Origin of the sequence: Bartonella sp. CL100XZDX (assembly GCF_042195375.1) — a bacterium.
In the GTDB taxonomy this organism is placed as follows: domain Bacteria; phylum Pseudomonadota; class Alphaproteobacteria; order Rhizobiales; family Rhizobiaceae; genus Bartonella.
Genome location: NZ_JBHIOH010000082.1, coordinates 57,672 through 115,342 on the forward strand (window position 1 = coordinate 57,672; position 57,671 = coordinate 115,342).

At 37.4% G+C, this 57,671-nt stretch carries 47 protein-coding genes and 1 pseudogene (2 of these 48 cut by a window edge); 20 read left to right on the top strand and 28 right to left on the bottom strand.

The window, feature by feature from the left end; genetic code table 11:
* Positions 1-897: the 3' portion of a class I SAM-dependent methyltransferase gene (locus ACFILU_RS09110; protein ID WP_375663552.1), read on the top strand. The gene continues 99 nt to the left of window position 1, outside the view; the window shows 897 of its 996 coding nt (coding positions 100-996); its start codon lies beyond the left edge, outside the window; its stop codon occupies positions 895-897.
* Between the two features lie 19 nt (positions 898-916).
* On the opposite strand, the gene hslU is transcribed toward ACFILU_RS09110, so the two are convergent.
* Positions 917-2,227, bottom strand: coding sequence for an ATP-dependent protease ATPase subunit HslU (hslU, locus tag ACFILU_RS09115; RefSeq protein WP_375631079.1), 1,311 nt, complete (start codon positions 2,225-2,227; stop codon positions 917-919).
* A complete protein-coding gene (gene hslV, locus ACFILU_RS09120) occupies positions 2,228-2,809 on the bottom strand; it encodes an ATP-dependent protease subunit HslV (protein ID WP_375675663.1) in 582 nt (193 codons plus the stop codon). It abuts the gene before it with no gap.
* Positions 2,810-3,029: 220 nt separating this feature from the next.
* Here hslV and ACFILU_RS09125 point away from each other — a divergent pair, with 220 nt between their 5' ends.
* The 4 genes from ACFILU_RS09125 (at position 3,030) to ACFILU_RS09140 (ending at position 7,568) form a co-directional block, all read left to right on the top strand.
* The gene (locus ACFILU_RS09125; protein WP_375637596.1) at positions 3,030-4,019 is read left to right on the top strand and encodes an asparaginase; all 990 of its coding nucleotides are present in this window, start codon (positions 3,030-3,032) and stop codon (positions 4,017-4,019) included.
* Between the two features lie 122 nt (positions 4,020-4,141).
* On the top strand, positions 4,142-5,140 hold the full coding sequence (gene coaA, locus ACFILU_RS09130; protein WP_273790598.1) for a type I pantothenate kinase: 999 nt from the start codon (positions 4,142-4,144) through the stop codon (positions 5,138-5,140).
* Between the two features lie 13 nt (positions 5,141-5,153).
* A complete protein-coding gene (locus tag ACFILU_RS09135; protein ID WP_375675664.1) occupies positions 5,154-6,527 on the top strand; it encodes a M17 family metallopeptidase in 1,374 nt (457 codons plus the stop codon).
* A 153-nt stretch (positions 6,528-6,680) separates the two neighbouring features.
* Complete coding sequence (locus tag ACFILU_RS09140; RefSeq protein ID WP_375675707.1) at positions 6,681-7,568, top strand: NlpC/P60 family protein; 888 nt, start codon at positions 6,681-6,683, stop codon at positions 7,566-7,568.
* An 877-nt stretch (positions 7,569-8,445) separates the two neighbouring features.
* Here ACFILU_RS09140 and mutT read toward each other — a convergent pair.
* From mutT to ACFILU_RS09155, 3 genes are all read right to left on the bottom strand, one after another.
* The gene (mutT, locus tag ACFILU_RS09145; RefSeq protein ID WP_375675665.1) at positions 8,446-8,859 is read right to left on the bottom strand and encodes an 8-oxo-dGTP diphosphatase MutT; all 414 of its coding nucleotides are present in this window, start codon (positions 8,857-8,859) and stop codon (positions 8,446-8,448) included.
* Between the two features lie 125 nt (positions 8,860-8,984).
* Entirely contained in the window at positions 8,985-10,217 is a 1,233-nt protein-coding gene (gene argJ / locus ACFILU_RS09150; protein WP_375675666.1) for a bifunctional glutamate N-acetyltransferase/amino-acid acetyltransferase ArgJ, read from the bottom strand.
* A 125-nt stretch (positions 10,218-10,342) separates the two neighbouring features.
* Positions 10,343-11,296 carry a peptidylprolyl isomerase gene (locus ACFILU_RS09155; RefSeq protein WP_273790601.1) on the bottom strand — a complete coding sequence of 318 codons (954 nt, stop codon included), beginning with the start codon at positions 11,294-11,296 and terminating at the stop codon, positions 10,343-10,345.
* A gap of 435 nt (positions 11,297-11,731) precedes the next feature.
* On the opposite strand from ACFILU_RS09155, the gene secA reads away from it, so the two are divergent.
* From secA to prmC, 4 genes are all read left to right on the top strand, one after another.
* On the top strand, positions 11,732-14,449 hold the full coding sequence (gene secA, locus ACFILU_RS09160) for a preprotein translocase subunit SecA (protein ID WP_375675668.1): 2,718 nt from the start codon (positions 11,732-11,734) through the stop codon (positions 14,447-14,449).
* Positions 14,388-14,879, top strand: coding sequence for a Fur family transcriptional regulator (locus ACFILU_RS09165; protein WP_273790603.1), 492 nt, complete (start codon positions 14,388-14,390; stop codon positions 14,877-14,879). The genes secA and ACFILU_RS09165 overlap by 62 nt, the downstream gene beginning before the upstream one ends.
* Positions 14,880-15,102: 223 nt before the next feature.
* A complete protein-coding gene (prfA, locus tag ACFILU_RS09170) occupies positions 15,103-16,179 on the top strand; it encodes a peptide chain release factor 1 (RefSeq protein ID WP_375675670.1) in 1,077 nt (358 codons plus the stop codon).
* Complete coding sequence (prmC, locus tag ACFILU_RS09175) at positions 16,176-17,042, top strand: peptide chain release factor N(5)-glutamine methyltransferase (RefSeq protein WP_375675672.1); 867 nt, start codon at positions 16,176-16,178, stop codon at positions 17,040-17,042. Before prfA ends, prmC begins: the two co-directional genes overlap by 4 nt.
* Here prmC and nrdF read toward each other — a convergent pair.
* Genes nrdF through nrdH form a run of 4 tightly spaced genes read right to left on the bottom strand, consistent with a single transcriptional unit; the run spans position 17,039 to position 20,779 of the window.
* Positions 17,039-18,013, bottom strand: a complete 975-nt coding sequence (gene nrdF / locus ACFILU_RS09180; protein ID WP_273722534.1) for a class 1b ribonucleoside-diphosphate reductase subunit beta — start codon at positions 18,011-18,013, stop codon at positions 17,039-17,041. The two genes, prmC and nrdF, sit on opposite strands and share 4 nt — an antisense overlap.
* Positions 18,014-18,024: 11 nt before the next feature.
* Positions 18,025-20,175 carry a class 1b ribonucleoside-diphosphate reductase subunit alpha gene (gene nrdE, locus ACFILU_RS09185; RefSeq protein WP_375675674.1) on the bottom strand — a complete coding sequence of 717 codons (2,151 nt, stop codon included), beginning with the start codon at positions 20,173-20,175 and terminating at the stop codon, positions 18,025-18,027.
* Complete coding sequence (gene nrdI / locus ACFILU_RS09190; RefSeq protein WP_273790607.1) at positions 20,157-20,555, bottom strand: class Ib ribonucleoside-diphosphate reductase assembly flavoprotein NrdI; 399 nt, start codon at positions 20,553-20,555, stop codon at positions 20,157-20,159. The genes nrdE and nrdI overlap by 19 nt, the downstream gene beginning before the upstream one ends.
* Positions 20,555-20,779 (bottom strand): glutaredoxin-like protein NrdH, encoded by a 225-nt coding sequence (gene nrdH, locus ACFILU_RS09195; protein WP_273790608.1) that lies wholly within the window; start codon positions 20,777-20,779, stop codon positions 20,555-20,557. Before nrdH ends, nrdI begins: the two co-directional genes overlap by 1 nt.
* Before the next feature lie 682 nt (positions 20,780-21,461).
* Here nrdH and ACFILU_RS09200 point away from each other — a divergent pair.
* From ACFILU_RS09200 to ACFILU_RS09215, 4 genes and pseudogenes are all read left to right on the top strand, one after another.
* On the top strand, positions 21,462-22,214 hold the full coding sequence (locus ACFILU_RS09200) for an ABC transporter ATP-binding protein (protein ID WP_273790609.1): 753 nt from the start codon (positions 21,462-21,464) through the stop codon (positions 22,212-22,214).
* Positions 22,215-22,217: 3 nt separating this feature from the next.
* Positions 22,218-23,087 (top strand): metal ABC transporter permease, encoded by an 870-nt coding sequence (locus tag ACFILU_RS09205; protein WP_375675675.1) that lies wholly within the window; start codon positions 22,218-22,220, stop codon positions 23,085-23,087.
* A gap of 10 nt (positions 23,088-23,097) precedes the next feature.
* A complete protein-coding gene (locus ACFILU_RS09210) occupies positions 23,098-24,015 on the top strand; it encodes a metal ABC transporter solute-binding protein, Zn/Mn family (RefSeq protein ID WP_375631087.1) in 918 nt (305 codons plus the stop codon).
* A 1,705-nt stretch (positions 24,016-25,720) separates the two neighbouring features.
* Positions 25,721-25,921 (top strand): annotated as a pseudogene (locus ACFILU_RS09215) (DNA-binding protein).
* 28 nt (positions 25,922-25,949) lie between these two features.
* Here ACFILU_RS09215 and ACFILU_RS09220 read toward each other — a convergent pair.
* The 7 genes from ACFILU_RS09220 to ACFILU_RS09250 all read right to left on the bottom strand — a co-directional run bounded on the left by ACFILU_RS09220 (position 25,950) and on the right by ACFILU_RS09250 (position 34,707).
* Complete coding sequence (locus ACFILU_RS09220) at positions 25,950-26,996, bottom strand: sn-glycerol-3-phosphate import ATP-binding protein UgpC (RefSeq protein WP_375675677.1); 1,047 nt, start codon at positions 26,994-26,996, stop codon at positions 25,950-25,952.
* 2 nt (positions 26,997-26,998) lie between these two features.
* The gene (ugpE, locus tag ACFILU_RS09225) at positions 26,999-27,850 is read right to left on the bottom strand and encodes a sn-glycerol-3-phosphate ABC transporter permease UgpE (protein ID WP_375675678.1); all 852 of its coding nucleotides are present in this window, start codon (positions 27,848-27,850) and stop codon (positions 26,999-27,001) included.
* Positions 27,851-27,860: 10 nt separating this feature from the next.
* Positions 27,861-28,745 (bottom strand): sn-glycerol-3-phosphate ABC transporter permease UgpA, encoded by an 885-nt coding sequence (ugpA, locus tag ACFILU_RS09230; RefSeq protein ID WP_375631090.1) that lies wholly within the window; start codon positions 28,743-28,745, stop codon positions 27,861-27,863.
* A 94-nt stretch (positions 28,746-28,839) separates the two neighbouring features.
* Positions 28,840-30,174: a sn-glycerol-3-phosphate ABC transporter substrate-binding protein UgpB gene (gene ugpB, locus ACFILU_RS09235; protein WP_375675679.1), complete on the bottom strand. Its 1,335-nt coding sequence runs from the start codon at positions 30,172-30,174 to the stop codon at positions 28,840-28,842.
* 758 nt (positions 30,175-30,932) lie between these two features.
* Complete coding sequence (locus ACFILU_RS09240) at positions 30,933-31,655, bottom strand: glycerophosphodiester phosphodiesterase (RefSeq protein ID WP_375675680.1); 723 nt, start codon at positions 31,653-31,655, stop codon at positions 30,933-30,935.
* A 76-nt stretch (positions 31,656-31,731) separates the two neighbouring features.
* Positions 31,732-33,288: a glutamine-hydrolyzing GMP synthase gene (gene guaA / locus ACFILU_RS09245; protein WP_375675681.1), complete on the bottom strand. Its 1,557-nt coding sequence runs from the start codon at positions 33,286-33,288 to the stop codon at positions 31,732-31,734.
* 132 nt (positions 33,289-33,420) lie between these two features.
* On the bottom strand, positions 33,421-34,707 hold the full coding sequence (locus ACFILU_RS09250) for an RsmB/NOP family class I SAM-dependent RNA methyltransferase (RefSeq protein WP_375675682.1): 1,287 nt from the start codon (positions 34,705-34,707) through the stop codon (positions 33,421-33,423).
* 454 nt (positions 34,708-35,161) lie between these two features.
* On the opposite strand from ACFILU_RS09250, the gene ACFILU_RS09255 reads away from it, so the two are divergent.
* Positions 35,162-35,308 (top strand): hypothetical protein, encoded by a 147-nt coding sequence (locus tag ACFILU_RS09255; protein ID WP_375631092.1) that lies wholly within the window; start codon positions 35,162-35,164, stop codon positions 35,306-35,308.
* A 179-nt stretch (positions 35,309-35,487) separates the two neighbouring features.
* On the opposite strand, the gene guaB is transcribed toward ACFILU_RS09255, so the two are convergent.
* The 3 genes from guaB to ACFILU_RS09270 form a co-directional block, all read right to left on the bottom strand.
* Positions 35,488-36,987, bottom strand: a complete 1,500-nt coding sequence (gene guaB, locus ACFILU_RS09260; protein WP_273790618.1) for an IMP dehydrogenase — start codon at positions 36,985-36,987, stop codon at positions 35,488-35,490.
* Between the two features lie 150 nt (positions 36,988-37,137).
* Positions 37,138-38,709: a phospholipase D family protein gene (locus ACFILU_RS09265; protein WP_375675684.1), complete on the bottom strand. Its 1,572-nt coding sequence runs from the start codon at positions 38,707-38,709 to the stop codon at positions 37,138-37,140.
* A gap of 403 nt (positions 38,710-39,112) precedes the next feature.
* Positions 39,113-40,498: a sigma-54-dependent transcriptional regulator gene (locus ACFILU_RS09270; RefSeq protein ID WP_375631094.1), complete on the bottom strand. Its 1,386-nt coding sequence runs from the start codon at positions 40,496-40,498 to the stop codon at positions 39,113-39,115.
* Positions 40,499-40,750: 252 nt separating this feature from the next.
* Here ACFILU_RS09270 and ACFILU_RS09275 point away from each other — a divergent pair, with 252 nt between their 5' ends.
* Positions 40,751-41,110, top strand: coding sequence for a hypothetical protein (locus ACFILU_RS09275; RefSeq protein WP_375631095.1), 360 nt, complete (start codon positions 40,751-40,753; stop codon positions 41,108-41,110).
* A gap of 275 nt (positions 41,111-41,385) precedes the next feature.
* On the opposite strand, the gene ACFILU_RS09280 is transcribed toward ACFILU_RS09275, so the two are convergent.
* On the bottom strand, positions 41,386-42,378 hold the full coding sequence (locus ACFILU_RS09280) for an SIS domain-containing protein (protein ID WP_375675685.1): 993 nt from the start codon (positions 42,376-42,378) through the stop codon (positions 41,386-41,388).
* A 39-nt stretch (positions 42,379-42,417) separates the two neighbouring features.
* Positions 42,418-43,308: a UTP--glucose-1-phosphate uridylyltransferase gene (locus tag ACFILU_RS09285; protein WP_375675687.1), complete on the bottom strand. Its 891-nt coding sequence runs from the start codon at positions 43,306-43,308 to the stop codon at positions 42,418-42,420.
* A 265-nt stretch (positions 43,309-43,573) separates the two neighbouring features.
* Here ACFILU_RS09285 and ACFILU_RS09290 point away from each other — a divergent pair, with 265 nt between their 5' ends.
* Together ACFILU_RS09290 and ACFILU_RS09295 are read left to right on the top strand one after the other, a co-directional pair.
* Positions 43,574-44,827 carry a lytic murein transglycosylase gene (locus ACFILU_RS09290; RefSeq protein WP_375675688.1) on the top strand — a complete coding sequence of 418 codons (1,254 nt, stop codon included), beginning with the start codon at positions 43,574-43,576 and terminating at the stop codon, positions 44,825-44,827.
* Positions 44,828-44,841: 14 nt separating this feature from the next.
* Complete coding sequence (locus tag ACFILU_RS09295; protein WP_375675689.1) at positions 44,842-45,918, top strand: SGNH family hydrolase; 1,077 nt, start codon at positions 44,842-44,844, stop codon at positions 45,916-45,918.
* A 162-nt stretch (positions 45,919-46,080) separates the two neighbouring features.
* On the opposite strand, the gene ACFILU_RS09300 is transcribed toward ACFILU_RS09295, so the two are convergent.
* Complete coding sequence (locus ACFILU_RS09300; protein WP_375675691.1) at positions 46,081-48,105, bottom strand: M3 family metallopeptidase; 2,025 nt, start codon at positions 48,103-48,105, stop codon at positions 46,081-46,083.
* 553 nt (positions 48,106-48,658) lie between these two features.
* On the opposite strand from ACFILU_RS09300, the gene mgtE reads away from it, so the two are divergent.
* The 3 genes from mgtE (at position 48,659) to ppa (ending at position 53,728) form a co-directional block, all read left to right on the top strand.
* Positions 48,659-50,035, top strand: a complete 1,377-nt coding sequence (gene mgtE / locus ACFILU_RS09305) for a magnesium transporter (protein WP_273790627.1) — start codon at positions 48,659-48,661, stop codon at positions 50,033-50,035.
* Between the two features lie 1,267 nt (positions 50,036-51,302).
* The gene (typA, locus tag ACFILU_RS09310; protein WP_273790628.1) at positions 51,303-53,129 is read left to right on the top strand and encodes a translational GTPase TypA; all 1,827 of its coding nucleotides are present in this window, start codon (positions 51,303-51,305) and stop codon (positions 53,127-53,129) included.
* Positions 53,130-53,197: 68 nt separating this feature from the next.
* Positions 53,198-53,728, top strand: coding sequence for an inorganic diphosphatase (ppa, locus tag ACFILU_RS09315; protein WP_273790629.1), 531 nt, complete (start codon positions 53,198-53,200; stop codon positions 53,726-53,728).
* A gap of 53 nt (positions 53,729-53,781) precedes the next feature.
* On the opposite strand, the gene ACFILU_RS09320 is transcribed toward ppa, so the two are convergent.
* The 6 genes from ACFILU_RS09320 to ACFILU_RS09345 all read right to left on the bottom strand — a co-directional run.
* A complete protein-coding gene (locus ACFILU_RS09320) occupies positions 53,782-54,096 on the bottom strand; it encodes a DUF167 domain-containing protein (protein ID WP_375675693.1) in 315 nt (104 codons plus the stop codon).
* Between the two features lie 22 nt (positions 54,097-54,118).
* Positions 54,119-54,412 (bottom strand): YggT family protein, encoded by a 294-nt coding sequence (locus tag ACFILU_RS09325; protein WP_273790631.1) that lies wholly within the window; start codon positions 54,410-54,412, stop codon positions 54,119-54,121.
* A gap of 327 nt (positions 54,413-54,739) precedes the next feature.
* Positions 54,740-55,300, bottom strand: coding sequence for an invasion associated locus B family protein (locus tag ACFILU_RS09330; RefSeq protein ID WP_273790632.1), 561 nt, complete (start codon positions 55,298-55,300; stop codon positions 54,740-54,742).
* A 99-nt stretch (positions 55,301-55,399) separates the two neighbouring features.
* Positions 55,400-55,921: an RNA pyrophosphohydrolase gene (locus ACFILU_RS09335; protein ID WP_273790633.1), complete on the bottom strand. Its 522-nt coding sequence runs from the start codon at positions 55,919-55,921 to the stop codon at positions 55,400-55,402.
* 39 nt (positions 55,922-55,960) lie between these two features.
* Complete coding sequence (locus tag ACFILU_RS09340; protein ID WP_375675695.1) at positions 55,961-57,271, bottom strand: S41 family peptidase; 1,311 nt, start codon at positions 57,269-57,271, stop codon at positions 55,961-55,963.
* On the bottom strand, positions 57,261-57,671 hold the end of the coding sequence (locus tag ACFILU_RS09345) for a murein hydrolase activator EnvC family protein (RefSeq protein ID WP_375675709.1). The gene runs 834 nt beyond the window's last position; only the last 411 of its 1,245 coding nucleotides appear in the window; the start codon falls outside the window, past its right edge — the gene reads right to left on this strand; the stop codon is at positions 57,261-57,263. Before ACFILU_RS09345 ends, ACFILU_RS09340 begins: the two co-directional genes overlap by 11 nt.

Genomic DNA, 57,671 nt, shown 5'->3' on the forward strand with positions numbered 1-57,671 from the left:
TGGGCACAAAATTTAAGAGTTATTACGCCTTGGCGACCAGATTTTTTAAAATTTGTCGATACTCAATTTCACTGCTCTCCTCAAATAGATAAAACCTTCAGCTATGATGGTGCATTTTTACATTTGAGCAAATATCGTGGTTTGAACCAAAATTGTTTTCTTGATTTATTAGAATGCGTTAAACCCAATGGATGGATTGTAATCAGTGGGAATAAAACTGTTGGAGCTGCTTCAATGATGAAATGGGTCAAAACAATTGTTCCTATCACCAATAAATTATCTAAAAATCATGGTCTTGTATTTTGGTTGCAAGTTCCTCAACAAATTGAGAGACATAACATTGCGCAATTGCGCTCACCACCGCTCACTTTTGGTAAATTTCAAACCGCTTCTGGTATGTTCTCACACGGACGTATTGATCCAGGATCTGCTGCGCTTGCGTCTTATATGTTCAAAGTTATTTCTGGAAAAACGGCTGATTTTGGTGCTGGATGGGGCTATCTTTCTCACGTTGCACTTGAAAGAAGTGAAAAACTCACCGCTCTAGACCTTTATGAAGCCGACTACAACGCTTTGAGAGCAGCAAAACGGCACCTTAAATCCATAACAGCTCCTTTTCCAATTCATTTTTATTGGCATGACCTTGTACATGAACCTATCACAAATCTATATGACACAATCATTTCAAATCCACCGTTTCACACACAACAAACGACAGATGTTTCATTAGGAAAAAATTTTATTATAAATGCTGCAAAGTGCTTAAAACCAAGCGGCAGTCTGCTTTTTGTTGCAAACCGCCACCTGCCTTATGAAACATTATTAAAAAATATTTTCCGCACAGTGTTGATACATGAACAAGCCCATGGTTTTAAAATTATCGAAGCGCGCAGATAAACAAAACAAGCAATAACTTTCAAAGAATAAAACGGGAAAGATCGATATCAGCAGCAAGCTCGCCAATAGATTTTCTTACGTAAGCAGCATCAATTTTAAACGATGTTCCAGCTTTATCTGGCGCCGTAAAAGAAATCTCATCCAAAACGCGCTCCATCACTGTTTGCAAACGACGTGCCCCTATATTTTCAATCCTTGCATTTAAATCTACAGCAATATCTGCTAAAGCATCAATTGCATCATCGGTAATTTCCAAATGAACCTCTTCCGTTGCCATAAGAGCAATATATTGTTTAATCAAACTGGCTTCTGGTTCTGTTAGAATGCGTCGTAAATCTTCCCTTGTTAAAGGATTGAGCTCCACACGGATGGGCAAACGTCCTTGAAGTTCCGGTAATAAATCAGATGGCTTGGAAACATGAAATGCACCTGAGGCAATAAAAAGAATATGATCTGTTTTGATTTGCCCATATTTTGTAGCAATTGTTGTTCCTTCCACCAAAGGCAAAAGATCACGTTGAACGCCCTCACGCGAAATCGCAGCACTGGCTCCACCGTCTCGAGTTGCAATTTTATCAATCTCATCAATAAAAACAATACCATCATTTTCAGCAACACGAAGCGCCTCTTGAATAATTTGCTCCTGATCAAGGAGTTTTTCAGATTCATCATCAATGAGCGGTTTAAAAGAATCCTTTACCGTCGTCTTACGGACTTTTGTACGACTGCCCATTTTACCCAAAATATCTGATAAATTCATAATACCCATTTGTGCCCCAGGCATACCAGGAATATCAAAGGTTGAAGCACTATTGCTATTATTATCGGCGACTTCAATTTCAATCTCTTTCTCATCCAGCTCACCTTCACGCAATTTTTTACGAAAACTATCACGGGTAGCAGGACTTGCTGTTTTACCAACAAGGGCGTCTAAAACGCGCTCTTCAGCATTCACGTGAGCCTTTTCTTTTATTTCATCTCGTTTCTTTTCACGTACAAGAGAAATGGCAATTTCAACAAGATCTCGAATAATTTGCTCAACATCACGTCCCACATAACCAACTTCAGTAAATTTCGTCGCTTCTACTTTAACGAAGGGTGCTCCAGAAAGTTTTGCTAATCGACGTGCGATTCCTGTTTTACCAACACCTGTTGGCCCTATCATTAAAATATTTTTTGGCATAACTTCTTCACGCATCGGCTCATCAAGCTGTTGCCTACGCCACCGATTGCGCAATGCAATAGCTACAGAGCGTTTGGCATCATTTTGGCCAATAATAAAACGATCAAGTTCAGAAACAGTCTCACGAGGGGAAAATACAACACACATTTAAATAGCTTTCTCTAAAGAAGATAATTCTGCATCCAATGTTTCAATCGTAAAATGATCATTGGTGTAAACACAAATTTTAGCGGCAATAGCCATAGCTTTACGAGCAATAGTTTCTGCATCCAAATCCAAATCCATGAGTGCACGCGCTGCTGAAAGAGCAAAATTTCCTCCAGAGCCAATTGCCATAACCCCATCTTCTGGTTCTAAGACATCACCAAGCCCTGTTAGAGCCAAAGTTACTTTCTTATCAGCCACGAGCATCATTGCTTCGAGACGACGCAAATAGCGATCTGTTCGCCAATCTTTTGCAAGTTCTACACAGGCACGCATAAGCTGATCAGGATATTGTTCAAGCTTTGTTTCCAATCTCTCCAGTAATGTAAAAGCATCTGCCGTAGCACCTGCAAAACCAGCAATAACCACTCCGTTCTTTCCAAGACGACGCACTTTACGTGCATTGCCTTTCATAATTGTCTGTCCAAGAGAGACCTGACCATCACCGGCCATCACGACTTTTCCACCTTTTCGTACCGTAATAATTGTTGTACCATATATTATGTCTGGCTTATGTTCTGTCATAAGGAAACTCCTTAATATTAACTTTACTTTTTAATATTGATTTCTTTTCATACAATGTAAAACTCAATTACTATTGTCCTATTTAAGAACATATACAGCAAAACACAATGATTCAGCATAACTCAATTTGTTGAAAATGGAAAAATGATATCATTGTTGTCAATGTAAATTACTGCTAAATAGCTTTATATAAACAGTTTGTGCTTTTTAGAGGAAAATTATGAAAAAAATAGCCATAGGGACCTTAGGTGGAACAATTGCAATGACTGCTGATAGTTTTGGTCACATGCAACCGACTTTAACTTCAGATAACCTTATAAAAAGTGTTCCTGATTTAAATAACGTTGCTGATATTCATGCACAAACATTAATGCAAATACCAAGTGGATCTTTATCATTTCAAATGCTTTTTGAAATAATTAAGTGGGCAAAACAACAAATAAACGCTGGTGCAGAAGGTATTGTTTTAACACAAGGGACTGATACTCTGGAAGAAACAGCTTTTTTTCTTTCTCTTTATTGGAAGGAGGCTGAACCACTCATCATAACCGGCGCTATGCGCATGCCTCATGAAGCAGGCGCGGATGGCCCCGCCAACATTTTAGCAGCCACTCGTGTCGCAGCAGCCACACAAAGTCGTAACAGGGGCGTTCTCGTTGTCATAAATGATGCAATTCATTCACCTTATTGGCTCTATAAAAGCCATACCGTCAAAGTCGAAACATTTCAATCAGGTCTTGCAGGTGTTTTAGGAACTATTTTAGAGGGAAAACTTATTTATTTCAATGATCGAAAATTTTTTCCGACAACGTTTGATCTTCCCCAAAATCATGATCATCAAATTGCACTCCTCTATTCCTCTTTATCATCTGGTGCACAATTAATGAAACTATGCCTTGAAAGTGGGTATTATGCTGGAGTTGTTATTGCTGGTTTTGGTGCGGGGCACTGTAGTTTTCAAGAAGCAGACCTTGTACAACAATATGCACAAAAAATACCAATCATTATTGCTAGTCGTTGTTGTAATGGCTCAACAACTCGTATAACTTATGGCTATAAAGGCTCCGAAATCGATATGATTGCTTCTGGTGCTCTCATGTCTGGTTATTTATCAGCCGTAAAAGCGCGTCTACTTTTATGGGCTTTTTTGGCGCAAGGGCACTCATTAGCACAAATCCGTGCAAACTGGAATGACTGGACTATAAGTTAATGAAAAATGATCTATTATCTTAAAAGAAGAGAGCATGCAAAACAAAATTTATTTGAAAATAAAGCCGCTCTTCTGTCTGCTCTTAATCAATTGCTGCTGCAAAAAAATCTCGACAAATACAAATGATTGATACAACTATACAAAAAATTAATCAGAAAGATAATCTGGTCAAATCTGTTTCTGACCGATATTCACCCTATCGTGTTTTTACTGCACAAGAATGGTCAGAGTTTCGTGAAGACACACCTCTTACTTTGACTTTTGATGAAATTAAGCGTTTACGCTCTATTGATGATCCTATCGATCTTAAAGAAGTCCAACGCATTTATCTTTCTTTATCGCGTCTGTTATCATGCCATGTTGAAGCAGTACAGGAACTTTTCCACAAACGTCAGCAGTTTCTCCATCAAGAAGAGAGTAGAAAAACGCCCTTTATTATTGGAATTGCTGGTTCTGTAGCTGTAGGAAAATCAACCACGGCTCGCATTCTTCAAGAACTGTTGAAACGTTGGACATCTAGTCTTAAAGTTGATCTAATCACAACGGATGGTTTTCTCTATCCTAACGCAATCTTACAGCAAAAAAATCGTATGAATCGTAAAGGATTTCCTGATTCCTATGACATTAAAAAGCTGCTGTGCTTTCTTTCGGCTATAAAAGCAGGTATCGGAAATGTCCGTGCCCCACTTTACTCACATATGACCTATGATGTTCTAGAAAATCAGACAATTACCATCGATCGTCCTGATATTTTAATTGTTGAAGGTATTAATGTATTACAGGTCAGTGATCTTCCTAAAGATGGAAAAGCTATTCCTTTCGTATCAGATTTTTTTGATTTTTCAATCTATGTCGATGCCGAAACAGAAGTCATTCGTCACTGGTATTTGGAGCGCTTTAAACGTTTGCGTAAAACAACTTTTCAAAATCCTGAATCCTATTTTCATCGTTATGCCCACCTCAATGAAAAAGAAGCCTCAAAAATCGCTGAGGATCTTTGGCAAACGATTAATTTAAAAAATTTACAGGAAAATATATTGCCAACACGACCACGGTCCAATCTCATTCTACGAAAGGGAAAAAATCATTTGGTCGAATATGTCGCACTTAGACGACTATAAGGATCTCATAACTATGCAGCACCACCACATTCATTTTACCTCAACGCGTATCGATAACAGTTGCCCTATCATCTTGGTAAACCAAAGAAATCTTGCTAACTTATCACTTGATGCGTCAACAACAGCATGGATAAAAGTTAATGACTTTACTGGAAAAGCGGGACAAATACTCTTTGTTCCTCACGAAACGGGGCATTTAAAAAAAGTTTTATTTGGAATTGGCAATAATAGCGATCCTTTTATCACAGGAGTTCTTGCTCAAAAACTTCCTGCTGGTCAATGGCATTTAGAAGGTACAACCTCTGATGAAATAAATACCTATCTTGGATTAGCATTCGGTAGCTATCAATTTAATCGCTATCGTCAAAATTCTTCTTTCAAATCATTATCCATCCATGTCAATGAGGCCGTTGATCTTAATGAACTCCAACGAATTTATGAAGCTGTCTTTTTCGTCCGTGATCTCATTAATATTCCAGCCAATGATATGACCCCTGATGCTCTCGAAAAAGAAGCTCGAAAACTAGGAAAAACCTACGGTGCTCACATCAAAAGTATTTGTGGAGATGATCTCTTAACCCATAACTTTCCGATGATTCATGCTGTAGGACGAGCAGGCAGCACTGCACCACGACTGATTGAGTTACTCTGGGGGAAAGAACATCATCCTAAAATAACGTTGGTGGGCAAAGGCGTAACTTTTGATACTGGAGGACTCGATATTAAATCAGCCAATAACATGTTGCTTATGAAAAAAGACATGGGGGGTGGAGCAAACGTTTTGGGATTGGCTAAACTTATCATGGATGCAAAATTGCCTTTCCGTCTACGTGTTTTGATTCCAGCTGTAGAAAATGCAATTTCTGCGAATGCTTACCGACCAAGTGATATCCTCAGAAGTCGTAAAGGTTTAAGTGTTGAAGTAGGTAATACAGATGCTGAAGGGCGCCTTGTCCTTGCCGATGCACTCGCCTATGGTGATGAAGAAAGTCCACAATTCATGCTTTGTATGGCTACTTTAACAGGGGCAGCGCGTATAGCATTAGGACCAGATCTTCCCGCATTTTATTGTAATGATTCAATATGGGCACAACAAATTTCTGAATCTGCTCACGCTGTCTTTGATCCTCTTTGGCAAATGCCCCTTTGGAAACCTTACCAAGAAATGTTATCATCACCAATTGCTGATCTTAACAATGTAACTGGAAATAGCTTTGCTGATTCTATAACAGCTGCTTTATTTCTTAATTCTTTTGTTGAAAAAGCTGAACATTTTGCGCATTTTGACCTTTATGGATGGATTCCAAAAGAAAAACCAGGATACCCTATTGGTGGATCAGCACAAACTATTCGTGCCCTTTATAATATTTTTAAAAATGAAGTTTGACACACAATATTCAAAAAAATAGACAATTTTGCAGCTTAAAGAATAATTGGTCTTACACAGTATTCTTAGTTTTGTTTGAGGATAAAAATCTTACCAATACAGCTTTCATGAGTTTGTTTAAAGGTAAGCAGTAACAAAATGGAAAACAAAAAGATGATCTCTAAAGACCCAAGACTTCATGCATTCAGAGATGATCTAGCAGATCAACGTCTTGAAACAGAAATTACAGCTCAGCGCTTTGTTCAAGGTGAAAAAGGACGTGTTAATACAGCGGTCGCTGGACTTTTTAAAGAAAATAGTAAAAAAAGTGAAAGACAAACAGAATGCTTATTCGGAGAAGAAGTTCTCATTTTTGAACAAGGGGAAACAATGTCGTGGGGACAATCACTCAAAGATGGTTATGTTGGTTATATTGATACAAAAGTTCTTTGTACATCAATCATAAAACAAACACATGTGGTTTCAGTACCACGTACATTTAAATATTTACACGCTGACTTACGTGGACCAATAGTGTCCCCTTTATCTATGGGAAGCAAAGTCAGTGTTGTTGATGAAATTGAAGTCCGTGACACAATGTATTCTATTCTTGAAAATGGAACAGCAATCATTACGAGCCATCTCAGCCCCATTGGACGCGTATATGAAGATTATGTCACAGTTGCAGAAACCTTTATCCGTACACCTTATCTTTGGGGTGGTGTCAGCGGTTTTGGAATTGATTGTTCGGGACTCATTCAGCTCTCTATGATGATGACCGATCAAATAGTTTTACGTGACACCGATATGCAGCAAGAAACTATAGGCAGTCCTCTTACAGATACTGATAAACTTCAACGAGGCGATTTAATTTTTTGGAAAGATCATGTTGCTATTATGGTCGATCACGCAAATATTATTCACGCAAATGGTTTTTCTATGGACGTTATGATTGAGCCATTGGAAAACGCAATTACGCGTATCGCTAAAAAAAATCAATATCCCATCGCAAAACGCCGTCCAATTCAAGAAACTTCATACATGCCTCCTATAAAAAATTAATTGAATGTTTTATTATACAATATATTGATTTATAAGGATAATTATCCATCATTCACTCTGCGTCAAGCATTCTAAATATCGTAAAATTTTTTATTTCAAATCTGTTTTTATGTTGGATCAATCAAAGCCGCTTGTCTGTTCATCACAAGCGTAATTGATGTATAAGTAAAAATGATTATGAAAAGAAAAATATTCCTTCTGAATGCCCTCAAATGCCAAGAGCTATCGTAATATTGGGACCAGCTTACTTCTTCATAAGCGTAAAGATAGTGGCGCTCAATAGATTTTACATTATTTCCATAGGGGCTTTAACGTTATATCATTCCGAGCACCGTCGCGAAATGGGCTTTGGAGCATTGCGAGGTGCCTCTTTTAAAAAAGCTCGTGAATATGCAACACAATGCCATTCTACATTACGTAAAGAACGTACCCCTCTTAATCAAAAGCAACATTTTTTGAAATTTTTCCTATTATCGATATCTCATGAAATAAATACCCCTTATACCTCTCAGTGCACCCAAACCCATCTCACAATGATACACGTGAAAAGTATAACATACATTGTCTACCACTATCTTTATACTTATGAATCGTGTAAAGACATCGTTATACACTTTGCCAATTCTCAATGTTGCGATAACCCTTGGCTATTGGAGAGTGTTCTTTCAGCACGTATTTTATTTCTTTCTTAAATAATTTTATCCACATAACCCTCCCCGCTTGGAACGTGCAAAAGAATGGTTTTGATTAATTTAACATAAAACAGATTTGAAATGAGAAAATTTTTTACGACTCTGGACTTCCCCATTCAACATAAAAAATTATAAATTATCATTTTAAATCAATATATTGAATTATATTTTCTTCTTATAACACATTAAAGAAGATGATTTTTCAATACCTGAACCAATGGTTTATCAGCATCAGGCATAGAGTATTTATCAAGATCATTAATAAAAACCCATTCTAAATTTTGCCCCTCTCGTCCTTGCGCAACACCCTCATAATGGTCACAAAGATACAATGGCATTAAGAGATGAAATGTTTTATAGTTATGACTTGCAAATGTTAAAGGGTGTAAATTATTTGGTTGAACATAAATACCAAGCTCTTCCTCTAATTCACGAATCAATGATGCTTCCGGAGTTTCACCTTGCTTAACCTTGCCACCAGGAAACTCCCATAAACCAGCCAGTGATTTTCCTTCAGGACGCTGTGTAAGCAAAACACGATTATTCTGATCGAACAATGCGCATGCAACAACAAGAAGAATAGAACTTTTCATACACATATCACTCCCCAATAGGGAACATAAAAATAACTGACTTTCCTATCATATCCCCTCTGCTCCTAAAAGAGCTCACATACCCCATTTGCTCTGAAAAATAATAAGCTGTTAAATATAAAGTGCATCCATTAACTTCTGTAATCGCTATTGATCATAACGTACTCTTTTGTTAAATCGCAAGACCAAACCGTCGCCGTGCTCTTACCCAAACCGATATCAACACGAATTGTGATGTGTTTACCTTGCATATAAGCACCTATTGTCTCTTCACAATACTCAGGATCTCGTACGCCATTCACGGCCACACGATGCTCACCAAACCAAATCGTCAATAGATCACGATCGACTTCAACACCGGCCTTCCCAACTGCCATAACGACCCGCCCCCAATTCGCATCTTCACCGGCAATAGCCGTTTTTACGAGCGGTGAATTTGCAATTGATAAAGCAATAGTTTTAGCTGCATTGTTTGTTGTAGCGCCCATCACATTAACCTCAATTAAATGACGAGCACCTTCACCATCACAAACAACTTGTAGTGCAAGTTCATGCAGAAGTGCACTCAATTGTTTCACAAAAACCCTATAACGCGGATCAGATTTACTTGTAAGACATGGAAAATGTTCTTTTCCTGTCGCAAACAACATAAGCGTATCTGAAGTTGAGGTATCGCTATCAACAGTAATTGAATTGAAAGAACCCTCAACTGCCTCTGATAACATGGATTGGAGTGCATCCGAAGAAATAGTCGCATCACTAACCACAAATGACAGCATTGTCGCCATATCTGGTGCAATCATACCAGCACCTTTTGCAATTCCATTAATGGTAACACGCTCTCCCCCACAGTCAAAAGTGCGCGTCGCAAGTTTTGGAAATGTGTCCGTTGTCATTATGGCTTTTGCAGCTTCCAACCAATTGCCCTCTTCTGCTGTCTCTGCCATACTTGGTAAAAGATTGACAATATCCGATGCATCCATTGGCTCACCAATAACACCCGTAGAAGCTATAAAAATTTCATCTTCTCTAACCTTTAAAGCGTTCGCTGCTGCACAAATAATTGCATCGGTTGTGTGCTTTCCTTTGCTTCCTGTAAAAGCATTTGCATTTCCAGAATTCACAACAACACCCCTCGCAACCCCATGAGGAAGCGATGCACGACAATGCTCTACAGGAGCAGATGGACATTTTGAACGAGTAAAAACACCGGCCACACTCACTGGCTTATCGAATATGATGAAAAGAAGATCTGTACGATCTTTATATTTAATCCCAGCTTCAGCTGTTGCTATCCGTACACCAGATAATGGAGAAAGCTCTTGGATCTTTTGAGGCGACAAAGGAGAGATTTTCAAAACCACATTATGCTTTCTATAAAAAAATGAAATGATTGCAGATCAATAACCTCTCATAGAAAACTGCTAGGCTTTTTGAACAAAACTAACCTAGCAAATTATCTATTAAAGAGGCTATCTATTTTTCCTAGCTATTCCGTATCTTCTTCATCTGATGTCTCATCGGGAAGTAGCGTCCCATTTTGATGAAGCGATTCCATGATTTTTGTAACATTAGGATCAGGGTATTTCACATCTATCTTGCTACGCAAATCAACAATCAGTTCTTGATAGCGCTTTTTTATTAGCTGTGTCCGCAACATCTCTTTAACATCATCAAATGCAGGCGGTTGTTTTACACGACGATCTTCTAATTTAATAATATGCCAACCAAAAGGACTTTCAACGGGTTGTTTTGTGTATTCGCCAACTTTCAAACCAAATGCGGCATCTTCAAAAGGCTTGACCATTTGACCATGGCTAAAATAACCAAGATCACCCCCAACGGCAGCAGAACCATCTGTTGAACTTTTCTTTGCAATCTCTTCAAAATTTTCGCCTTTATTTAAATGCTTAATGATAGCTTCTGCTTCTTTTCTCGTTTTGACCAAAATATGACGCGCTTTAACCTCATCCTCTTTAGGTAAAGCAGCAACTTCTTGCTTATAAAGAGCTTCCAAATCAGTATCCGATATTTTATCAACAATCTCCTGTTTAAAATAAAGCTGTTGAAGAACATTGTCACGCATAACTGCCATACGTTTATCGTAAGCTTCTGTCTTATCAAGACCCTTGCTTCTTGCTGCTTTTGCGAGTGCCTGCATATCTAAATAAGCTTTTAAAACCATCATACGGCGTTGTTCATCAGGAAAACGTGCTAAATTAGGATTTATTTCAAGCGCTAAATCATCCAATTGGCCTGCTGTAATATTTTTCCCATCAATAACCGCCATAACATGAGAAGGAGAAACGGCTTTTTCAGAAGCTTTCTCTAAAGTCTTTAAATCACTCGACGATGAATTCAAACCTTCTTGAGCACTCACCCCTAAACTTGTACTTGCCAATAAAGTTGATGCTAAAAAAAGCGTGATAAAGTTAAATTTCATAAATATACTCCTTAAAAATGAAGGCAGGTTCAAGATTCCAATTTTCTTTACCATAACACTTTAATCTTTAAACATAGAGAAATAAATTAGTAATTTTATTTTAAAAAAGTATAAAATCATCCTTTTATCTCAGTTTCTCCAATCCTATCTAATGCAGATGAAAAACATGATAATAGAGAAAAATGACATATTGTATCTTAAATTACTTTGTATTGTATCAGTTAAATAGCATACTTAAAGTTGACATAAAGCGCTTAGCCTCTTATCTCTACGTTACAATTAGAGTGAAAAATTGCACACCAGCAAGTATAATGGTACCATCTGCATTTCATGATGTCTCCAATGATATCAGACAACCTGAAGGAAATGTAGAGTATGGGGAGAGCATATGAATTTCCCAACAAGAGTGACAACAATTAAAAGAAAGGGCCAGAGATGGTCAGTTTAGGTGTTTTTGCCCGTAAGTTTTTTGGTTCAGCTCATGAGCGACATCTCAAAGCACTCCGCCAAAAAGTTGCACAAATTAATGCTTTGGAAGAACAATTCCTAAAATTAAGTGATGAGCAGCTTTGCCAAAAAACAGATGCCTTTCGTAAACGTCTTAGTGAAGGTGAAAGTGTTGATTTGCTCTTACCAGAAGCTTTCGCGACTGTTCGTGAAGCCGCAAAACGTGTTTATGACATGCGTCCTTTTGACGTACAACTTATTGGTGGAATGGTCCTTCACGACTGCGGCATAGCTGAAATGCGTACTGGTGAAGGTAAAACCTTAATGGCAACTCTACCAATTTATCTCAATGCATTGGAAGGTAAAGGCGTTCATGTTGTGACAGTAAACGATTATCTCGCCAGTCGTGATGCGGAAACAATGGGAAAAATTTTTAGTTTTCTAGGGCTTACAACAGGCGTGATTCTTCATGATCTTGATAGTGATGCCCGCCGAGAGGCCTATGCATGCGACATCACCTATGCCACAAATAATGAACTAGGTTTTGATTATTTGCGTGATAATATGGCCTTCGATCGTAGTCAAATGGTCCAACGTGGACATCATTACGCAATTGTCGATGAAGTTGATTCGATTCTTATTGATGAAGCCCGTACCCCCCTTATTATTTCTGGTCCTCTAGAAGATCGTACTGACTTCTATAACCTTATTGATACATTTATTCCTGCCTTAACTCCAGAAGACTATGAAATAGACGAAAAACAAAAAACAACGACCTTTACCGAAGTTGGTACTGAAAAAATTGAAAAAATGCTCGAACAAGCTGGGCATCTTAAAGGTGAGAGTCTTTATGACATAGAAAATGTCGCTATCGTTCATCATGTCAATAATGCTCTAAAAGCTCATAAACTGTTTGCTCGCGATAAAGATTACATTGTTCGCAATGATGAAATCGTTATTATTGACGAATTTACAGGGCGAATGATGCCTGGGCGGCGTTATTCTGAAGGACTTCATCAAGCGTTAGAAGCTAAAGAGCATGTTGCTATTCAACCAGAAAACCAGACACTTGCTTCCATCACTTTCCAAAATTACTTCCGTATGTATAGGAAATTATCTGGCATGACTGGAACTGCAACAACAGAAGCCGAAGAATTCAGAAATATTTATGGTCTTGACGTTGTCGAAATCCCTACAAATTTGCCAATACAACGTATTGATGAAGATGATGAGATTTATCGAACAGCAGAAGAGAAATATCGGGCAATTGTGCGTGATATCCGTCAAGCGCACGAAAAAGAACAGCCTATTCTTGTTGGAACAACCTCTATTGAAAAGTCAGAACAATTGGCAGAGCGTTTGCGAAAAAAAGGCATTACCGATTTTAGAGTCTTAAATGCTCGCTATCACGAACAAGAAGCATATATCATTGCGCAAGCAGGCGTTCCTAGAGCTCTCACCATTGCAACCAACATGGCAGGACGCGGTACGGATATACAGCTTGGTGGTAATGTTGAAATGCGCATCCAACAAGAGTTACAGGATATCCCCGAAGGTCCAGAGCGAACAGCTAAAATTGAAGAAATAAAAAAAGATGTTCAGAAGCTTAAAGAAAAAGCTTTAGCGGCTGGAGGGCTTTACGTTATCGCTACTGAACGTCATGAAAGCCGTCGTATTGATAACCAGCTTCGTGGACGTTCTGGTCGCCAAGGCGATCCTGGTCGCTCAAAATTCTTTCTCTCTCTTCAAGATGATCTTATGCGTATCTTTGGCTCTAACCGTATGGATGGTATGCTGCAAAAACTTGGATTGAAAGAAAATGAAGCTATTATCCATCCATGGATTAATAAAGCCCTTGAAAAAGCACAAAAAAAGGTCGAAGCACGAAACTTTGAAATTCGTAAAAATCTGCTAAAATATGATGATGTCATGAATGATCAACGCAAGGTTATTTTTGAACAGCGTATGGAGGTCATGAACGCAGATGATTTATCAGAAATGATCCTTGAAATGCGCAATGAAGTCGTAGAGGATCTCGTAGAGGCTTATATTCCATCAGGGACATATTCTGAAAAATGGGATGCAAAAACTCTTGAAGAAGAGCTTCAACAACTCTTTAATCTTGAGCTTCCAGTGGAAGAATGGGCAAAAGAAGATGGAATTGCCGAGGAGCAAATTCTAGAGCGTGTATCAGATGCTGTTACAAAACTTGAAAATGAGCGTACTGAACGATATTCTCCAGAAGTTATGGCTTATTTTCACAAAGCAGTATTGCTCGAAACTATTGACACGTTATGGCGTGAACATCTGGTGAGTTTAGACCATTTGCGTTCTGTTGTTGGTTTTCGTGGTTATGCGCAGCGGGATCCGCTCAATGAATATAAGACAGAATCATTTGAACTCTTTCAAAGTATGTTGAGAAATTTGCGCCGAATTGTCACTTCTAAGCTTATGCGCTTTGAAATCATTCAACACCCCACAGAACCGACCATACCTGAGCAAACTGATGCTGCTTCTTCTGTCTTTAATGATCAAAGTCAAGAAAATGCTCCCACCTTATCGGCACGATCACAAGAAAATAGATTTGTTAGTCCACAAGATCGTGACCCTAACGATATAACCACATGGGGAAAAGTTGGACGTAATGAGCGTTGTCCTTGCGGTTCAGAGAAAAAATACAAACACTGTCATGGAGCCTTTATTTGAAAAGCAAATTATGCAAATGAATAAAAAGCGAAATTATGAGCAAGAATTGCGCACCGCTGGTTTAAGAGTAACACGTCAACGACGAGTTATTCTTGATATTTTGACTGATACAAATGATCATCCCAATGCATTTGAAATTTTTCAGCGTGCAAACAAAATAGATTCGAATATTTCACTCTCAACTGTTTATCGAACCATGAAAATATTAGAAGGAAATGGAACAATTCATCGCCATAGCTTTAGTGGTGGTCCATCTCGTTTTGAGCAAGCAGATGGGCAACATCATGATCATCTCATTGATATAGAAACAGGACAAGTCATCGAGTTTCATTCTGATGTTATTGAAAAGCTACAAGAGGAAATTGCAAAATCTCTTGGCTATGATATTATTCATCACCGCCTTGAACTTTACGGAAAAAAAAACTCTTAAAAAAGTGATCATATATCATTAGATAAAAGACCTCAGGCAAATCAAATTTTATAAAAATTTACCTTTAAAATATAATAGTTTTCATTGGCAAAAAAAAAGAATTGCTTTATTACCCCTCTTTGTATGATGCTATACGGTAATTCATTGCCAATATTATAACAAAAAATCATTGCAACAAAATATTATAAAAAATTGTATTATAAAAAATTAGGCCAATATTATCATGGTTTCCTTGCCACAAGATCGTATGAGACAGCTTGAAAAGCGCTTTGAAATAATTGAAAGCCAAATGACGACGAATCCAAATGCTGAAACATATGTTAAATTAGCTTCTGAATATGCAGAACTACAACCCGTTATTGCCTCTATACGCGCATTAAATGCTCTTTACGAAGAGATTACAGAATTAGAAACGATTATCAACGATAAACAAACAGATATAGAGATGCGTAATCTTGCCCAAGAAGAGCTACCATCGTTATATAAAAAAGTAGAGCAATTTGAAGAAGAACTCCAGATTCTGCTTTTGCCTAAAGATGTTGCTGATGAAAAAAACGCTATTGTTGAAATTCGTGCAGGAACGGGTGGATCAGAAGCAGCACTTTTTTCCGGTGATCTTTTCCGCATGTATGAACGTTATGCCCATGCTCACCATTGGAAAGTAGAAGTTATTTCACTTAGTGAGGGGGAAGTTGGCGGATATAAAGAGATTATTGCTACCATTTCAGGAAAAGGTGTCTTTTCTAAATTGAAATATGAATCAGGGGTTCATCGTGTGCAACGCATCCCTGAAACAGAAACAGGTGGACGTATCCATACATCTGCTGCTACCGTTGCTGTGCTTCCAGAAGCTGAAGATATTGATATTGATATTCGTCCTGAAGATATTCGTATCGACACAATGCGTGCATCCGGAGCAGGAGGACAGCATGTTAATACAACGGATTCAGCTGTTCGTATCACGCATATTCCAACAGGAATTATGGTCGTACAAGCAGAAAAATCACAACATCAAAACCGAGCAAGAGCCCTTCAAATTTTACGGGCACGCTTATTCGATATCGAACGACAAAAAGCGGAAAGTGAACGTTCAGCTTCTCGTAAAAGCCAAGTTGGTTCTGGTGATCGCTCAGAACGTATTCGTACCTATAATTTTCCACAAGGACGTGTCACGGATCACCGTATTAATCTAACCTTGTATAAGCTTGATCGCATTCTAGAGGGAGATCTTGATGAGCTTCTTCATGCACTCATCTCAGATCATCAAACAACACTGCTGATGGAAATGGATAATAATTGAGCAAATATTCTTTCAAGAATGTCATCCAACAAATGCAAGAAAAATTGCGCACGAAAGGAATTGCTGAAGCCGACCTCGATGCGAAAATACTCGTTGAATGGATAACAGGAATAAATGCTGCTGAAAGAATTTCTAAACCAGATATGCATCTATCTTCTGAGCATATTATACAAATAGAACAAGCTTTACAACGGCGTATTGCAGGCGAACCCGTTTACCGTATTATAGGAGCACGAGAATTTTATGGTATATCTTTTACATTGTCTCAAGAGACGTTAGAACCTCGCCCTGATACAGAAACGCTGATAGATCTTGTTCTCCCTTTTCTCCAAAAACAGGTCGAAAATTCGAGAAAAACAACATTCCTTGATATGGGAACAGGAAGTGGCGCCATTGCTATTGCACTCCTTAAACAAATTCCCCAATCCTATGCGGTGGCAGTCGATATTTCTGAAGATGCCCTTAGAACAGCAAAAAAAAATGCAAAAAATGCTGAAGTAGCACACCGCTTCACACCTCTTCTTAGCGACTGGTTTGATTCTGTCGCAGATCGCTTTGATTTTATTGTTTCCAATCCACCTTATATTCCCGCAAAAGATATCAAAAAACTTGCAAAAGAAGTGCGCTTACATGACCCATTGCGCGCTCTGATAGGAGGAGAAGATGGACTTGATTTTTATCGAAAACTCGCCCATGAAGCAGCCAACTACTTAAAAGAAAACGGCTATATCGCTGTTGAAATTGGTTTCTCTCAAGAAAATGAAGTCTGCAATTTGTTCGAAAAAAATGGTTGTCAATGTTTAGAAGTGCGCAAAGATCTAAGTGGAATACCCCGCGCACTTCTATTTGCATGCAAACATTAAAATTCCCAATCATCATCCGTGGTAGCAACCGCCTTGCCGATGACATAAGAAGAACCTGCCCCTGAAAAAAAGTCATGATTTTCGTCAGAGTTTGGTGATAAAGCTGCCAAAATAGCGGGATTAACACGACAAACCTCAGGGGGGAAAAGAGCTTCAAAACCTAAATTCATTAAAGCCTTGTTTGCATTATAATGAAGAAAAATTTTAACATCTTCTGTCAATCCAAGCGCATCATAAAGATCTTCAGTATATTTGCACTCAATGTTATAAAGATCAAAGAGCAGGTTAAAAGCAAAATCTTTAATTTCTTGTCTTTTGGCTTCATCAAGCTTTGCAAAGCCCAATTGGAATTTATAACCTATATAATAACCATGGACTGCTTCATCACGAATGATTAGTCGAATGAGGTCTGCTGTATTGGTCAACTTAGCGCGACTGGCCCAATACATGGGCAAATAAAAACCAGAATAAAATAAAAAGCTTTCCAGCAAAGTCGAAGCAATTTTTTTCTTAAGTGGATCATTTGCTTCATAACGCTCAAGTACTAATCTAGCCTTTTTCTGCAAATGAATATTTTCTTCTGACCATCTAAACGCGTCATCAACTTCTACCGTCGAACAAAGGGTTGAAAAAATAGAGGAATAAGAACGTGCATGAACCGCTTCCATGAAGGCAATATTCGTCAAAACTGCCTCCTCATGCTCTGTTATCGCATCAGCCAGAAGCGAAATGGCTCCTACAGTGTTTTGAATTGTATCTAAAAGCGTTAGTCCTGTAAAAACACGAATTGTCAATTTACGTTCTTCATCCGTTAAGCTTGACCATGAGGGAATGTCATTGGAAAGTGGAACCTTCTCAGGTAACCAAAAATTCCCAGTTAAGCGATTCCATACTTCAAGATCCTTCTCATCATGTAATCTATTCCAATTAACAGCGCACACAACAGGATTTTTGGTTGTAATCTTTGTCATATGATGATCTCCTATAAACTGCAAGAAACACAGCCATCAACTTCCGTTCCACTTAATGCTATTTGCCGTAACCGTACATAGTAAATACTCTTGATACCCTTTTTCCAAGCATAAATTTGTGCGCGGTTAATATCACGTGTGGTCGCTGTATCAGGAAAAAATAATGTTAATGAAAGGCCTTGATCAACATGCTGTGTTGCAGCAGCATAGGTATCTATAATTTTTTCAGGGCCAATCTCATAAGCATCTTGGTAAAAATTCAAATTTGTATTATCCATATAAGGAGCGGGATAATAAACGCGCCCAATTTTTCCCTCTTTGCGAATTTCAATTTTTGAAGCAATTGGATGAATAGAAGAAGTGGCATGATTAATATAGGAAATAGATCCCGTAGGTGGAACTGCCTGCAAATTGCGGTTATAAAGCCCATACTCAATAACTAATTTTTTGAGTTCCTGCCAATCCTTTTGATCTGGGATAACAATATTATTCCGTGCAAAAAGCTCTTGCACAAGCGCAAATTGCGGTTTCCATTCTTTTTCAATATATTTTTCGAAAAAACTTCCATCTGCATAAGCTGATTTTTCAAACCCTGCAAACATTTCTTGACGTTCGTGCGCAATTAAATTGGAAGCCCGTATGGCATGATATGTCACAATATAAAAATAGATATTGGTAAAATCAATCGCTTCTGGAGACCCATAATAGATCTGCTCACGCGCTAGAAACCCATGCAAATTCATTTGTCCCAAACCAATCGCATGACTTTCAGCATTGCCTTTCGCAATGGAAGGCACACAGGCAATATTGCTCATATCCGAAACAGCAGTAAGAGCACGAACAGCAGATTCCACGGTCTGTCCAAAATCAGGACTTTCCATTGCTTTGGCAATATTCATGGATCCAAGATTACAGGATATATCACTTCCAATCGTGCGATAAGTTAAATCTGTCTCCAGTTCACTCGCCTCACTCACCTGCAAAATTTCTGAACATAAATTGCTCATACTTATGCGCCCAGCTATCGGATTCGATCGATTAGCAATATCCTCAAATAAAATATAGGGATAACCCGACTCAAATTGAATTTCCGCTAATGTCTGGAAAAAAACGCGTGCACTTATTTTCTTTTTACGAATCTTTGCATTATCAACAAAAGAACGATAATGCTCCGTTAAAGAAATATCACTAAAAGGCTTACCTGTCACACGCTCGATATCATACGATGAGAAGAGATACATATCCTCATTATTCCTTGCAAGCTCAAAAGTAATATCAGGAATAACGACACCAAGCGAAAGCGTTTTAATTCTAACTTTTTCATCAGCATTTTCACGCTTTGTATCCAAAAATTTCATAATATCTAAATGATGAGCATGCAAATAAACAGCTCCAGCCCCCTGTCGTGCCCCAAGCTGATTGGCATAAGAAAAAGAATCTTCCAAGAGTTTCATCACCGGTAAAACACCTGAGGACTGATTTTCTATTTGCTTAATTGGTGCCCCTGCTTCCCGCAAATTCGTTAAACAAAGCGCCACACCTCCACCACGTTTTGAAAGCTGCAAAGCCGAATTAACCGCACGACCTATCGATTCCATATTATCTTCAACACGTAGCAAAAAACACGAAACCAATTCACCTCGTTGTTTTTTCCCAGCATTTAAAAATGTCGGTGTTGCCGGTTGAAAACGTCCTGTAATAATTTCATCCACAAAATTTTCAGCAAGAGCTTTATTCCCTTGTGCCAAATATAAAGCTACAAGACAGACGCGATCTTCATAACGTTCAAGATAACGTTTCCCGTCAAAAGTCTTCAGTGTATAGCTGGTATAATACTTAAATGCGCCTAAAAAGGTAGGAAAACGAAACTTAAATGCATAAGCACGTTTAAAAAGTTTTTTAATAAAAGAAAAATCATAAAGCTCAAATAAAGCTTTTTCATAATAACCTTCTTCTATTAAGTAATCTATTTTTTCCTTCAGGTTATGAAAAAAAACTGTATTTTGATTAACATGCTGAAGAAAATATTGCCGTGCGGCAAGCCGATCCATATCAAATTGAATATGACCATTTTCATCATAAAGATTAAGCATTGCATTCAGCGCATGATAATCAGTAATCTGATCCGATTTCTGCGATTGTCCTATACCAATTGTTTCCAAAATATTTCCAATCCCTTTTTTACATAAATAACGTCTTCATCAGTTCCACGCAGCTCAAAACGATAAAGGCAAGGTACACAACATTTTTCAGCAATAATTTTACTTGCTAAATTATAATAGCGACCAAAATTACGATTCCCACCGCCAATAACACCACAAATTAATTTTCGGTTCTCAGCTTCATTAAGAAACTGGACAACGGCTTTCGGCACTGCCCCTCTTCCTTCACCATCTGCATATGTAGGAACAACCAGTACATAAGGTTCACCAACCAATGCAGAAGGCTTTCTTTTATCAATTTTGAAGAGTCGTTGACCAAGCTGCGAGACAAAATGCTGTGTATTACCCGTTGCACTCGAATAATAAACAATAAGCCCCATTAAGCACAAAGACCACTAATCATATCTGGTCTAAAACCAGACCAATGATTTTCACCACAAACAACGACAGGAACCTGACGATACCCCAGAGATTGAACAAAACTGTATGCTTGTTCATCACAGGAAATATCAACAACACGATAACGAATGCCTTTTGCATCAAAAGCGCGGCGTGTAGCATCACATTGGACACAAGATGGTTTACTATAAATAGTGATCGACATTTTCTTCAACTTTCACAATTCCAAACAATCAACCCTCAAAGGTCAATCTAATAATTTTATAGGTACTCAAGAATAACAAAAAATAGAAATTGTACGCAAAGCATGTGGTTATTTTTCAAATAGTACACAGCTTCCTGAATATAACAGAATTCCTCATCAAATAACTTCAAAGACTATGATGAGAATAAGAGATTATTCTACAACTTAAATGGCAAAGCTCCCTAGTTATAAAACAATCTTTTGCTTGCATTACAATTCCCTCCTGCTGTCTAAAAAACTAACGTTCTAAACTACCGTCTTCCAAGAGCTCTGTTTTACTCTTTTACGGCAAAAATCAATTACAAAAATGAAAGGGAATCCTTCCAAAAGAGATCCTTCAGCAAAAATACTGCTATACCCTTGGTCAATAAACTCTTTACAATAATGGAAATAACTTAGATACCAAACGAAACACACTAACACCCTCTCTTGTGCTTATTTAGAATCACCAATCATTTTGATACTATATATAGTATATACTCTCTCTCGTTCGTCAAGGTGAATTCAATTATTATTTTTAATTTTCCACGATCTTCCCACTAAAATTTTCAGTACTCAAAACTATGTAATAATATAACATTTTGTTGACAAACGTTATATTATTACATAGTTTCCAAAATAATAAGCAACGATGGTAAAAAATATGGATCTGCTCTTCAATAAGACAACATTAGGCTATAGGAATAGAATAGCAATAAAGAACTTTTCAGCAAAGTTAAAAGCTGGTTCATTGGTCGCAATAACAGGTGATAATGGCGCTGGAAAATCGACACTGCTAAAAGCCATCGCCGGATTGATTAAACCTCTTAAGGGAAAAATTATAAAACAAAAAAAAAGTCGCATTGCTTATCTTGCTCAGCAATGTGATATAGATCAAACATTTCCAATTGATGTGAAAACGCTTGTAAAAACAGGACTGTGGTCTTTTTGTGGTTTATGGAAAAATCAGCGCCCTTATGATTCTAAGATTCAAAATGCGCTTAAAATGGTTGGGCTTACAGAACTCGCACCCCGTTCACTTGAAACATTATCAGGCGGGCAATTACAACGCGCTCTTTTTGCACGTATCATTGTGCAAGATGCCAATATTATTTTGCTTGATGAACCTTTCAATGGTGTAGATCATAGTACCCAAAAAGACCTTCTTGCACTGATCACATACTGGCAACAGCAAGGACGCACAATTCTCACCGCACTCCATAACCCTCTCATCGTGCAAGAATTTTTCCCCCAAATGATTCAAATTGATCAACAAAACGCCTTTTATGGAGAAACAACACAGTTTTTAAACAACACCATTCATCACGTTATGCCACCTCTCTCATCCAATTCTTTCCCTGTTAGTGCACAAAAACAAAATCTTCCCATCAATGATCCTCTCTTTCTTAGGTTATAAGACGTGTATGCATTTTTTCTTTCCCCCTTTGTTGATTTCCAATTTATGCAAAACGCCCTTATCGGTTCTATTTTCCTGTCTATTAGCGCGTGTCCTGTTGGTGTGTTTTTGATGCTCCGTGGAATGAGCTTGACAGGAGATGCTATCTCTCATGCCATTCTTCCTGGTGTTGCAACTGCTTTTCTGATTTGTGGTTTTTCCCTCATATCTATGACACTTGGTGGCATCTTCGCTGGTCTTATTGTTGCTTTAGCAACCATTTTGATTTCACGAAACAGCTTTCAGAAAGAAGATGCATCCATGACCGTCTTTTATCTTATTGCACTCGCGGCAGGTGTCATTATTATCTCACTGAAAGACTCAACAATTGAGCTGCTTCATCTCTTATTCGGATCGGTTCTTGCACTTGATGCACAAGCCCTTTGGTTAATCGCTACTATAATGCTGATTACACTATGCAGCCTTTGTATTTTTTGGCGTGCACTCGTTTTAGAAAGCTTTGACCCCCTCTTTTTTAAATCACTCTCTCCATTGAGTAAATATATTCATATTTCATTGCTTGGACTTGTGGTGTTGAATCTGGTTGGAGGCTTTCAATCACTAGGAACATTACTCTCCGTTGGCATTATGATGATTCCAGCCATTACAGCCCGTTTTTGGTTTTCACGGCTAGGCCCTATTTGCGCGCTTTCCACTCTTTTTGGAATCATTTCTAGCGTATGTGGTCTTCTGCTTTCTTTTCATCTTTCACTTCCCTCCGGCCCTGCTATCATCATTGCCGCAGGATTTATTTATCTTGTTTCCTGTTTGATAAGTCCACGTGGCTTTATTGTAACATGGTTTCCCCACCTCTTTTATACCTCCTCACTTTAAGGAAAAAAATGTGCCTAAGTTTGCTCAAAAATTTGCTCTTCTTGGAGCTTTATTGCTTGCCCTTTCTCCATTTTCTGCTTCTGCACACAATAAAATCAAAGTTGTTGCGAGCTTTTCTATTCTCGCAGATCTCGTCAAAAATGTAGGAGACAACCATATCTCTATGACCACTTTTGTAGGTCCCAATGCGAATACCCACACTTATGAACCTACCCCCCATGATGCTCAAGCTCTTAGAAATGCTCAAATTATTTTCATCAACGGGCTTCATTTAGAAGGATTTATTGATCGCCTCATTACAGCAAGTGGTACAAAAGCACTTCTTGTCGAAGTTAGCGCTAACATTCCCTCCCTCAAAATGAAAAATCAAGAACATAATGCCCATCACCACCACAGCGTTATTGATCCACACGCTTGGCAAACCATTCCCAATGTCAAAATCTATGTGAAGAATATCGCTGCTGCTTTTTGTAAAATCGATCCACAATCCTGCACCAGCTACAAAAAAAATGCCGAAACCTACATTCAAAAACTTAAAATAGCACAAGATACCCTGAAAACAAAAATTGCTACCATTCCTAAAGATAAACGTATCATTATCACATCTCATGACGCCTTTGGCTATTTTGCCAAGGAATATGGTTTTACTATCCTTGCCCCTCAAAGTGCTTCAACAGAAGCTGAAGCATCCGCAGCCGATGTTGCTAAACTTATCAAACAAATTAAAGCGAATAAAGCAGCTGCACTATTCGTTGAAAATATCTCTAATCCCCGTCTCATAAAACAGATTGCAAAAGAAACAGGTTTAACAATTGGTGGAACACTTTATTCTGATGCATTGTCAAACAAAAATGGTCCAGCAGCAACTTATCTCGATATGATGGAACATAATGTGAATACCATCATTGATGCCATCACAAAACATTAAGATCTTCTACAAAAGAGATAAAAAAGAGTTCATAAAATCATAAGTCTATGATTATATTACTAATGATGCTCAACATCTATAATTGATAACATTGATATGAAATAAAGTGACTTTTACAGAGAAATTTATATTCAATAGATTCTAAGATAGATAAAGTAAGTGGATTTATTACCTCATGGTGCCCAAATCATTAGCAGTAGCACTCTACTTTTCAATGATTCTTTTACAATAACTCTCGACACTTGAAACGATTCATAAGAAGCATTTGGTGTTTCTTTCTTAAAATATTTTTATCTATCCAACTCCATTTATAACATGCAAGTGGGATTAGCGTATGAATAAAAACCACTTGAAGAAAAAATGCCTCTTCTAAAGAGTCTCAACACAATAATTGTTGCAATGTTGGAGACTGAAAGAGAGTATGATGATGTCCCCAGCTTGCACTTTTATAAGCATAAAGATGGCGATACACTGTGGATTTTATGTTATACCACTCATAAAAGACTGCGTGAAAAAATAGTTGGAATAACCTTGCAAGATATTTTTTAAAACAAGTGCGTGAATTGGCAACCCAATAGCCTTCTGTTTAGGTATTCTGTTTTGTATGAGAGGTGCAATTCTATTCAAAGAACATAATAAAAAAATGTGTTCAGCAATGCGTAATCTCCATTATGTAAGAGACATTGGCTCAGATTTTTTTTTGAAAATCGCAATACTAAATTAAAAGATGAGGCTAAGGATAGAAACTATTTTTTATCTTGATGCTTTCATATTCTCCCTAAATTAAGCTGTCTCCTCATTTTAGAAATTACATAAGAAGACAAGCTTATTCCACTCTGACATACAAAAACTGAATACAGCACCGAACCGTCTTCATATTTGTCTCAAACATACTGCTGTATAAAGTTTAGGTTGATTTATAAGCAACAAAAAAGCACGCGCTTTATAAGAAAGTAATATCATAAAACCATTAATAGACTGGCAATATATTGAAAAAATATACCAGATTTTATAAAATGCTTTGCAAAACAATAATATAACTGTCTTTGTCTCTGCTGATTCTTATAGGTGTTCGCACCAATCCCTTATGTTATATTCATAAAGATCTGTTTTAGGATGATCTATAGGCAATTTTTAACTCAAGAATATAGAAAGATCGATGAGATGTTACAGATGTGTTTCATCTGCTTTTATCGTTAACAGTCATGAAAATTCTAAAACAAGCACGCCTTCTATATCTCAGTGATTTTTTTGCAACTTATCAGATACCCTCGCTGAGAATTGCATAGTGATTTACATGAGAAAAAATAAACTTGTAGCATGCGCGCATAGGTTTCTCTCTAATTTATGTGATTGGTAGAAAAAACAAATGCTTCTTATAGGAGCTCTGAAACCATTTTAGATCATATGGTCAGCGGTAAAATAGAATGCGCCTATTCGCGTACAGACTATTTAGAACAGCGTCGTATTTTGTGGATCAAATAGACTTCTTATGTTAGGGATCAAAGCTAAGATATGGGGTGCATCCTCCCTTATCTGTGACGCATTTTTCTCTCTATTTCTCTCATTTACTTTCATAAGACACATAAATTATTACATCAAGAAACATATGATAATATGTTGTTTTTTATAATAAAATTATAAATGAATAAAAATATGGTTAATAAAGATTTATTCTATATTGATATTTTTTATAATGAAAATGATGTTTGAAAATAATATTCTTCTTACAGACAGTGAAACCGCAAAATTTTTTCATATAAATGTTTTGACATTCTCAGCGCCATGGGACAATGGATCATTACCAAAACTATTAAAATTTTGTTTTTAATCCCGCCGGTTACAACCTGATTTTGTAAATGTAATCGAGAAAGTCAAAAAGCAACATTATCATGACGCAGCATAAAAGAGAGTCGTGTCACATCAATTAATGCTTAATTATTATTTGTGCGCTTTCCTGTGTTTTTATTAAAAGTATGAAAATTCTGATGAGCAACTGTGAAACTTAGTTTTTGACCATATTCGTATGTCAAGCGTTCTTTTATTTCAATCGTAAAGATGATATCATTCCAACGCGTTAGAACATGGCAACCCGTTCCAATAGGCTTGATAAGCTCAATTTTTGTGTGAAAGACTGGTCCTTTATCTGGATGTTCGCCCAATAAGATTATTTCAGGTCTGAATGCTAAAAGATCAGTTTCTTCGCCATAAGTAAATGAATGCCCTAAATGTTGTTCTAAGACATGGCGATCAAGAAAATTCATAGGAGGAGAACCAATAAAATCAGCAACAAATGTTGTTGCTGGAGTATCGTAAATTTCCATTGGTGTTCCAATTTGCTCGATAGCTCCTTTATTCAAAACGACTATTCTATCAGCTAATGTCATAGCTTCTAGTTGATCATGGGTAACATAGAGGCTCGTTGTTCCTAATGAACGCTGTAGTGTTTTTATTTCAATACACATTTGCGCCCGTAATTTTGCATCAAGATTTGAAAGAGGTTCATCAAAGAGAAAAACACGGGGTTGACGTACAATCACACGCCCCATTGCAACACGCTGACGTTGTCCTCCTGATAATTGTCGTGGTTTACGATCAAGAAATGGTTCTATCTCCAAAAGCTTTGCAGCATGTGCGATACGTTTTTTAATTTCTTCTTTAGGGGTTTTACGATTTTTAAGACCATATTCTAAATTTCCACGAACTGTCATATGGGGATAAAGGGCATAATTTTGAAAAACCATAGCGATATCACGATCAGCTGGTTCACGATCATTGATACATTCGTTATCAATGCATAATTCACCTGAGGTAACTTGTTCAAGTCCTGCTATAATACGTAATAAAGTCGATTTTCCGCACCCTGAAGGACCGACAAGAACAAGAAGTTCTTTATTGGCAACAGTTAAGTTTAAATCATCAATGACCAGAATGCCGTTGTCATACTGTTTTTTTATATTTGATAACTGGATTATGGCCACAATTACTTCTCCGTTTCAATAAGGCCTTTGATAAAAAGCCGCTGCATGAAGATAACAACAAGAACAGGGGGAACCATGGCAACAACCGATACTGCCATGAGTATATTCCATTGAGGATCATGTTGAAGTGATTCGACAATAAGCTGTTTTAAAATAATAAGGATCGTTTGATGATTTTGATCCGTTGTGATGATAAGAGGCCAGAGATATTGTATCCATCCATAAATGAACATAATGATAAATAAAGCAGCGATATTGCTTTTACTAAGAGGAAGAAGGATATCCTTAAAAAATTTAACTGGACCTGCACCATCAACACGTGCCGCCTCTAAGAGTTCATCTGGAACAGTCAAAAAAAACTGACGAAATAAAAATGTAGCGGTTGCAGATGCAATAAGTGGAATAATCATTCCACTATAGGTGTTAACCATCCCCAATTTTGCAACAATCTCATAGGTTGGAAGAATACGAACTTCGACAGGGAGCATCAATGTAACAAAAATAAGAACAAAAGCAGTTTTTCGGAAGGGAAAGCGCATGTAAATAATTGCATAAGCAGACAAAAGTGAAATAATAATTTTTCCAATACTAATCCCAAGAGCCATAATGAATGAATTCATTAAGAGTGGCCAGAGGTTGGGCAAACCTAGCCGTGCAAGGCCATCACCAAAGATTGTTTTATAATTTTCCAGAGCGTATTTCCCAGGCAAAAGAGGAAGTGTTCCTGAGTTAAATGCTGCTGAACTATGAGTTGATGCAATCATAGCAACATAAACTGGAAAGCAAATAATGATAATACCAACAATGAGAGTAATATGGGTTAGAAATTTCAAAACAGGGCGATTTTCAACCATAATTTGTTTCCTAATATTGTACACGGCGCTCAATCCAGCGAAACTGGATAAACGTTAAGACAATAACCATCAACATCAATATTGTTGATTGTGCTGCTGATGCACCGATTATTTGATTTCTAAAGCCATCGTCATATACTTTATAGACGAGTATGCTCGTTGCACGCGCAGGACCTCCAGAAGTTGTATTATCAATAATACCAAAAGTATCAAACATAACATAATTGACATTGACAATAAGAAGGAAAAACGTCGTTGGTGAAATTTGCGGGAAGACCACTGTCCAAAATCGTTTAAAGGGACCAGCACCATCAATGGCGGCTGCTTCTATTTGAGAACGCGGAACAGACTGAAGACCTGTAAGAAAAAAGAGAAAATTGTAAGAAATTTGTTTCCAACTAGCCGCAATGACAATAAGAATCATTGCTTGAGTGCCATTAATACGATAATTCCATAGCACTCCTATTTTCTCGAGAAGAAAAGGCATAATTCCGATGGTGGGATGAAAGATAAACAGCCATAATATACCTGCCAATACTGGAGCAACAGCATAGGGCCAAAGCAAAAGCATTGTATAAGCCTTTTTTGCACGGATGACACGATCAACACAGACAGCTAAGAGAAGTGATATTGTCATTGAAGCGACAGTAACTGAGATGGAAAATACTGCGGTTGTAAGAAGCGATTGCCGATAAGTAGGGTCAGAAAGAACGGTTAGATAATTCTCAAAACCAATAAAGGTTGTTGTAAAGCCAAAAGGGTCTTCACGCTCAAAAGATGATTTTATTGCTTGAGCAGCAGGCCAAAAGAAAAACAAAAAAGTCACAAGAAGCTGAGGAAAAAGCAGTCCATAAGAAAGTAGATTATTTTTAAAATATGCATGTTTTTCTTGCATTCGTAGGGCTCTTTAAATGTAGAGACTTTAAAAAGGTAAACAAAAAGGACTCAACTGTTTTGTTGAGTCTTTAATGTTTAACAATAAAACGAAATTAATGATTAGATCTTTCAAATTCACGCAAGAGTTTATTTCCACGTTCAACGGTCTCATCTAAACCATCTTTCGGCGTTTTTGAACCACTAAGAACAGCTTCCAACTCTTGATCAAGAATGGCACGGATTTGTGGTAAATTACCAAATCTTATCCCTTTTGAGTTAACTGTTGGTGGATTAAGATTAATCTGTTTGATAGCTATATCCGCACCTGGCGTTTTTTCATAGAAATGTTGTTTTTTACTCAATTCATAAGTCGTTTTTGTGGTTGGAAGATAACCTGTCTCCTGATGCCATTTTGCTTGATTTTCTGTTTTTGAAAGAAATTTAAGAAAAGCGGCTGCCCCTGCATATTCCTTTGGGGTATGGCCCTTAAACGCCCAAATAGAAGCTCCCCCAATAACTGAATTTTGTGGTGCTCCTTCTGTATCCTTATAGTACGGTAGCATACCAACCCCCACATTAAACTGAGCTTCAGAAACAATTCCAGCATGTGATCCTGAAGATTGCATAAAAATTGCACAATTTTGTGCCATAAACATTGGTGTTGAATCTAATGCACCTGCTGGACCACCGTAGCGGAAAATACCTTGATCAGACCACTTTTTCAGGTCAGTCCACATACGCACTTGTAAAGGTCCATTAAATGCAAGTTCTGAATCAAGTCCTTTAAAGCCATTTTCCTTTGTTCCAAACGGAACATTATGCAACGCTGAAAAGTTTTCTATACCAATCCATTGAGCGGCATAAGCCATTGTAAAACCACAAGTTGCTGCTTTAGTCTCAAGAATTTTTTTGGAAAAGTTTTCTATATCTTGCCACGTTTTAGGAGGCTGTTCTGGATCAAGCCCTGCTTTTTTAAAGATATCTTTGTTATAATAAAGGATTGGTGTTGAAATATTGAATGGCATAGAAACCATACGCCCCTGTTCATCGGAGTAATAGCCACTAATAGCAGGAAAATAATCTGTAGAATCGAACTCTTGTTTTGTATCAGCCATAAGTTGATAAAATGGATAGATTGCGCCTTTTGCTGCCATCATAGTTCCAGTACCAACGTCATAAATTTGAGCAAGCACTGGCTGTTTCTTTCCACGAAATGCTGCAATAAGTGAAATCAAACCCTCTTCATATTCACCGCGATATGAAGAAACAACTTTATACTCAGATTGACTTGCATTAAAATCGTTAATAAGATTTTCAGTTTGCTTTCCTAATTCACCACTCATAGAATGCCAAAAGCTGATTTTTGTCTGCGCAAAACTTGCTGTTATTCCCGCTGTGGACATTATGATAGCAACCGTGGCCGCTATGGAAAGATAAAAACGACTCATGGTTCACCCTTTCTGAAGTGATGGAATACAAACTACCCCTAAATTTATAGTATTACACATGAACATGCTATGACAGTTTTATTTCAGAAACATATTCTCTCATTTAAACAGGAACCACCAAAAGGTCAAATGAATTTGTTTAAATTTATTCATTTTCTTTTATAAGCATTCTTATGTATTAACGAAGAGACAAATAAAACTTTTCTTAAAATTAAAAAATCATTTTGAGCGCTTAATAGTCTCTTTCCCTGTAACAAGATCACGCCCCTCACGCAAAACAAAATGACAATGTATGACCAATTTCCATGCTGTTAAAAAATCTTTCAATACATCTACATTTCGTGATAGCTCCTATAATATGAGCCATAAAGCCTCTCCACTAAAGTATATAAGACTTTTTGTATACCATCACTTTTACACTTCATAAAAGTGCAAAACGACATCATCATGTGAGACCCTAATGCTTCAACAAATCTTGCATTTAAAATACGTTAAATGAATATTTTTATTCTTTTCTCAATCATTTTTTATCCACACACCAACCCTGCTTGTAATGTGCAAACGAATGATTTGAATTGATTCATTGTAAAAAGATTTGAAATAAGAAAATCTTATGTATTAAGGTCTATTATTCACATGAATAAACCATTAATTATCATTATAAATCAATGTATTATTGTTATATATTAGATAATTTTTATTCTTTTATTACGCTAGCTTTATGAAAATATATAGTTCCTTTTGTGTTGATGTGTTTTTTACCTTTGTGCACGCAATTGCAATGCGAGATCAGGTTGATCTGTCGTAATGTAATGTACAGGCATATCAAGCCAATGTGATAACCGAGCTTTTCCATTAATTGTCCATACCCCTACAGTAAAACCAGCCTCAAGAGCTGATTCAATAAAGTTCTGTGAAACAATGGAGCCATCTAAACTTAGATCAGAATAACCTAATTGCTTCCATTCAGAAAAATGACGGTACATATCACCTTCAAAATTATCAACACATGGACCAGATGGTATTCCTGCTTCAATAAAAGGACGAAGGATAAAAGGATCAAAACTAATTGCAGAAACCCGTTCTAATAAATTTCGGCTTTTTATTAGTGCAAGCGCTTTTTGGGATAATATTGTTTCACGCTCCACTTCACCACATGTTTTGATTTCAAGATGCAATGCAACATTCGTTGGTGCTAAAAGATCAAGCACTTCTTCTAATAAGGGAGGTGCTTCTTGGCTTCCTTTCACGCAGAGTTGTTTGCGTGTTTCATTATCAATGTTGTGAATATACCCCTTTTTCCCAACCAATTGGTCTAAACGGAAATCGTGAAAGACAACCACTTCACCGCTTTTCAGCAAATGAACGTCGCATTCAACTTCATCAACACCTAACGCTATAGCATTATTAAATGCTGAAAGGGTATTTTCAGGATAAAGATGAGCTCCTCCACGGTGTGCAACAATTTTTTTCTCAGACACGCAAAATCCCACACTTCTCAATTTTAAACGATATTGACGTACAGATTGTCAGATAAAAGCTTATTCTTCATTTCAATTATTCCCATTCAATAGTACCAGGAGGCTTTGAGGTTACATCATATACAACACGATTAATCCCTCTAACTTCGTTAATAATACGTGCTGCTGTCTTACTTAAAAATGCCATATCATAGGGATAAAAATCAGCGGTCATTCCATCTACAGATGTGACAGCGCGAAGAGCACAAACAAATTCATAAGTGCGATCATCCCCCATAACACCAACAGTTTGAACTGGAAGAAGAACAGCAAAAGCTTGCCAAATTTCATCATAAAGACCGGCCTTACGGATTTCCTCAAGATAAATAGCATCTGCTTCGCGTAAAATTTCTAATTTTTCACGTGTTACAGCACCTGGACACCGAATTGCAAGGCCGGGACCTGGAAAAGGATGGCGACCAATAAACTGCTCCGGTAGCCCTAACTCTCGTCCTAGCGAGCGAACCTCATCCTTAAAGAGCTCACGTAACGGTTCTACAAGTTTCATCTTCATCTGTTCTGGTAGCCCACCCACATTATGATGGCTTTTAATGGTTACCGTTTCACCAATAGCAGACACACTCTCAATAACATCTGGATAAAGTGTTCCTTGTGCTAAAAACTCTGCACCTCCTATTTTTTTCGTTTCTTCTTCAAAAACTTCAATAAAAAGGCGACCAATTGTTTTGCGTTTTTTTTCTGGATCTGTCTCACCTTTTAAAGCATTAAGAAACACATCAGCAGCATTAACGTGAATAAGCTCTATATTATAGTGATCACGAAAGAGCGTGAGAACTTCTTCAGCTTCATTCTTGCGCATCAGCCCATGGTCTACCAAAATACATGTCAGTTGATCTCCTATAGCTTCATGAAGGAGTACCGCTACAACAGATGAATCCACTCCCCCTGAAAGACCACAAATCACACGACTTTTCCCAACTTTTTGTCGTATCGTAGCAATTGCCTGCTCACGATAAGAAGCCATTGACCAATTGCCTTTAATAGCAGAGATCTTATGAACAAAATTTTGCAAAAGTTTTGTACCATCCGGTGTATGGATAACTTCAGGATGAAACTGTACCGCATAAAAATGTCTTTTTTCATCCGCAATAGCCGCATAGGGAGCTCCTTTTGAGGTTCCTATGACACGAAAACCTTCTGGTAAAGCTGCCACACGGTCACCATGGCTCATCCATACTTGATAACGAGAACCTTTTTCCCACACTCCATCAAAAAGGGCGCTCTCTTCTTGCACTTCCAAAAAAGCACGCCCAAATTCACGCTCATGCCCAACTTCAACCTTTCCTCCAAGCTGAACACACATGACTTGTTCACCATAGCAAATACCCAGAATCGGAATACTCGCCTCAAAAATTTCCATTGGAGCACGCGGAGAGCCCTCATCAATAACGGAATAAGGACTCCCTGATAAAATAATAGCTTTAGGATTTATGCGGCGCACAACTTCTAAAGCCAATTGAAAAGGAGCAATTTCACAATATACCCCCATTGCTCGTACCCGTCGTGCAATAAGTTGTGTAACTTGTGAACCAAAGTCAATAATAAGAACAGTGTCTGGGTGTGATATGCTCATAGAAAACCAATCAACAATTGTAAAAGAAAACTCATGAGAGTTATGATTTAATCTTTCTCTTTTCACAAGCCTGTTTTCTTAAGAAAAAGATTATTCTCGTAAAGTTTATGATAAAAAGTGCAAAAATATGGATCAATGTTTTTTTTGCAACACAGATAAAAAGAACCCATCTGTTTGTGTTGTGGCTGGCGACAAAGTAAGTCCATAATTTGAAAAAACTGGTTGCACAGGAGAAAAACTAAAATGTTTCTGCCAAAGCGCTGGCATATCTATTGGAGAAAAATGAGAATGCTGTTGAAGGAAATGGGAAATTTGTTCCTCATTTTCATCTGTAAAAAGAGAACAGGTAATATAGATTAGGCGCCCATTTGGCTTAAGATAAGCTATCGCTTCATTCAAAATAGCCCTCTGTTCTGTTTGGCGTTGTTTCACCTGTTTTAATGTTAAACGCCATTTCGCATCTGGACGACGACGCCATATTCCTGTCCCACTACATGGTGCATCTAGTAGAACTCTATCCATCTGGCCTATTAATGGCTTCAATTCTTCTTTTTGTGCTCGTGTTTGTACATTACGAACACCAGCGCGTCGAAGACGATCAAAAATAGGAGCTAAGCGCGCTTTATCGGAATCATAAGCATAAATTTGCCCACGATTGTTCATATCGGAAGCTAAAGCTAATGTTTTGCCCCCAGCACCTGCACAATAATCTAATACCTGCATGCTCTCTTGCGCTTCCACAAGGTGAGCAACAATTTGAGATCCTAAATCCTGTATTTCAAAGTGTCCTTTTTGAAAAGCTTGTTCCACTTGAACATTGGGATGACGATTAAACTTTTCAATCGGTGCAATTCTTAAAGCTTGCCCAAACCATGGAAAAGATTTAAGTTTGGTTTTTGCTAATTCTTTCAGCACCTTTTCTGGTGTTGCCTTTAGGTTATTTACCCGTAGGTCTAAAGAAGGACGCGTTGCTAACGCAGCTGCTTCAGTGATCCAATTATCACCAAATAAAGGACGCAGATGCGCTTGACACCATTGCGGAATATCACCACGAATATAGTCTGGAGCATCCACTAATTGCTGACCTTGCCACGATTTACGCTGCTTAGCCCCTAATAACTGTGGTGCAAACCGATCTTCTGCCAACTCACCATCAATTTGCTCCAGCGTCATTTTTCCATAATCTAATAAGGCACCAAAAACGATATCTCGGATATCATCACTCTCCATACGCCATTGTAAAGAATAACGTCGTCTTAAAACATCATAAACGATTGTACCAATAGCTGCGCGATCACCTGCTCCAGCAAAGCGATGAGAAAGCCCCCAATCCTTTAAAGCTGCTCCTACTGGGCGATGCTTCATTTCTATCTCTTTGAGAACATCTATTGCTGCTTGCAAACGCCCACCTAATCGCATTCATTTCTCCCATTAAAATAATAAAATTTTAAATCATCTAAAAAAATAATATTATCGTCTTCTTGCCAATGGAACCTTCTCAAAGCCATAAAAAATTTACATTCAATATTAAAATGATCTGATCATACTTTTTTATAAGATCCAATTTAGAGTATCTAAATTTTTCCTTTCATCTTCTGCCCATTCGTTTTTTATCCTTCTACCTCTTATACTAAAAGATACGTAGCCATCCATAAAGAACTTATTTCCGCCATGCATTACGAAAAAATCAAATATCTCCCATCTTTGTACGGCTATCCTGCTGAAAAAATAGAAAAAGTCTTCTCATAAAATTAAACAATTTCATCTTACGTTCAACAAAAAATTAACTTTTTAGAAAATGCTTGGAACCACTATTTGGCATGACCGTTTTTACTCTAATGGCAACTGCCAGACAATTTAAAAGGAGAAAATAATGACTTATAATAATGGAAAAACAACTTCGTCTAAAAGCCGTCATAATACAATGCCCTCAAACAACGGAAAGAAATCCATCCAAAGTGATCAGACAAACACTCGCCAACGTGCGTCAAAGACTGGACGGAAGACAACAAAAAGTTAATTCTAATTTTATATAACTTATTTCATATAGTCTTAACAGAAAGAATTAGAGTTTTGACCTCTAATTCTTTCCTTTTTGGGATTATTACACCAAATTACAAACAGAAAAAAGCGCAGTCTCTCTTTCTTATTCTCGGAAGATTTTATATTTATGCAATATGACATTAGGATCTTGTATCTTTAAACTGGCCCACGATAATTTGGACTCTCTCGTGTGATAGAAACATCATGCGTATGACTTTCATGGAGTCCCGCATTCGTAATACGTACAAACGTTGCTTTTTCACGAAACTCTACAAGATCTTTTGCTCCAACATACCCCATCGAAGCACGAAGTCCACCAGCAAGCTGATGTAGAACTGATGCTATAGGACCTTTATAAGCCACCTGCCCCTCTACACCCTCAGGAACCAACTTAAGTTCATCACGAACATCATCTTGAAAATAGCGATCTGCCGATCCTCGTGCCATAGCACCAACAGATCCCATGCCGCGATAAGCTTTAAAGGATCGTCCTTGATATAGATAAACTTCACCAGGGCTTTCTTCTGTACCCGCTAAAAGAGAGCCAATCATAGCAGCACAAGCCCCACCTGCTAAGGCTTTAGCAAAATCACCCGAAGCTTTTATCCCCCCATCAGCAATAACGGGAATACCGACCTTATCAGCAATTTCTGCCGCACTCATAATGGCTGCAAGCTGAGGAACACCAACACCTGCAACAATTCGCGTTGTGCAAATAGAACCAGGACCAATACCAACTTTTATAGCATCCGCACCACTGTCAATCAAAGCCTGTGTTGCTTGCGGAGTTGCGACATTACCAGCAATAATGGCTGGAGAAAACGTCATTTTTTTAATACGCTCAACTGTGTCTAATACACGCTGAGAATGTCCATGTGCAGTATCAATCACTAGAATATCAACACCTGCATCAATTAATCGTTCAGCCCGCTCAAACCCATCGTCCCCTACACTACTTGCAGCTGCAACACGCAAGCGACCTTGTGAATCTTTGGCAGCGTTTGGATTTAATTTTGCTTTTTCAATATCCTTAACTGTTATCAGTCCGACACAACGATTCTGTTCATCCACAACTAATAATTTTTCAATACGATGATGGTGTAAAAGATACTTTGCTTCATTGAGTTGAACATTTTCACGCACTGTGATTAAATTTTCATGCGTCATTAATTCATAAATTTTTTGTTTGGGATCCGATGCAAAACGCACATCCCTATTTGTCAAAATGCCAACAAGCCGTCCAGCAGTTTCACCTTTAGCACCATTTTCAACAACCGGAATACCGGAAATACCATGAGAGCGCATCAAAGATTTTGCTTCTTCAAGTGTTGCATCTGGTCCAATGGTGACTGGATTAACAACCATACCAGATTCAAACTTTTTTACTTGGCGGACCTCTTCTGCCTGCTCTGCAGGAGACATATTACGATGAATAACCCCAAGACCACCAGCTTGAGCCATCGCAATAGCCAAACGCGATTCTGTTACCGTATCCATTGCCGCAGAAAGCAATGGCAAATTGAGCTTAATATCCGCTGCAATGCGCGTACTGAGATCCACTTGACTAGGCATAACAAGAGAATGACCGGGTTGTAAAAGTACATCATCAAAAGTCAGTGCCAATGCACCTGTCCCCGTTTCAACAATCTTTGCCATAGCAAAATTCCTTTTATAATAAAACACCGCAAGGAGCTTTAAAATACAACTGCGGTTCTCATACATGGTAGATTGGCAAAAAATTATGCCATGCTACAAACAAAATGAAAAGAAAAATAAAATATTTTTTTAAGTGTGGTTTATAAAAATTTACAATTGTGATTCAATAGGTAACCAACTTATTATTTTTGCAAATGCGCGACGCCAAAAATTGCTTTCTGGCTCATAGTCAATGCTATATTTTTTTTCATTTTCAATAAAATCCCAATAAATACGATTATTATCACCAAGACGCAGATGATAGCTCATTTCCCCTGTGGTTTCTTCAGAAAACAACAAGTCTAATCTTGTTGTAATGGGAGCACATTCAAAAAGAATGCCCATTTCTGTATTTAATGATGCTGATCTTGGATCAAAATTTAAAGATCCAATAAAAGCTGTTTTACGATCAATTAAAAAAGCTTTGGCATGTAAACTTGCCTTACTCGATCGAAACAATCGTAACCCATGAGTATTGCCTTCCGCTTTTAATTCATAAAGATTAACACCACTTTTCAACAATGCCTTACGATAAGGTACATAACCACCATGCACTAATGCTACATCAGTAGCTGCTAAAGAATTTGTCAGAATTTTGACATCAACACCCTTTGAAACCAAATTACTAAAATTCTGCGTGCCAACCTTACCAGGAACAAAATAAGGTGACGTAATCTGAACCGTTTTTTGGGCATTTCCAATAACCTTTGAAAGTGCCTTCATAAGCCAATTGCTTGCTTTTTTACGCAATGCTTTTTCTGGAGGGTCAGAAAGAACAACAACTTTGTCTGCTAAAAATAACCGCTTTCCTGTTTGGATAAAACAATTAAAGTTAATGTGCTCTTTGACATAATCTAAATAAACTTTTGCAACCTTGGAATCACGAAACTTTCGTAATTTATCTTTCCAATAGCTAAGATCACTTGCGCTTTTAGGAACAACCAAAGTATGAATTGGCAAAACAACAGCACTATTCCAAAAATCATCAAAGATACTTTCTACCTTTTTAACAGAGGGACCGATTAACATCAAATCTAAATCTCGAAAATGGGATTCTTTACCAGCATCAAAATAAGAATCTGCAAGATTACGTCCTCCTACAAAAGCGACCCTGCCATCAACAATAAAAGCTTTATTATGCATTCTACGTGTTACGGTAATTGCCCGTAATATAATTTCTAAACCACGGCGTAAACCACCTTTACGAGATCGCCCTGGATTAAACATTCTCACCTCAATATGAGGATGTTTATCTAGCGCAATATAAGCTGGATCACGTGCCTGAGCATTAATATCATCCAAAAGAAGCCGTACCCGAACACCCCGATCTGCTGCCTCAACTATTTCACTTAATAATAGGCGCCCCGTTAAATCATCGTCCCAAATATAATACATCAGATCAAGGCTACGCCCAGCCTCTGCAGCTCCTATTGCACGAACACAAAACGCATCCAAATTGCTGATAATGAGGGAAAGGGCATCTTTATCAATCCCCAATCCATTTTCTTCCTCAGCTAATTGACTGACGATACGATCAAGCTTAGTTTCATCTTTCTGAATAGGTAACGCATAAGAACACTGCCCCCTAGCATTTTTCACAAAACGCCCATAGGTGTAGATTGCCAACATAGATGCAATAAAAAAAAAGAGGACAAAACCAATAACAATCTGTAAAAGAGTCAAAGAGGATAAACTTTCTATTTTAAACTATCACATCATCAGTAATGCAAACGATAACACTAATCACTTTATCTTAATCGTATAGCAGATAAAATGCCACTTCTTGCTTAAGAGAGTATAAATTTAATATTGATGATACAAAAATTTTAGCGGTAGTATTTAAAAGTTTTTAAAAATGCTTCTCTGTTTTAATAAATGTAAACTTAACTAAAATTGTATAAATTGAAACAAACGATTAAAATAATCACATAAAATTTATATTTGATTTAAATCTACAAAATCATCCTCTATAGATAAATTTTACAATAAATAATTGTTTTCTTAAGCTTCCCCCACGAACTTTATCAAAATCCACTCTATTTTTTTGAAACTCATGCTTGTCATGAAGAGAAATTTGTTATGAATTTTACTTTCGTTCTTGATTTCTTATTGCTCTCAATTCTTCCATTTTTCTATAAAGTGTAGAGCGACCAATATGAAGGCGGCGCGCAATCTCACTCATATGTCCTTTATAATGTTTAATCGCTTTCTCTATAATATCATGTTCCATCTCTGCAAAAGTACGCACATGCCCATCAGTATTCAAAAATTTTATCGATTCTTGTTCATTATCTTCTTGTATATTACCCTCAATGATATTGGGAACATTCATTAATGAATTTCCCATTAATTGCGGAAAATCTCGAACAGTTAATAACGGTCCTTCACTGAGTAAAATCGCACGAAATAAAAAGGTTTCAAGCTCATTTCTATTGCCAGGCCAATCATACTGCATAAGCAAGGAAAGAGCAGAGCCTGCTAAACCATGGACATGTGATCGCCCTGTTTCTGTGATAATGCGATCAATCAAACGTTGTGTAATCTCTGGAAAATCATCCCTTAATTCTCGTAAAGCAGGGACGCTAATAGACAAGTGAGAAAATTGTTCAAACAAACTATGCAAAAAAAAGTTCTCATTAACCAAGTCCTTTAAACGCGATGTTGAAATAGCAATGATCCGAAAAGGGAAAAATCCTCCTTTTGTATCCCTTTCCCTCTCTTTAAGGTAATGAGCAAACCGTTTTTGCTGTATGGGCTCAAGTCGATCAATATCACAAAGGCAAAGTGTCCCTTTTTCAAGAGAAGAAACCAATGGTAGGAATTCTTTAAACCACTGCTGATTTTCTTCTTCTGGATCAACGATGGCTGAACATTGAAAGCGAACAAAAACACCCTCCGAAAATAATCCCTCATGATGAATAATCCGAGCTAATGTCTCACGTCCTGTTCCAGCTTCCCCCTCTATCAAAAGATTCTGTAAAGAAGTTGCTGCTTGTCTCGATTGTTCTAACACTATCTGCATAGCTCTACTTTTTACGCAAAGATCAGAAAACCGTAAATGATTCTCTTTTTTTCGCCGAATATCTCGAACCTCATGCTCCAAGGCAGAAATAAGAGCAAGAATATCCAAAGTAACTCTTACGCGTAATAATGTTACTGGATGGATCCAATAATCAATAGCTCCAGCTGTTAAAGCTTTCTGGAGTAAATGCTGATTCTCTTGTTGTGCTATAACGACAATAGGAACAGAAACACCAGCAACTCTAATCATTTTAATCAAATCGCTCACACTCAAATCACTCATAACGACATCAAGGAGTGCAAGCACAATGTTTTTACGCCTGTGTAAAAGATCAATCGTACGGAGACCATTTTCTGCTTCAATGACACGATAACCAAAACCTCTCAGCATAGCAGAAAGTTCTATACGTCTTCCATAATCTTCACTCGCAACAAGAATGGGACCAACCATAATGTCAATAATCTCCTTTGAGACTACTCAGCAGCTTAATATCAAAATTGTTGTAAACCATAAGAAATATTTCACCTCTTGTGTTTCACTTACAAACTTCATCAAGCTATCAATTAAATACAACATTAAGGCATTTTTTTCCATTTTTTTGCTTTTTCATTGATTTTCATTAAATTTTTCATATTGACTCATGGGGTAATTTAATAATGTTATAGAAACTCGAGAGCAAATAATCTAAATAGAGTGCAATAAATGAAACATACCTTTCATATTTTATGTCTTACAATCACCGCCTTGCTGTTAAGTGCCTGTAAATTTTCGCAATATTATAATTCAAATATGCCAACTGGAATTGATGGGAAATGGGTTGATGAGAATGGTATTATTTCTTCTTTCCACAATGGTGTTTTTGAAACGCGTGCAGCAGATACAGAAGAAAAACTATCAGAAGGGGCATATAATTATCTCAATGCCCAAAATATAGAAATTGAAATACGCTCTATTCTCCGTGGAACAATTTCTAGAGTCAATTGTACAATGTCATATGACGCCACACAACTTCTCTGCACCTCACATACAGGAGCACAGTTTTTCCTTAAGCGGAAATCTTAAACAAAGTACAAGGGAAACCTCTCTTAAGAACAGAGGGAGCACACACATTAAGCAGGAGGCGATCCGTTCTCCTCCTGATAGAAAATCCTCTCTAAAATACGCAAAGAGGCTGGTATAATCTTTACCCTGAGAATTTTCTAAACATTATGAAATGCGTAAAATAATCATTTTCTTCCACAAAATATCAGTCAAGCCACCTACAATAAAATTGTAACTTTGTATCCTGCAATCTATTTCAACCTAAAATAACATTTTATTTGATAAGGAAGCTTAATCTAAGCAGCGCCAATGCGCAAAAGATCATGAAAATGGACAATTCCTATCGGTTTTTTATCTTCAACCACAAAAAATGCACCAATCTGATGATCATTAATAAAAGCTGTTGCTGCACCAACAAGTGTATTTGGCTTTACAACTTTAGGAGCTTTGGTCATCACCTCGTCAACATTAAATTTTGATAAATTAAAATGAATGTTACGTGCAAGATCGCCATCAGTTACAATTCCGATTAGTTCACCTTCTTGATTCACAACACCAACACAACCAAAATGTTTTTCCACCAAAACATTCATCGCTTCAGTCATAGCTGTTCCCTGCATAACCAAAGGAATATTATCACCCTCATGCATAATATCACACACGTATTTAAGGCTTGCACCAAGAGAACCACCAGGATGATATATTTTGAAATCCGTTGCGGTAAAACCACGCATTTCTAAAAGAGAAACCGCTAATGCATCTCCCATTGCCAATTGCATAATTGTTGAAGTTGTAGGGGCTAAACCATGGGGGCAAGCCTCTTCTATCTTTGGTAATAATAGTACAATATCAGCTTGTCGTCCTAACACAGAGTGCTTACTTGATGTCATCGCAATAAGGGGGATACGAAAACGCGCCGCATAACTCATAATACCACTTAACTCTTGAGTTTCACCAGACCATGATAAAGCAAGAATAACATCATCAGATCCAATCATACCAAGATCACCATGATTGGCTTCTGCAGCGTGAACAAAAAAGGCAGGTGTTCCAGTTGAGGCTAAGGTTGCTGCAATTTTTGTCCCTATATGACCACTTTTTCCAAGACCAGTAATGACCACATGTCCACGAGCATTTCTAATAGTTTGAACAGCCGCTTCAAAAGAAGAAGAAAGACTTTCCAGAAGAGCTTTTTCAAGGGCTTCAAGCCCCTGCTTTTCACTGGCAAGTGTTTTAAGCGCTGATACAACAGCACCCTGCAAAGCCATATGAGGAGACGGTATTATCATAATCAAATTCGATCAATAAAATTAAGTGAGAGATCTATATTATTTTTCAACATTAATGGTTTCCAGTAAATTTTTCAATGAGGCAGAAACGTGGCTGTGCATATCAGCGCGTGCCAAAGAAAATGCAACGTTGGCTTCAATAAAACCAGCTTTAGAACCGCAATCAAAAGTGCGCCCTTTTACTTGCAAACCCCAAAAATCTTGCTCATTTGAAAGCCGTATCATAGCATCTGTTAATTGAATTTCATTTCCTGTTCCCCGTTCTTGAGTAGAAAGAATATTAAAAATTTCTGGCTGCAAAATATAACGTCCATTGATGTACAAATTTGATGGTGCCGTTCCTTGTACTGGTTTCTCTACCATTTTTGTGATTTCAAAACCATTTGCAATCTGTTTGCCTTTCCCAACAATACCATATTTATGTGTTTCTCTAGGATCGCATTCCTGAACTGCTATAATATTTCCCCCACCCACCTTTTCATAAAGACTAATCATCTCAGAAAGACAGCCATTTTTCGCCTGTATCAACATATCGGGTAATAACAAAGCAAAAGGTTCCCCTGCAACTAATTCACGCGCACACCAAAGAGCATGCCCTAATCCCAAAGGTTGCTGTTGCCGAGTGAAAGAAGTTGACCCTGGTAATGGCTGTAAACGGTATAAATTTGCAAGATCTTCTTTCTTTCCACATTCAGCAAGTGTCGTGTATAATTCAACTTGCGCATCAAAATAATCCTCAATGACTGCTTTGTTACGTCCAGTCACAAAAATAAAATGCTCAATACCAGCTTCCCTCGCCTCATCCACAACATATTGAATAACAGGTTTATCAACAACTGTTAGCATTTCTTTAGGAATCGTTTTTGTCGCAGGAAGGAAACGCGTCCCAAGACCTGCTACTGGGAATACTGCTTTCCGGATTTTACGCACACTCACCCTCCTCAATGAATTCATATAACTTTTTTGTTTTATTTATCATATGTTTTTACGAAATGGTAAAAAAGATATCTTATTGTTTTGATTATCATTATAATGGGCAATTAAAAATGTAAAAAGAGTCTGAGAATTTATTGAAAGGATTAAAACGTATTATTTATTCAGTTTTTTCCTCTTCTTGATCATATTATCAATTAAACTAAATACAAAATAAAGTTATTGCACATCTAATGAATTGAATATTAATGGGGATTTCAAAATGCAAAAAACAGAATTGAAGACTCTCTTTTTAGAGAAGTCAATAACTTGGAGAACTCTTTTCACTGTCTCTGCCGTTATTTTTTCTGCTTTTTTTATGTTTTTTATATCCCTTTCATATGCTGATAGCGGATTTAAACACTGGATTAAAGAATTTAAAAAAATAGCTATTGCTCACAATATTAACCCTTCTACGTTTCATATGGCGTTTAAAGGTGTTAATGCCATTGATCCAGAAGTTCTAAAAAGCGCCGCATACCAACCGGAATTTGTTGCTCCTTCATGGAACTATTTCGATAATCGTGTCCATGATATTGCAATTGAGGAAGGACGGCGCCAAACTCAAAAATGGAACAAATGGCTTCTTCAAATTGAAAAACGTTTTGGTGTTGATCGCAATATTCTGCTTGCTATTTGGTCAATGGAAAGCAACTATGGGAAGGTTTTAGCCAATAAAAGTGTAATGCGTGATACCATTCGCTCTCTTGCAACTTTAGCCTATGCTGATAAAAAACGTGCAAAATATGCATATACACAGCTGATTGCTGCTATGAAAATTCTACAAAGTGGCGAAATTAAACGCTCTCAACTCACTGGATCTTGGGCCGGTGCATTGGGGCATACACAATTTATTCCAAGTAGTTATCTCGCCTATGCAGTTGATATGGACCAAGATGGACGGCGTGATATCTGGAACTCTGTTCCAGATGCTCTGGCTACTGCTGCTAACCTTCTCCACAAAAATGGCTGGCAACCTAATCTTATTTGGGGAGTAGAGGTAAAAGTGCCGCAGGGGAAAAACCTTCCTGAAGGCTGGTATTCCTTTGAACAATGGAAAAAATTAGGTGTAAAACACGCAAATGGGCACCCTCTTCCTACATCAGCTGAACAAGCAATATTAAAATATCCAGATGGAGCAAAAGGACCTATATTTTTAGTCACAAAAAATTTCTTTGTTCTGAAACATTATAATAATGCAGATCGTTATGCGTTTGCTGTTGGCCTTCTTGCTGATCGCATTGCTGGACATCCTGGATTGGTAAATGATTGGCAAAGACCTTTTCAACCTCTTACTTTCCAGGAATGTAAAGAACTACAATCTCGCTTAAGTGCACTGGGCTATTATAAAGGGAATGTTGATGGAAAAATCGGAACAGCTTCTCGCAAAGCAATTAAAGCTTTTCAACTGCGTCACGGTCTAAAAGCAAATGGATATCCATCATCTCAAGTGCTTTTTCTCCTTCGCAAACAATAAGGGAGACTAAATTTTTGTCTTCTTTTCGCCTGATATACTTGACATTATTACTGTTTTCACTTTCTATTGTGGGGATCTTACAGCCATCCCCAAGTAAAGCAACGAACTTCTTCAAATGGTTGTCACAACAAGACAAACAGACACAGCAGCCACCGCAAATTATAGAACAAAAAATAGACAAGCCGCAAAAAAAGATCGTAACACAAAAAAACATACAAAAGCTAAAAAATGAGAATGCAAAGCGCATTCTTGTCATAGGGGATTTTGCAGCTTCTGCTGTTGCCGATGCACTTAAGAAGTCTTTTATAAATAATAGCGATATCGTTATCATGAACAACACAATACCAGCTTCCGGCTTAGTTCGAACGGATTATTATTCTTGGCAAGGCAATATTTCTAAACTCATTGATCAAAATAATCCCGATGTTATTATCATGATGATCGGTGCAAATGATAATCAACCCATCACAGACTCTCATAACATGATTAACACAGATCAGTCAGAATGGATGCGCATCTACAAACAAAGAATTATCGAAATTGCTGAAAGTCTTCATGCCTCTGGAAAACCATGGATATGGATAGGTCAGCCTTCTTTTGGAAATGATCTTTTGACACAAAAAATAAAAATTTTTAATGCGCTCTATCAACAAGAAACAGAAACAGCAGGAGGGTATTTTCTCGATATCTGGAGCGGCTTTAGTGATGAAGAAGGAAATTTTTCTTTTTCAGGCTATGATATTAATGGGAAAATAACCAAATTACGCACCAATAATGGCATGCATTTCACCCCTGAAGGAAAGAAAAAACTTGCCTCTTATTTAGAAAAGCCATTGAAAAATATTTTAAATTTTTATGCCTTTTCTCATGGAAATCCTTACTCAACCGATCAAGCTATTCAAAAACTTATACAAGAATCAGAGAATCAAGAGCGGAGTAAAATTATGCGTCAGCTTCCAATGAGCCTCGATGATATGGCACAACAAAACACTCACCTTTTAGGCAAAAGAAAGTCAAGTTTTATAAAAAAATCATGGTTTCCACCAAATGGGCATCAAAAAGATCGAGCTGATGATTTTTCTTTCCCATAATGTCTATTTAAAATACAAAATCTGTTTTCTTCTATAAACAAAAAGCGAATAAGATAAAAAACTCTGTTTACAGAGCTATAATGAAGAGGAAATTTGCATAACTCGCAACTGCACCTTTCGAATAATATGAAAACGGCATGGTGTTAACCATACCGTTATATCTTATAGTCCACGTTTGTTAATCATTGCCTCTGGTAAAGGCATCCGTCCCCGAAAAGCTTTATAAAGCTCCTCTGGATCACGACTTCCTCCAGCGGAGTAAATACAACGCTTTAAAAGATCAGCGAGCTCTGAATTAAAAACATCTCCCGTTTCTTCAAAAGCCTGAAAAGCATCTGCATCAAGAACTTCCGACCACATATAAGAATAGTAACCAGATGCATAACCATCCCCTGCAAACACATGCATAAAATGTGGGGGACGATGACGCATAATAATTGTGTCAGGCATTTGCAGCTTTTCTAATTCTTGGCATTCAAACACTGTTGGATCAGTGACTGTTTCGCCTTGATGAAAAGCCATATCCACTAAAGCTGATGAGATAAATTCAACGGCAGAAAATCCTGCATTAAATGTCTGTGCTACTAAAACTTTATCTATCAACTCTTGTGGCATAGGATGGCCTGTTTTTGTATGTATAGCATAAGATTTTAATATCTCTGGCACGGTTAACCAATGTTCGTAAAGTTGAGAAGGTAGCTCAACAAAATCACGTGCAACAGATGTTCCCGACACAGATGGCCATGTGACATCAGAAAGCAAACCATGCAATGCATGTCCAAATTCGTGGAAAAGCGTACGTGCATCATCAAGTGATAAAAGAGCAACTTCTCCTTTGGGCGGTTTAGCAAAATTACAAACATTGTAGATAATAGGCTTTTGTCCGCCATCCAATTTATGTTGTGATTGCAAACTACTCATCCACGCACCGGAGCGTTTTGAAGAACGCGCAAAATAATCACCAATAAAATGCCCAAGTAGACTTCCATCAGACTTTTTTACTTCCCACAAACGTGCATCAGGATGCCAAAGTGTAACAGCGTTTTTTTCTTCAAATGTAATGCCAAAGAGTTTTTCTGCTACCCTAAAAGCCGCTTTAATCATACGATCAAGCTGAAAATAATATTTAATCTCCGCGCTATCGAAAGAAAGTTTTTCAGTGCGAAGTTTTTCAGCATAATAACGCCAATCCCAAGCAGCTAAAGACTCATTGCAGCCCTGATTGTTGGCAAAATTTTGTAAGTCAATTTGCTCAGTAGAAGCTTTCGCTCTTGCGCGCTCCCATACAGGCATAAGCAAATCCATAACGGAATCAACACTTTTAGCCATAGTATTATCGAGCTTCAAATCTGCGAAAGATTTATATCCCAATAATTTAGCCTGCTCATCTCGAAGCGCAACAATCTCTACAATAATTGTTTTATTATCATTCTTGTTATTATTTTCACCACGTTTAGCCCAAGCTTGGAATGCAACCTCACGCAAATCACGACGATCAGAGAATTTTAAAAAAGGTTCAACAATCGAACGTGCTAGTGTTAATGCATACGCTTCTCCATTGCCTCTTTCACACGCAATTTCCTTCATTGAAGCAATGAGATCTTGCGGTAAACCAGATAAGTCTGTTTGTTTTAAAAATAGAATCCATCCAGCTTCATCATTTAAGACATTTTGTCCAAAAGTAGCATTTAAAAAAGCAAGTCTTTCATTAATTTCCAAAAGCCGTTTCTTAGCTTTTTCATCGAGTTTTGCCCCATGACAAACAAACTTTTTCCACCATAATTCAAGAACACGTGTTGTTTCACTCTCAAATGTGCCCAGCTGCGACTGTTTATAAAGCATATCTATTTTCGCAAATATCCGCGCATCCATCATCATTTTTGAAGAATAACGAGAAAGTTTTACAACGAACTCTTGCTCTAGCTGTTGAATTAATACATTCGTATGAGCACTGGTGCGTAAGAAAAATATTGAACAGACACGATCAAGCGCTTTGCCGCAAAGCTCAAAAGGCTGTAAAAAATTCTCAAGCGTTGGTGGTTCTTGCACCATCGCAATCGCCTCTAGTTCTTCTTCGGCTTCTTGAAGAGCCTGTTCAAAAGCGGGTTTAAAATCTTCATCACTTATAGAAGAAAAATCAGGAAAACATGAAAATCCCTTCCACTCCAGCACTGCTTCTTTTGCCATAATACTTTATGTCTCCATTATAAATTTAAACTGTAACAATTATCTTTACGACACAAATTGATAACATACTAAAACTATCTCGTGAGTTTCAAAACTACCTTTCAAAACGCTATTGAATAAAAAACCTGAAAATCGCAAAGTTCTTTCATTTTAAACCATATTATATTGAAGCAATAAAGATTATTCGCTCACACATCACAATAGAATTGCATATTAACAAAAACACTTGGAGAAAGGCATAATCTCCACTCTTTACAAAATATTGCTGTAGATTCTTTTGAAAATCACAAAACTGCATTAAAGAAATGATGGTAAAAATCAGAACTGATTTTTACATTTACGCTTTTATATTATCCTCAAATTAAGCTGTATTCTCGTTTTAGTGATTCAGAAACTTGTTTATAACTTATAATTCACCCTTGACTTTACTTCAAATATTAACAATTGGGAATATAGCTGGGGAGTTTTTTTTTAAATCTTCCATAAACTTTTGTTTTTATCTCATCTATTATCTAGATTTATAACTCTCCAACTCTTCAGGAGGTACTTTATCATGACTGAAATCAAAACGGCCTTCGACTTCAAAAATTTTTCTCCTGAAGCTCTTGCTGAAAAGTTAAAGAACCAGCATTTTGCAGACTCTATTGATATCATAAATGACCTCGATAGCATGGAACGTGTAACTATTCTTAGTCTTCTGCCTCTTGATTATGTTATCGAACTTTTTGATAAACCAGAGCTTGAACAACCTGCTGCCATCCTAGAACTTCTCCCTATAAATCGTGCTGTTGAAATTCTTGATGGCATGTCTGCCGATGCTGCTGCAGACGTCTTTCAAGAAATGGATAAAGAAACCCGCACACGACTTTATGCCTTGCTTAACCCCTTAACGCGCGCTGAACTTAAAAAACTCACCAGTTATCCTGACCATACAGCAGGGGCACTGATGACAACAGAATTTATAGCCGTTCCTTCAAACTGGACCATACAAAAAACTTTGGATCACATCCGTGAGGTCGAGCGAACACGTGAAACAGTTTATACCAGCTATGTAATTGACCCTAAAACAGGTACTCTTCTAAAAGCTGTTTCCCTGCGTAACCTTATTCTTGCCTCACCTGATGAACTAATTCTTAATGTCCCTACCCATGACTCGCCCATTACAATATCGCCCTTCACACATCATGAAGATATCGCACGCCTTTTCCAGCGCCATGATCTTCTCTCTGTGCCTGTAGTTGATGAAAGTAACCATGTCATTGGCATTGTAACCGTTGATGACGTGCTTGATACTATGGTCGATGAGATGAATGAAGATGCCTATAAATTTGGGGGTATGGAAGCGCTTAATAAGCCCTATATGCAAATTAAGTTTCCTGAAATGATGAAAAAACGTGGCGGATGGCTCGCTTTACTCTTTATCGGTGAAATGCTGACAGCAAGCGCTATGCAACATTTCGAAACAGAACTCGAAAAAGCGATTATTCTTACACTGTTCATACCTCTCATTATGAGCTCAGGAGGAAATTCCGGCTCACAAGCTACATCCCTTATTATCCGTGCATTGGCTTTACGTGAACTCACGTTGAAAGACTGGTGGAAAGTGATCATTCGTGAAATTCCAACAGGATTATCCCTTGGTCTCTTACTAGGAATTATTGGTGTTACGCGCATTGCTCTTTGGCAAAAACTGGGTATCTACGACTATGGACAACATTGGATTGCTATTTCGACAACAGTGGGTACAGCTTTAGTTGGAATCGTTACCTTTGGTTCTCTTTCTGGATCTATGTTGCCTTTTATTCTTAAAGGTTTAAAATTTGATCCAGCAAGTGCTTCTGCTCCTTTTGTGGCAACTTTAGTAGATGTCATGGGCATTATAATCTATTTTTCTGTAGCTTCCCTCATTTTGTCAGGAACTCTTCTTTAAACATGTAAAGTAAAAACTCTTACTTATGGAAAGATCTTGTCATGTAACCTAAGATTCTTTCCATAAGAGAATAAGCTTTATTATTTATTTTCTAGCGCACCGCTCCATAGATAATTTATTATTTTTTTTGAATAACAGCTCCGAATAACGTAAATTTACCTCATCATAAAGCTTCTCATATTAAATCGATTAAAGTCATCTTCTTGCCAGTCACAAACGAGATCGGTGTATGGCTAAAAACTATTCAAGAAAAAATAAAATACTTCTTATATCTTCTTTCTCGTAGCAAAAACTGGCGCAATATTGACAGCTGAGAAAGAATGATAATGATAATGCTCAACAGCTTTATATTTTTTCACAAAGGCGTTAATAGTATACTATTCGCGTATATTATATCATTTATGAGCCTATCATGGAATGGATGTAGTATACGTTAAGCAATCTCTCTTAAGTACATGAATATGCAACAACAAGTATATTCTGTTTAAAGTGTTCTGTTTGGCATGAAAAGCATGCTCCTATTAGAGAATACGATTAACAAAAGTGTGAGGGGCAAAGCACTATCTCCATGGTTTAAAAGATATTACTTTAGATGCTTTTGAAATTATAAATTGGATTAACAGCAAAGATGGAAATTTTCTTTGGATGCCTTCATATTCTTTCTAAATAAGACTGTATGCCGAGTTCATAAATAAATAAAATAGATATAACTCTTGCCCCAATCTGGCATACAAAAGCTAGAACTTCTTATAAAATTCTTAATCATCTCAATATTTACCTCAAATACACGGTTGCATTAGATCTGGATTTTGATTGACAAGTTATAGAATAAGAAAAAGCTTTATTTAGAATAAGAATGTTGTACAGTTGTCAATAAATTGGCTATGGATTGAGAGATATTCCGGATTTTTATCAATCTCTTTGCAAAACAACAACAATAATACGGCTAGCTTTATACTTACTTACTCTTACAAGAGCTCATATAAATTCCTTGTGTCATATTGATAGAAATCAAGTTGACGGTGATTTTTTGGATAATTCTTAGCTCGAGAATAGAACATACGCACTATAAAAATCCTTTTACGAAGCTCCAGCAATTGAAGCTTAATAGAGCCTTAAAGACTTGGATAAATAGTTTTGTCATAAAAATATTGCCTCCATCTTCCAAAACTATAAAAAAACATGTAAAAGGTTTTTTAATAGTCAGACAAAGAATGTAAAGACTTTGCCTCAAATGAAATTTCATTAAACGAAAAGAAGAAAATTTATGCAATTGCGTAACATTGCCATCATTGCCCACGTTGACCATGGGAAAACAACGCTTGTAGACGGACTTCTCAAGCAATCAGGAAACTTCCGTGATAATCAGCGTACAAGCGAACGTATGATGGATTCAAACGATATTGAGAAAGAACGCGGAATTACAATCCTAGCGAAAGTGACATCTGTTGTTTGGAAAGATACACGAATTAATATTGTTGATACACCAGGACACGCCGACTTTGGTGGAGAAGTTGAACGCATTCTAAATATGGTTGATGGAGCCATTGTACTTGTTGATGCTGCTGAAGGACCAATGCCACAAACAAAATTTGTTGTTGGCAAAGCATTGAAAGTAGGATTGCGCCCTATTGTTGCTATTAATAAAATTGACCGACCGGATGCACGCGTTGATGAAGTCATTAATGAGGTTTTTGACCTTTTCGCTGCTCTTGATGCAACCGATGAACAGCTTGATTTTCCTATTCTTTATGGATCTGGACGCGATGGATGGATGGCTGAAGCCCCTGAAGGACCAAAAGATCATGGATTAGGTCCTTTATTTGATCTTGTGACGCAGCATGTCCCTTCTCCTAGTGTAGCAGAAGGACCGTTTCGCATGATTGGAACTATTCTTGAAGCGGATCCGTTTTTGGGACGAATTATTACAGGGCGGATTCATTCTGGCTGTCTAAAACCCAATCAAAATGTCAAAGTTCTTGGACAAGATGGAAAACTTTTAGAAACTGGGCGTATTTCAAAAATTTTAGCGTTTCGTGGCTTAGAACGGCAACCTATTGAAGAAGGAAGTGCTGGTGATATTGTTGCGATTGCAGGTCTGCAAAAAGGTACCGTAGCTGATACTTTCTGTGATCCTACTGTCAATGAACCCCTTACTGCCCAACCAATTGATCCTCCTACTGTTACTATGAGTTTTCTCGTCAACGATAGTCCCCTTGCTGGAACTGAAGGCGATAAAGTAACAAGCCGTGTCATTCGTGACCGATTGTTAAAAGAAGCAGAAGGCAATGTCGCTCTTAAAATTGAAGAATCAGCCGATAAAGATTCTTTCTACGTTTCAGGACGAGGAGAATTACAGCTTGCAGTTCTCATTGAAAATATGCGCCGTGAAGGATTTGAACTTAGTGTTTCACGCCCACGTGTTGTTATGCAAAAAGATGAAAATGGAATAACTCTTGAGCCAATCGAAGAAGTTGTTATCGATGTTGATGAAGAATATTCCGGTACTGTTGTACAAAAAATGTCTGAACGTAAAGGCGAAATGGTGGAATTACGTCCTTCTGGAGGTAATCGTGTCCGCCTTGTCTTTTATGCACCAACCCGAGGACTCATTGGTTATCAATCTGAACTTTTAACGGACACACGTGGTACAGCAATTATGAATCGCCTTTTCCATGCTTATGAACCTTATAAAGGAGACATTGCTGGTCGTGTTAATGGTGTTATGATTTCAAATGACAACGGTGAATCTGTCGCTTATGCTCTTTTTAATCTTGAAGATCGTGGTCCTATGATCATCGATGCGGGTGTGAAAGTCTATCAAGGTATGATTATTGGCATCCACTCACGAGATAATGACTTAGAAGTCAATGTCTTAAAAGGGAAAAAACTCACCAATATGCGCGCTTCTGGAAAAGATGAGGCCGTAAAGTTAACGCCTCCCATTAAAATGACATTAGAACGTGCCTTATCGTGGATACAAGATGATGAACTTGTGGAGGTAACCCCTAAAAATATTCGTCTCCGCAAACTCTATCTTGATCCTAATGAACGTAAACGTTTTGAAAAAACACGTGCATCAATTTCAAGTTAATTTCATAATCTCTTTGGTAAAATATTTAATTGTATTGAGCCTCACTATATTCCAGAAAGGATGTCTCTATGAATATTAAGGAAATACCTGTAGGCAAAAATCCACCAGAAGATATTAACGTTATTGTGGAAGTCTCCCTTGGTGGGCAACCAATAAAATATGAGATGGATAAAAAGTCTGGTGCATTATTTGTTGACCGTTTTCTTCATACATCAATGGTTTATCCTGGAAATTACGGTTTTGTCCCTCATACGCTTTCAGATGATGGTGATCCTATTGATGTTCTTATCTGTAATACCCGTCCACTTATGCCTGGTTGTGTTATCAATGTTCGCCCCATCGGAGCTCTAATGATGGAAGATGATGGTGGTAAAGATGAAAAAATTATTGCCATTCCCACTACAAAATTAACAAAACGCTATATCAATATTCATGACTATACAGATCTACCCGAGATTACACTCAAACAAATTGAACATTTTTTCAAGCATTACAAAGATCTGGAACCTGGAAAATGGGCTAAAATTGAAGGATGGCGTGATAAAAACTTTGCGCATGAATTAATTAAGCAAGCTGTTGAGCGCAATAAAAAAATATAACGATTTTAATAAAATAAAGCCTATTTAAAAATAGGCTTTATTCTTTATTTTTTCTACGAGATACAATCTCTAAAGGATTGCCATATCTGCTTTAGCTCTTCTAAATGTGTTGAAAAGTGAAGTTGTTTGTAGCGAGATATTGCACCGTTTTTCAGAGAAATAGAAGAAGATGGTATTCTCCATTGCTTGGCAAGAAATTTAATGAGAGCTTTATTCGCTTTTCCATCTTCAGGAACAGCACGAAGGCGTATAACCAGATATTGTTTCTCACCATCCCTACATTCAATCCCTATTATTTTGTCAACGGACGATTTGGGAATGAGATATACAAACAAAATCAAGTTATTTTTATCAACTTGATAAAACATGTATTCGCCTCAAGTAATATTTCTATACATACATGTTTGCGTAAACGCGCCACATAAAAGTACGAATAAAATATATAATAATGAACACTACAATAGGTGAAATATCAATCGTTCCCAAATTTGGTAAAATTTTCCGGATACGGCTTAGAACGGGATTTGTAAGACGATCTAGAAAGCTTCCTATCAAAACAACAAAGCGATTGCGTGAGTTTATGATATTAAAGACATAAAGCCAAGAAAAAATGACACTAGCGATTAAAATATCAATATAAATCTCAAAAATCAAATCAATCGTTCGAAGCAATGCATAAATCATGCGTCATCCCTTTCAATCAAGGAAACAGAAGAGCGTATAGAAAACCTTCATTAAAGCAGGTCTGTGTATCAAAAAATGGTTTTATATTTCAATACTCTTTTTTCTTGAATAAAAACCAGATATCTAAATTCTTCATCTCTCTATTTAATGACGATGCAGTTAGAAAACAAATATCAAAATTAAAAATAGCACATACAATAGCAGAAACGGCAAAAAATCTGAATATCCCTTATAGGATTAATCTTAAATCTCATCGTTTTAATTATTAATATATAAAAAACAAACAAACTAAAAACGGCCTTTTAAAGGCCGCTTTTAGTTTTAAAATTATTTCTGCAAAGCAGTCAAACGATTAAGAGCACTGCTAAAACCATCTAGCTGAACAAATAAATCATTCAAAGCTGGTTCACCTGCAGCAGCAATTGTCATCGCCAACTTTAACTGTTTTCCAGAACGTAAAGCTGCTACGTGATTTTTGTCAAAAACGACAGGAACCACACAACCTGCTGGTACACAAGTCCGGATACCGGTTTCGATAACAGCTTTTCCCTCATCAACTTGTAAACGAACAGGCTTAGAAACCAAAATGCCAAAAGGAACTGTTAAATTACCAGATACAACACCCTCAGCATCGAGAGTAAGGCCCATAGCCACAACAACACGCCCCTGCTCATTCACTTCTTGACGGTGCATAAAACAAATTCTTTTCCCTTCTTGTATACCACAGTTAATAGTCCACAAACCGTAGGTTTCAGTCAAAGAAGAAGCTCCATTTGGCAATGTCGCTGCCGCATCTTTTGATGCAGGAGGTTTTGAACTTGTTGCAAATGCAACAGATGAAATACTCAAGAGAGTAAAAACTATAAGTAAATTAAATAACTTTTTCATTTTATATTCCTGTTCTTTACATAAAAGAGAAACATGTTTATTATTTATTATAATATAAAGCATCTTAATAAAAAAAGCTTTCTCGTAATCATATAGCTTTTATAATGGTCTAAGGCTACCTCGAAATTCGCTGACAACTTTCGTATAAACGTGCTTTTTAAAAGAAACAGCAATCAACGGAAGGGTTTCTAGATCAATCCATTTCCATTGATCGAATTCCGCTTTATTGCCATCTGGTGGCGGATTAATCGCAATTTCAGAAAGCTTTCCTGTAAACTGGAAAGCAAACCATTTTTGTATTTGCCCACGATATTTATTTGTTAATGTGCACCCAATAAGTTCTTGTGGAAAATCATAATGGAACCAATTTTGTGCTTCTTTAATCAACTTCACAGATCGAATACCCGTTTCTTCATAAAGTTCACGATATGCTGCATCTAATGGTTTTTCATCTTCATCAATCCCTCCTTGAGGAAGCTGCCAACGATGAGATATTTCAATATCTGCATGAATGGGCATCATTAAACGACGCCCAACCCACACTTTACCGTCATGATTAAAGATAACAATCCCAACACATTTGCGATATGGAAGAACCTTCAAATTAATACCTGCATCCATTTAATATTCCTCAAAATCGCAAGCTATAGATATCAATTCTCACTTTAACACATCCTTATTGGGATCTGGCGGAAATGCTGCATTTGCCATTTCACCTCGTAACAATTTATAAGCCTCATTCAACTGGATATCATCTTTAGGGTCTTTGGGAACAAAAGCAGCTGAACCAGATCCTTTATTACTCTCTCGTTTTCCTTTGATATGTCCTTTTAATGCAGACTCACCAACTTTTACATCATAACCCTTATATTTTTCAGGGAGTGGTTGCTCTACAATAATATCAGGCGTGATCCCTGTTCCTTGAATAGAAGTGCCAGATGGCGTGTAATAAAGTGCTGTTGTTAAGCGTAAAGCCCCATTTTCACCCAAAGGAATAATTGTTTGAACAGATCCTTTACCAAAAGACTGCGTCCCTAAAATTGTTGCACGACGATGATCTTGTAATGCACCCGCAACAATTTCAGAAGCACTTGCCGAACCACCATTAATAAGGACAATGAGCGGTTTTCCATTGATGACATCACCTGGCTTCGCATCAAATCTTATCACATCACTCTTTTTGCGCCCACGAGTCGACACAATTTCACCTTTATTGAGAAAAGCACTCGAAACATTAACAGCTTGATCTAAAAGCCCACCCGGATTAAGCCGCAAATCAAGGACGTAACCTTTTAGCTTATCTTCAGGAATTTTAGATTGGATATCTTTAATTGCTGCCAGAAGATTATTCAATGTCTGCTCAGAAAACTGGATAACTCTTAAATATCCAATATCACCCTCAACCCGATATTTCACCGCTTTTACTTTGATAATATCACGAACAATCTTCACTTCAAATGGCTTATCAACACCAGAACGAATAATTGTTAAGGTAATTGGTGTTCCAGGAGCACCTCGCATCTTATTAACAGCTTCATTCAATGTTTGACCATTCGTTTGTACATCATCAATTTTTGAAATAAGGTCTCCTGCTAGAATACCTGCTTTTGAAGCGGGAGTATCATCCATTGGTGAAACAACTTTAATTAAGTTTTTTTCCATAGTGACCTCAATACCAAGACCTCCGAACTCTCCTTTCGTAGAATCCCGCATATCCTTGGCTTCTTCAGCATTCAAATAAGATGAATGAGGGTCCAGTGATGTGAGCATGCCATTGATAGCATTTTCAATAAGCTTTTTATCATCTGGAACTGTAACGTATTGCATACGCACACGCTCAAAAACATCGCCAAATATAGCTAGCTTTTTATATGCATTATCTTCATTATTCGCAGCAACAGACTGCACCATAATCATTGAACAGGCGCCGAGCAATACCCCAGCGACCAAAAGAATAACTTTACGAATCATTTTGGCTCCTTCTTATTTTTTCAGTCTGCCACCAAGGAGTTGGATTTACAGGTTTTCCCTGCTTTCTAAACTCAATGTAAAGCATTGGAGAAGTTTTTCCTATATCCAATGCAACACTGTTTGAAATAAATTGCATCTCCATTATACCCAGAGGCTCACCTGAAAGAACAAATTGCCCCTGTTTTACATTAATTCTCGACATTCCAGTAAGAATGATATGATAACCATTTCCAACATTGAGAATGATTAACTGTCCATAAGAACGAAATGGCCCTGCAAAAGCAACAAAAGCATCCACAGGTGATACAACAACAGCTCCTGCCTCTGTTTCTATCGTTTCACCAAAGCGCGTAATCTGCGAACTTTTGTTAGAGTGATGTATTCTTTTTCCTGAAACAGG

Bases quoted from the DNA above. Each gene is read 5' to 3' on its own strand.
- secA (WP_375675668.1), top strand. From the start codon at position 11,732: ATGGTCAGTTTAGGTGTTTTTGCCCGTAAGTTTTTTGGTTCAGCTCAT.
- ACFILU_RS09290 (WP_375675688.1), top strand. From the start codon at position 43,574: ATGCAAAAAACAGAATTGAAGACTCTCTTTTTAGAGAAGTCAATAACT.
- nrdF (WP_273722534.1), bottom strand. From the start codon at position 18,013: ATGACAAAGATTACAACCAAAAATCCTGTTGTGTGCGCTGTTAATTGG.
- hslV (WP_375675663.1), bottom strand. From the start codon at position 2,809: ATGACAGAACATAAGCCAGACATAATATATGGTACAACAATTATTACG.
- ppa (WP_273790629.1), top strand. From the start codon at position 53,198: ATGAATATTAAGGAAATACCTGTAGGCAAAAATCCACCAGAAGATATT.
- ugpB (WP_375675679.1), bottom strand. From the start codon at position 30,174: ATGAGTCGTTTTTATCTTTCCATAGCGGCCACGGTTGCTATCATAATG.
- typA (WP_273790628.1), top strand. From the start codon at position 51,303: ATGCAATTGCGTAACATTGCCATCATTGCCCACGTTGACCATGGGAAA.
- hslU (WP_375631079.1), bottom strand. From the start codon at position 2,227: ATGTGTGTTGTATTTTCCCCTCGTGAGACTGTTTCTGAACTTGATCGT.
- guaA (WP_375675681.1), bottom strand. From the start codon at position 33,288: ATGAGCATATCACACCCAGACACTGTTCTTATTATTGACTTTGGTTCA.
- ACFILU_RS09250 (WP_375675682.1), bottom strand. From the start codon at position 34,707: ATGCGATTAGGTGGGCGTTTGCAAGCAGCAATAGATGTTCTCAAAGAG.
- ACFILU_RS09135 (WP_375675664.1), top strand. From the start codon at position 5,154: ATGCAGCACCACCACATTCATTTTACCTCAACGCGTATCGATAACAGT.
- ACFILU_RS09255 (WP_375631092.1), top strand. From the start codon at position 35,162: ATGACTTATAATAATGGAAAAACAACTTCGTCTAAAAGCCGTCATAAT.
- ACFILU_RS09270 (WP_375631094.1), bottom strand. From the start codon at position 40,498: ATGGTTGGTCCCATTCTTGTTGCGAGTGAAGATTATGGAAGACGTATA.
- mgtE (WP_273790627.1), top strand. From the start codon at position 48,659: ATGACTGAAATCAAAACGGCCTTCGACTTCAAAAATTTTTCTCCTGAA.
- ACFILU_RS09325 (WP_273790631.1), bottom strand. From the start codon at position 54,412: ATGATTTATGCATTGCTTCGAACGATTGATTTGATTTTTGAGATTTAT.
- ACFILU_RS09320 (WP_375675693.1), bottom strand. From the start codon at position 54,096: ATGTTTTATCAAGTTGATAAAAATAACTTGATTTTGTTTGTATATCTC.
- ACFILU_RS09200 (WP_273790609.1), top strand. From the start codon at position 21,462: ATGGATCTGCTCTTCAATAAGACAACATTAGGCTATAGGAATAGAATA.
- ACFILU_RS09335 (WP_273790633.1), bottom strand. From the start codon at position 55,921: ATGGATGCAGGTATTAATTTGAAGGTTCTTCCATATCGCAAATGTGTT.
- ACFILU_RS09330 (WP_273790632.1), bottom strand. From the start codon at position 55,300: ATGAAAAAGTTATTTAATTTACTTATAGTTTTTACTCTCTTGAGTATT.
- ACFILU_RS09140 (WP_375675707.1), top strand. From the start codon at position 6,681: ATGATCTCTAAAGACCCAAGACTTCATGCATTCAGAGATGATCTAGCA.
- ACFILU_RS09155 (WP_273790601.1), bottom strand. From the start codon at position 11,296: ATGAAATTTAACTTTATCACGCTTTTTTTAGCATCAACTTTATTGGCA.
- ACFILU_RS09280 (WP_375675685.1), bottom strand. From the start codon at position 42,378: ATGATAATACCGTCTCCTCATATGGCTTTGCAGGGTGCTGTTGTATCA.
- prfA (WP_375675670.1), top strand. From the start codon at position 15,103: ATGGTTTCCTTGCCACAAGATCGTATGAGACAGCTTGAAAAGCGCTTT.
- mutT (WP_375675665.1), bottom strand. From the start codon at position 8,859: ATGTGTATGAAAAGTTCTATTCTTCTTGTTGTTGCATGCGCATTGTTC.
- ACFILU_RS09125 (WP_375637596.1), top strand. From the start codon at position 3,030: ATGAAAAAAATAGCCATAGGGACCTTAGGTGGAACAATTGCAATGACT.
- coaA (WP_273790598.1), top strand. From the start codon at position 4,142: ATGATTGATACAACTATACAAAAAATTAATCAGAAAGATAATCTGGTC.
- guaB (WP_273790618.1), bottom strand. From the start codon at position 36,987: ATGGCAAAGATTGTTGAAACGGGGACAGGTGCATTGGCACTGACTTTT.
- ACFILU_RS09340 (WP_375675695.1), bottom strand. From the start codon at position 57,271: ATGATTCGTAAAGTTATTCTTTTGGTCGCTGGGGTATTGCTCGGCGCC.
- nrdH (WP_273790608.1), bottom strand. From the start codon at position 20,779: ATGTCGATCACTATTTATAGTAAACCATCTTGTGTCCAATGTGATGCT.
- ACFILU_RS09165 (WP_273790603.1), top strand. From the start codon at position 14,388: ATGAGCGTTGTCCTTGCGGTTCAGAGAAAAAATACAAACACTGTCATG.
- ugpA (WP_375631090.1), bottom strand. From the start codon at position 28,745: ATGCAAGAAAAACATGCATATTTTAAAAATAATCTACTTTCTTATGGA.
- ugpE (WP_375675678.1), bottom strand. From the start codon at position 27,850: ATGGTTGAAAATCGCCCTGTTTTGAAATTTCTAACCCATATTACTCTC.
- nrdI (WP_273790607.1), bottom strand. From the start codon at position 20,555: ATGGGGCTTATTGTTTATTATTCGAGTGCAACGGGTAATACACAGCAT.
- ACFILU_RS09275 (WP_375631095.1), top strand. From the start codon at position 40,751: ATGAAACATACCTTTCATATTTTATGTCTTACAATCACCGCCTTGCTG.
- ACFILU_RS09300 (WP_375675691.1), bottom strand. From the start codon at position 48,105: ATGGCAAAAGAAGCAGTGCTGGAGTGGAAGGGATTTTCATGTTTTCCT.